At 35.5% G+C, this 57,671-nt stretch carries 54 protein-coding genes and 1 pseudogene (2 of these 55 cut by a window edge); 34 read left to right on the forward strand and 21 right to left on the reverse strand.

The annotated features are described in order from the left end of the window. On the reverse strand, window positions 1–20 hold the start of the coding sequence (locus tag AC3IS6_RS21935; protein ID WP_489162525.1) for a glycosyltransferase family 2 protein. It extends 1,144 nt beyond the left edge of the window; 20 of the gene's 1,164 nt are visible here — the first part of the coding sequence; the start codon lies at window positions 18–20; its stop codon lies off the left edge, out of view. A gap of 233 nt (window positions 21–253) precedes the next feature. On the opposite strand from AC3IS6_RS21935, the gene AC3IS6_RS21940 reads away from it, so the two are divergent. Both AC3IS6_RS21940 and AC3IS6_RS21945 read left to right on the forward strand, forming a co-directional pair. Further along, the gene (locus tag AC3IS6_RS21940) at window positions 254–835 is read left to right on the forward strand and encodes a hypothetical protein (protein WP_489162526.1); all 582 of its coding nucleotides are present in this window, start codon (window positions 254–256) and stop codon (window positions 833–835) included. Between the two features lie 12 nt (window positions 836–847). Next, on the forward strand, window positions 848–1,237 hold the full coding sequence (locus AC3IS6_RS21945; protein ID WP_489162528.1) for a hypothetical protein: 390 nt from the start codon (window positions 848–850) through the stop codon (window positions 1,235–1,237). Window positions 1,238–1,355: 118 nt separating this feature from the next. Here AC3IS6_RS21945 and AC3IS6_RS21950 read toward each other — a convergent pair whose 3' ends face one another. Continuing rightward, entirely contained in the window at window positions 1,356–2,546 is a 1,191-nt protein-coding gene (locus AC3IS6_RS21950) for a DUF5009 domain-containing protein (protein WP_489162530.1), read from the reverse strand. 115 nt (window positions 2,547–2,661) lie between these two features. On the opposite strand from AC3IS6_RS21950, the gene AC3IS6_RS21955 reads away from it, so the two are divergent. After that, window positions 2,662–3,399, forward strand: a complete 738-nt coding sequence (locus tag AC3IS6_RS21955) for a tyrosine-protein phosphatase (RefSeq protein ID WP_489162532.1) — start codon at window positions 2,662–2,664, stop codon at window positions 3,397–3,399. Window positions 3,400–3,405: 6 nt separating this feature from the next. Here AC3IS6_RS21955 and AC3IS6_RS21960 read toward each other — a convergent pair whose 3' ends face one another. Beyond that, complete coding sequence (locus AC3IS6_RS21960; RefSeq protein WP_489162533.1) at window positions 3,406–4,824, reverse strand: undecaprenyl-phosphate glucose phosphotransferase; 1,419 nt, start codon at window positions 4,822–4,824, stop codon at window positions 3,406–3,408. A 160-nt stretch (window positions 4,825–4,984) separates the two neighbouring features. On the opposite strand from AC3IS6_RS21960, the gene AC3IS6_RS21965 reads away from it, so the two are divergent. Beyond that, window positions 4,985–5,950, forward strand: a complete 966-nt coding sequence (locus AC3IS6_RS21965) for a T9SS C-terminal target domain-containing protein (protein WP_489162535.1) — start codon at window positions 4,985–4,987, stop codon at window positions 5,948–5,950. 63 nt (window positions 5,951–6,013) lie between these two features. Here the strand turns inward: AC3IS6_RS21965 and AC3IS6_RS21970 are convergent, their stop codons facing one another. Further along, window positions 6,014–6,730, reverse strand: coding sequence for a hypothetical protein (locus tag AC3IS6_RS21970; protein WP_489162537.1), 717 nt, complete (start codon window positions 6,728–6,730; stop codon window positions 6,014–6,016). A 376-nt stretch (window positions 6,731–7,106) separates the two neighbouring features. Between AC3IS6_RS21970 and AC3IS6_RS21975 the strand changes: the two genes are divergently transcribed. The 6 genes from AC3IS6_RS21975 to AC3IS6_RS22000 all read left to right on the forward strand — a co-directional run bounded on the left by AC3IS6_RS21975 (window position 7,107) and on the right by AC3IS6_RS22000 (window position 12,292). Next, complete coding sequence (locus AC3IS6_RS21975; protein ID WP_489162538.1) at window positions 7,107–8,969, forward strand: ABC-F family ATP-binding cassette domain-containing protein; 1,863 nt, start codon at window positions 7,107–7,109, stop codon at window positions 8,967–8,969. 88 nt (window positions 8,970–9,057) lie between these two features. Then, window positions 9,058–9,423: a four helix bundle protein gene (locus AC3IS6_RS21980; RefSeq protein ID WP_173966125.1), complete on the forward strand. Its 366-nt coding sequence runs from the start codon at window positions 9,058–9,060 to the stop codon at window positions 9,421–9,423. Window positions 9,424–9,520: 97 nt separating this feature from the next. Next, the gene (locus AC3IS6_RS21985) at window positions 9,521–9,982 is read left to right on the forward strand and encodes an FKBP-type peptidyl-prolyl cis-trans isomerase (RefSeq protein ID WP_489162541.1); all 462 of its coding nucleotides are present in this window, start codon (window positions 9,521–9,523) and stop codon (window positions 9,980–9,982) included. Window positions 9,983–10,065: 83 nt separating this feature from the next. Next, the gene (locus AC3IS6_RS21990; protein ID WP_489162543.1) at window positions 10,066–10,857 is read left to right on the forward strand and encodes an O-methyltransferase; all 792 of its coding nucleotides are present in this window, start codon (window positions 10,066–10,068) and stop codon (window positions 10,855–10,857) included. Between the two features lie 50 nt (window positions 10,858–10,907). Further along, entirely contained in the window at window positions 10,908–11,759 is an 852-nt protein-coding gene (locus AC3IS6_RS21995) for an alpha/beta hydrolase family protein (protein ID WP_489162545.1), read from the forward strand. 128 nt (window positions 11,760–11,887) lie between these two features. Then, window positions 11,888–12,292, forward strand: coding sequence for a helix-turn-helix domain-containing protein (locus tag AC3IS6_RS22000; RefSeq protein ID WP_489162547.1), 405 nt, complete (start codon window positions 11,888–11,890; stop codon window positions 12,290–12,292). A gap of 435 nt (window positions 12,293–12,727) precedes the next feature. Here the strand turns inward: AC3IS6_RS22000 and AC3IS6_RS22005 are convergent, their stop codons facing one another. Continuing rightward, window positions 12,728–13,387: a DUF6565 domain-containing protein gene (locus tag AC3IS6_RS22005; protein ID WP_489162549.1), complete on the reverse strand. Its 660-nt coding sequence runs from the start codon at window positions 13,385–13,387 to the stop codon at window positions 12,728–12,730. Window positions 13,388–13,683: 296 nt separating this feature from the next. On the opposite strand from AC3IS6_RS22005, the gene AC3IS6_RS22010 reads away from it, so the two are divergent. From AC3IS6_RS22010 to AC3IS6_RS22060, 11 genes are all read left to right on the forward strand, one after another. Then, on the forward strand, window positions 13,684–14,370 hold the full coding sequence (locus AC3IS6_RS22010) for an ABC transporter ATP-binding protein (protein ID WP_173966131.1): 687 nt from the start codon (window positions 13,684–13,686) through the stop codon (window positions 14,368–14,370). 144 nt (window positions 14,371–14,514) lie between these two features. Next, the gene (locus AC3IS6_RS22015; RefSeq protein ID WP_489162551.1) at window positions 14,515–15,084 is read left to right on the forward strand and encodes a cob(I)yrinic acid a,c-diamide adenosyltransferase; all 570 of its coding nucleotides are present in this window, start codon (window positions 14,515–14,517) and stop codon (window positions 15,082–15,084) included. A gap of 150 nt (window positions 15,085–15,234) precedes the next feature. Beyond that, entirely contained in the window at window positions 15,235–15,456 is a 222-nt protein-coding gene (locus tag AC3IS6_RS22020; RefSeq protein ID WP_007138072.1) for a DUF2795 domain-containing protein, read from the forward strand. Window positions 15,457–15,543: 87 nt separating this feature from the next. Next, entirely contained in the window at window positions 15,544–18,885 is a 3,342-nt protein-coding gene (gene secA / locus AC3IS6_RS22025; protein WP_489162553.1) for a preprotein translocase subunit SecA, read from the forward strand. A gap of 196 nt (window positions 18,886–19,081) precedes the next feature. Next, the gene (locus AC3IS6_RS22030) at window positions 19,082–19,426 is read left to right on the forward strand and encodes a hypothetical protein (RefSeq protein ID WP_489162554.1); all 345 of its coding nucleotides are present in this window, start codon (window positions 19,082–19,084) and stop codon (window positions 19,424–19,426) included. Window positions 19,427–19,541: 115 nt separating this feature from the next. Continuing rightward, window positions 19,542–20,342 (forward strand): MbnP family protein, encoded by an 801-nt coding sequence (locus tag AC3IS6_RS22035; protein WP_489162555.1) that lies wholly within the window; start codon window positions 19,542–19,544, stop codon window positions 20,340–20,342. 233 nt (window positions 20,343–20,575) lie between these two features. Continuing rightward, on the forward strand, window positions 20,576–21,616 hold the full coding sequence (locus AC3IS6_RS22040) for a cytochrome-c peroxidase (RefSeq protein ID WP_489162557.1): 1,041 nt from the start codon (window positions 20,576–20,578) through the stop codon (window positions 21,614–21,616). Window positions 21,617–22,102: 486 nt separating this feature from the next. Then, a complete protein-coding gene (locus tag AC3IS6_RS22045) occupies window positions 22,103–23,062 on the forward strand; it encodes a transporter family protein (RefSeq protein WP_489164938.1) in 960 nt (319 codons plus the stop codon). A gap of 208 nt (window positions 23,063–23,270) precedes the next feature. Further along, entirely contained in the window at window positions 23,271–23,474 is a 204-nt protein-coding gene (locus AC3IS6_RS22050) for a hypothetical protein (RefSeq protein WP_489162559.1), read from the forward strand. Window positions 23,475–23,566: 92 nt separating this feature from the next. Continuing rightward, window positions 23,567–25,726: a TonB-dependent receptor gene (locus AC3IS6_RS22055; RefSeq protein WP_489162561.1), complete on the forward strand. Its 2,160-nt coding sequence runs from the start codon at window positions 23,567–23,569 to the stop codon at window positions 25,724–25,726. A 182-nt stretch (window positions 25,727–25,908) separates the two neighbouring features. After that, on the forward strand, window positions 25,909–27,507 hold the full coding sequence (locus AC3IS6_RS22060; RefSeq protein WP_489162563.1) for a PepSY domain-containing protein: 1,599 nt from the start codon (window positions 25,909–25,911) through the stop codon (window positions 27,505–27,507). A gap of 205 nt (window positions 27,508–27,712) precedes the next feature. Here the strand turns inward: AC3IS6_RS22060 and AC3IS6_RS22065 are convergent, their stop codons facing one another. The 4 genes and pseudogenes from AC3IS6_RS22065 to cysC form a co-directional block, all read right to left on the reverse strand. Further along, window positions 27,713–28,384 (reverse strand): TrmH family RNA methyltransferase, encoded by a 672-nt coding sequence (locus AC3IS6_RS22065; RefSeq protein ID WP_489162564.1) that lies wholly within the window; start codon window positions 28,382–28,384, stop codon window positions 27,713–27,715. Between the two features lie 63 nt (window positions 28,385–28,447). Further along, window positions 28,448–29,416: a sulfotransferase family protein gene (locus AC3IS6_RS22070; protein WP_489162565.1), complete on the reverse strand. Its 969-nt coding sequence runs from the start codon at window positions 29,414–29,416 to the stop codon at window positions 28,448–28,450. Between the two features lie 9 nt (window positions 29,417–29,425). Next, entirely contained in the window at window positions 29,426–30,109 is a 684-nt protein-coding gene (locus tag AC3IS6_RS22075) for an aspartyl/asparaginyl beta-hydroxylase domain-containing protein (RefSeq protein WP_489162567.1), read from the reverse strand. Window positions 30,110–30,236: 127 nt separating this feature from the next. Beyond that, window positions 30,237–30,776 (reverse strand): annotated as a pseudogene (cysC, locus tag AC3IS6_RS22080) (adenylyl-sulfate kinase); the annotation flags it as partial. A 172-nt stretch (window positions 30,777–30,948) separates the two neighbouring features. Here cysC and AC3IS6_RS22085 point away from each other — a divergent pair. The 3 genes from AC3IS6_RS22085 to AC3IS6_RS22095 all read left to right on the forward strand — a co-directional run bounded on the left by AC3IS6_RS22085 (window position 30,949) and on the right by AC3IS6_RS22095 (window position 35,661). After that, window positions 30,949–31,647: an SIR2 family NAD-dependent protein deacylase gene (locus tag AC3IS6_RS22085; protein WP_489162569.1), complete on the forward strand. Its 699-nt coding sequence runs from the start codon at window positions 30,949–30,951 to the stop codon at window positions 31,645–31,647. A 198-nt stretch (window positions 31,648–31,845) separates the two neighbouring features. After that, complete coding sequence (gene purB, locus AC3IS6_RS22090) at window positions 31,846–33,192, forward strand: adenylosuccinate lyase (RefSeq protein ID WP_489162570.1); 1,347 nt, start codon at window positions 31,846–31,848, stop codon at window positions 33,190–33,192. A 231-nt stretch (window positions 33,193–33,423) separates the two neighbouring features. Then, window positions 33,424–35,661, forward strand: coding sequence for a cation:proton antiporter (locus AC3IS6_RS22095; protein ID WP_489162571.1), 2,238 nt, complete (start codon window positions 33,424–33,426; stop codon window positions 35,659–35,661). Between the two features lie 183 nt (window positions 35,662–35,844). On the opposite strand, the gene AC3IS6_RS22100 is transcribed toward AC3IS6_RS22095, so the two are convergent. Both AC3IS6_RS22100 and AC3IS6_RS22105 read right to left on the reverse strand, forming a co-directional pair. Beyond that, entirely contained in the window at window positions 35,845–36,483 is a 639-nt protein-coding gene (locus AC3IS6_RS22100) for a peroxiredoxin (RefSeq protein WP_489162572.1), read from the reverse strand. Window positions 36,484–36,595: 112 nt separating this feature from the next. Further along, on the reverse strand, window positions 36,596–37,507 hold the full coding sequence (locus AC3IS6_RS22105; RefSeq protein ID WP_173966146.1) for an AEC family transporter: 912 nt from the start codon (window positions 37,505–37,507) through the stop codon (window positions 36,596–36,598). A 107-nt stretch (window positions 37,508–37,614) separates the two neighbouring features. Here AC3IS6_RS22105 and AC3IS6_RS22110 point away from each other — a divergent pair, with 107 nt between their 5' ends. The 5 genes from AC3IS6_RS22110 (at window position 37,615) to meaB (ending at window position 41,184) form a co-directional block, all read left to right on the forward strand. Beyond that, window positions 37,615–38,181, forward strand: coding sequence for a Crp/Fnr family transcriptional regulator (locus AC3IS6_RS22110; protein ID WP_489162574.1), 567 nt, complete (start codon window positions 37,615–37,617; stop codon window positions 38,179–38,181). Window positions 38,182–38,234: 53 nt separating this feature from the next. Then, on the forward strand, window positions 38,235–38,714 hold the full coding sequence (locus AC3IS6_RS22115) for a DoxX family protein (protein WP_489162576.1): 480 nt from the start codon (window positions 38,235–38,237) through the stop codon (window positions 38,712–38,714). 129 nt (window positions 38,715–38,843) lie between these two features. Further along, window positions 38,844–39,251, forward strand: a complete 408-nt coding sequence (locus AC3IS6_RS22120; protein ID WP_489162578.1) for an Rrf2 family transcriptional regulator — start codon at window positions 38,844–38,846, stop codon at window positions 39,249–39,251. A gap of 56 nt (window positions 39,252–39,307) precedes the next feature. Then, window positions 39,308–39,949 carry an NAD(P)-dependent oxidoreductase gene (locus AC3IS6_RS22125; RefSeq protein WP_489162579.1) on the forward strand — a complete coding sequence of 214 codons (642 nt, stop codon included), beginning with the start codon at window positions 39,308–39,310 and terminating at the stop codon, window positions 39,947–39,949. Between the two features lie 143 nt (window positions 39,950–40,092). Continuing rightward, the gene (gene meaB, locus AC3IS6_RS22130) at window positions 40,093–41,184 is read left to right on the forward strand and encodes a methylmalonyl Co-A mutase-associated GTPase MeaB (RefSeq protein WP_489162581.1); all 1,092 of its coding nucleotides are present in this window, start codon (window positions 40,093–40,095) and stop codon (window positions 41,182–41,184) included. Between the two features lie 21 nt (window positions 41,185–41,205). On the opposite strand, the gene AC3IS6_RS22135 is transcribed toward meaB, so the two are convergent. The 4 genes from AC3IS6_RS22135 to AC3IS6_RS22150 all read right to left on the reverse strand — a co-directional run bounded on the left by AC3IS6_RS22135 (window position 41,206) and on the right by AC3IS6_RS22150 (window position 45,648). Then, window positions 41,206–41,751 carry a hypothetical protein gene (locus AC3IS6_RS22135; RefSeq protein ID WP_489162582.1) on the reverse strand — a complete coding sequence of 182 codons (546 nt, stop codon included), beginning with the start codon at window positions 41,749–41,751 and terminating at the stop codon, window positions 41,206–41,208. Between the two features lie 172 nt (window positions 41,752–41,923). Further along, entirely contained in the window at window positions 41,924–43,864 is a 1,941-nt protein-coding gene (locus AC3IS6_RS22140; RefSeq protein WP_489162583.1) for an LTA synthase family protein, read from the reverse strand. A 57-nt stretch (window positions 43,865–43,921) separates the two neighbouring features. After that, the gene (locus AC3IS6_RS22145) at window positions 43,922–44,149 is read right to left on the reverse strand and encodes a DUF8828 family protein (protein WP_017495128.1); all 228 of its coding nucleotides are present in this window, start codon (window positions 44,147–44,149) and stop codon (window positions 43,922–43,924) included. Window positions 44,150–44,262: 113 nt separating this feature from the next. Then, window positions 44,263–45,648: an MATE family efflux transporter gene (locus AC3IS6_RS22150; protein WP_489162585.1), complete on the reverse strand. Its 1,386-nt coding sequence runs from the start codon at window positions 45,646–45,648 to the stop codon at window positions 44,263–44,265. A 190-nt stretch (window positions 45,649–45,838) separates the two neighbouring features. Between AC3IS6_RS22150 and AC3IS6_RS22155 the strand changes: the two genes are divergently transcribed. Further along, window positions 45,839–46,342 carry a hypothetical protein gene (locus AC3IS6_RS22155; RefSeq protein ID WP_489162586.1) on the forward strand — a complete coding sequence of 168 codons (504 nt, stop codon included), beginning with the start codon at window positions 45,839–45,841 and terminating at the stop codon, window positions 46,340–46,342. A gap of 169 nt (window positions 46,343–46,511) precedes the next feature. Continuing rightward, entirely contained in the window at window positions 46,512–47,447 is a 936-nt protein-coding gene (locus AC3IS6_RS22160; RefSeq protein WP_489162588.1) for a DUF6268 family outer membrane beta-barrel protein, read from the forward strand. Window positions 47,448–47,629: 182 nt separating this feature from the next. Here the strand turns inward: AC3IS6_RS22160 and AC3IS6_RS22165 are convergent, their stop codons facing one another. The 6 genes from AC3IS6_RS22165 to AC3IS6_RS22190 all read right to left on the reverse strand — a co-directional run bounded on the left by AC3IS6_RS22165 (window position 47,630) and on the right by AC3IS6_RS22190 (window position 54,794). Then, entirely contained in the window at window positions 47,630–48,343 is a 714-nt protein-coding gene (locus AC3IS6_RS22165; protein WP_263361772.1) for a LytR/AlgR family response regulator transcription factor, read from the reverse strand. Between the two features lie 105 nt (window positions 48,344–48,448). Continuing rightward, window positions 48,449–49,498, reverse strand: coding sequence for a sensor histidine kinase (locus AC3IS6_RS22170; RefSeq protein ID WP_489162590.1), 1,050 nt, complete (start codon window positions 49,496–49,498; stop codon window positions 48,449–48,451). Between the two features lie 125 nt (window positions 49,499–49,623). After that, complete coding sequence (locus AC3IS6_RS22175) at window positions 49,624–50,223, reverse strand: porin family protein (RefSeq protein WP_489162592.1); 600 nt, start codon at window positions 50,221–50,223, stop codon at window positions 49,624–49,626. Between the two features lie 174 nt (window positions 50,224–50,397). Further along, window positions 50,398–52,170, reverse strand: a complete 1,773-nt coding sequence (locus AC3IS6_RS22180; RefSeq protein WP_489162594.1) for a cytochrome-c peroxidase — start codon at window positions 52,168–52,170, stop codon at window positions 50,398–50,400. A gap of 96 nt (window positions 52,171–52,266) precedes the next feature. Then, window positions 52,267–53,718 (reverse strand): PhoX family protein, encoded by a 1,452-nt coding sequence (locus AC3IS6_RS22185; RefSeq protein ID WP_489162596.1) that lies wholly within the window; start codon window positions 53,716–53,718, stop codon window positions 52,267–52,269. 194 nt (window positions 53,719–53,912) lie between these two features. Next, window positions 53,913–54,794 (reverse strand): PPK2 family polyphosphate kinase, encoded by an 882-nt coding sequence (locus tag AC3IS6_RS22190; protein WP_489162598.1) that lies wholly within the window; start codon window positions 54,792–54,794, stop codon window positions 53,913–53,915. A 148-nt stretch (window positions 54,795–54,942) separates the two neighbouring features. On the opposite strand from AC3IS6_RS22190, the gene AC3IS6_RS22195 reads away from it, so the two are divergent. From AC3IS6_RS22195 to AC3IS6_RS22205, 3 genes are all read left to right on the forward strand, one after another. Further along, window positions 54,943–55,284, forward strand: coding sequence for a hypothetical protein (locus AC3IS6_RS22195; protein ID WP_489162600.1), 342 nt, complete (start codon window positions 54,943–54,945; stop codon window positions 55,282–55,284). 168 nt (window positions 55,285–55,452) lie between these two features. Further along, entirely contained in the window at window positions 55,453–56,292 is an 840-nt protein-coding gene (locus AC3IS6_RS22200; protein WP_489162601.1) for a DUF6929 family protein, read from the forward strand. Between the two features lie 14 nt (window positions 56,293–56,306). Continuing rightward, window positions 56,307–57,671 carry the 5' portion of a prolyl oligopeptidase family serine peptidase gene (locus AC3IS6_RS22205; RefSeq protein WP_489162603.1) on the forward strand. Its footprint extends 789 nt past the window's final position, so only the first 1,365 of its 2,154 coding nucleotides appear in the window; it begins with the start codon at window positions 56,307–56,309; its stop codon lies beyond the right edge, outside the window.

Here is a 57,671-nt window from a genome sequence, read left to right on the forward strand (position 1 = left end):
ATAATTACCGATAATTGCATGAAAAATAGGGGAATTGATTTTTTTGGAAAGTTAGAAATTTTCGGCCAAACCTAGCCTTAATGACCAATCGTTTTTACTGCCCCCAAAATCCAGCATCAGATTACTGTTATTTTGTTTGCTTCATTTAATCCTTAATTTGGTTCCAACAGTGGGATTCCATTTCCTCAAATTACAGGTATCTAATATGAATACAAGACAAAAAAGCATATTTTTGAGTTGAAAAAACCTTTATATGAAAATCAAAACCTCGATTGAAACTTCTTCTTTATTTTTATTACTAAGTATTGGATTTCTCTTCTCTGGCTTTACTTTCTTTAAGGGACCGGATAAAGACTTAGTCAAAACCTCTGCCTGGTATATTGCAGGTCCCGCTATAGAAAGTCAGGAAACGATCAACAAGGTCCGTGAGGAAAAAGGGATCGTAAAAGTCACTGTAAAAGACGACCCTTCGGGTGAAATTGAACTGAATGTTCTAATAACAAATTCTAATTCAAATGATGGCGCTCCTACCAATTTACCGGATGATTCTAAATTCGTAAGCATCACTTATAAATCTTCGCACCTAATGAAACTGCAGGCACGCGAAGGGAACGAAGAAGGAACCGGCTGCATACACGGAGGATCTCACCCAAGAGTTGACCTTCCTCCTTCTCCAAATCATTTTAAAACTATCAAAATTCCATGGACGGATTTCAGACAGGACGGTCTTCCAAACGGAAAACTTCTGAACATTCATAATTTATGCAAATTCAACTTTGTAAATTACCATCCCGTTGCAGAAGCCTTTTTAGAAATAAAATCAGTTACTATTTAATCTTTAAGAAATATGAAAACAAAGCTTTGTCTTTTACTATTTACTGTTCTACTCTTTTCAAATAACAGCTATAGCCAATCAAAAAAAATCGATATTAATGGCGTTTGGGAAGACATAAATCCGGGAGTACAAAATGCTGTCGCAATTGTATCGGAACAAAACGGAAAAATTATTTTCTCTCATTACCTGGAATGGAAAGGACAGAAATTTGTAGAAAGCGGTACGGGAAAACGAATCGGAAACACTATTGTATACACGGTAAAAGTCACATTACCCATTGAAGGCTGGGCAACACAAGGCACACATACTTTAACATTGTCTGAAGACGGCAACACGCTCGAAGGTACTTTTATTGACAACAAGAAAAGAACCGGACCGATTTCGTTTAAAAGGGTACATTAGGGATTGTTTCAAGTTTCAAGTTTCAAGTTTCAAGTTTCAAGTTTCAGGTTTCAAGTTTCAAGTTTCAGGTTTCAGGTTTCAAGTTCAAACTGCACCTGAAACCTGAAACTCCATCTCTTTATAGATGCAATTGAATCTTAAACCTATTCATGATTTTCATCACATAAAGCATAATAACAGAAAAAACCAAAGACCAGATAATCCCCGGAACCCCTTCTCTAAAATATCCCGGAATAATATGAATATTAATAGTCTTACAAAAATAATAGATAACGCCCGGCAGAATATAAATCAATAACGGATTTGCAGCAGCAGGCATAAAGAAACTACTCCATTTGGTTTGTTTTTTAAGTTCCATAAGCCAATACAGAAAATAGAACAAAACGGTACAAATTGCGGCCGAAAACATTGTCCAGGAAGGAGTTCCCTTTATTTTTGAAATTCCAAAATACGGTCGTAACAAATATCCTGTTGCAAAAAATAAAACAACAAAAGCTATTACCCCCCAATTGATTTTAGCAGGCACTATTCGATCAAAAAACAATAATGAAATTACTACTCCGGCAGCAACTAATGAAGCGTGAGTTAAATGACCTGCAATAAAACTCAACCATTCTATTTGATGTAAAGCGGATCCTTCTGTTAGATTAATTGAATTTGCCACAACACAAACCACTAAAAAAGCAATCATTGCCCCTAATTTTCCGGAAACCAGCCAATAATAAACCACTGTAAAAAGATAAGCCCAACCAATTAATCCCAGAATTCCCCACCATTTTGGCGTCATCCCAATGTTGCCTGTATCCTGAACATATAAAAAGTAAAGTGCTATTAAAACCGCTATTCCGCCATATTGAAGAGTGTTTTTTAACCAAACCGGAAAATCCTTAGCATATTTATTCCAAATTGGAATAGGCATTAAATAAGCTAAAAATCCCCAAAATGCAGGCGAAATAATCATTCTGGCAGCATCATAACCTTCTGCTGCATTGACCATAAAAACACCTATAATTATGAGAGCCAAAGCTCTTTTTAAGGTATGTGTCCAAATCGTTTTTATACTGTCTCTTTTGATCAATCGGGCATTAAAAGCAAACGGAACAGACATTCCTACAATAAATAAAAAAGCCGGAAAAACCAGGTCTACAAAAGTCATAGCATCAGCATCAGCCGGCATATGTTTCATCCATTGCGGCACATTGGTGATACTCGCCAGCTCATTTACAAAAATCATAACAAAAATTGTGATTCCGCGTAAAGCATCTATCGAAATAATTCTTTTGTTGTATAAATTTTCTTTTATTTTCATAAATCATTAGATTTTTAGGAATCTCAAATATAATATAATTATGAAATGGCGAGTTACAATCGTTACATTAAAATTAAAGCATCACAAATTCTCCTTATTTACATACTTTTGCAACATGTTATCCTTTTTAAAATCAAAACCTCTTTTAAAAGATCTGTTGTCGGATCATTATGTTGATATCCATTCGCATATTTTGCCCGGAATTGACGATGGCGCAAAAACTATCACCGATACGATAAAACTTGTCAATTCGTTTCAGGAAATGGGAGTGTCCCAATTTATTACTACTCCACACATTAATCATTATGTCTGGAATAATTCGGCGCAAATTATTACAACAAAACAGGAAGAGACTAAACTTTTGTTAGAAGAAAAAAATATTACTGTTCCTTTTCAGACTGCAGCAGAATATTTTATTGACGATTGGTTTGAGAATCATTTTAAAAATGAAAAACTTCTAACATTAAAAGACAATTATGTATTGGTTGAAATCTCGTATCAAAATGCTCCTCTGCAATTGTACAAGACTCTTTTTGAATTACAGGTAGCCGGATACATTCCGGTTTTGGCACATCCGGAGCGCTATTTATATTACCGAAAAGATTTTAATGAATATGAAAAGCTAAAAAAAGCAGGCTGTTTATTTCAACTAAATTTGTTGGCTGTTGTGGGGTATTATGGAGAACGAATTACCAAAACTGCGGAGGAACTTCTTAAAAAAGGGATGTATGATTTTACGGGAACCGATGTACATCACATGAATCACATCAGAGCTTTTGATCAAAAAATAAAGATCAATAGTATGTCTAACCTAAAAGAAGTTATTGCCAACAATCAGTTTTTTAAATTCTAAACCTTATCAGTACGCATTTTCTTCTCCTTTTACGATGTTGATGATCGTTTTTATAATGATTTTAATATCTAACATCAGACTCCAGTTCTCGATGTACCAAATATCATATTCTACTCTATTTTCCATATCAACTAATTTTTTGGTTTCGCCACGGTAACCATTTACCTGTGCCCAGCCTGTAATACCTGGCTTGGCATACTGACGCACTAAGTAATTATTAATCAAATCACTATATTCTTTAGCAAGATTTATCATATGTGGTCTTGGCCCTACGACTGACATGTCACCTAAAAAAACATTAAAAAACTGCGGCAACTCATCGATACTGGTTTTACGAATAAACGAACCAAATTTCGTCACACGGCTATCTCCTTTTTCGGCTTGTTTTCGATGCGCCAAACGATTGACATACATACTTCTGAATTTATAACACATAAACGACCGATTATCACGACCTGACCTTTCCTGCTTAAAAAATATTGGGCCCGGAGATTCAATTTTAATAATCAGCATAATTATAGGAAACAGCCACGGAAATACCAACAAGATTACAGAAAGTGAAAAACCAATATCAAATGCTTTTTTAACCAGTCGGTTTACCGCAAACTCCAAAGGTTCGGTTCGAAACATCAAAACAGGTGTATTTTCATAGAATGCAACTTCGACTTTACTGGATTTTGTATACAACTGAAAATCCGGAATAAACTTAATACGCACCATGTTTTGCTCACAAATCTGCGTCAGTCTATTTATGATTTCAATTTGATCGATATGCAGTGCCACATACATTTCATCGACCTTACTTTCGACAACAAATTTATGAATCGCACTAAAATCTCCTAATACAAGAGCTGAATCCACAATTGAAGCATCTATATCCTTATCGAAAAAGCCTAAAAATTTATACCCATAAGTCAGGTCTTTTGCCAGTATCTTCCGCATTCTTTCTCCAGACTCATTGGCTCCAACAATCACAAATGTTTTAAAATTGTAGCCCTTAGCCCTGATATACTTTAAAAGCTTCATTGATAAATAGCGGGAAACCATCAATAATCCAAAAAAAATCAGATAAAAAGAAAGCAATCTGAGCCTTGAAATTTCATAGTATTTGAGGTACACCACAAAAATTGAAATTAAGGCAGCGTGAATTATTAACTTCTTAACTGTTCTAACCAATATCGATTCGATAGGCTCAACCCTTACACTTCTGTTCGAATCATTTTGAAACAACAACCCTACCCAAATTAAAATCGCCAACAATGCAACTGTTCGTTCTTCTTTTGATAAAAGTTTATCTAAACTGCCAAATCTTGTCAATGCAGACAACAGCGTTGCTAAATTTAGCAACACAACATCAACACAAACAAATAAAAGCTTGAAATAGCGCGAAAAACGATAATGCGACAGTTTCTGTAAAATTTCCATATCTGGGGTCTATGACTTATTCTAGGCTAAATAAAAACTGATTAAAAATCCGTTAAAAATTAGTAGTGCAAAATAGTATTTTAATTATATTTTTTGGCATTATTTAAAATCTATCTTTAAAAGTTTACTTTTATGTTATGCAAATTTAATATTGCAGACCATGATTAAGACTATTTTACTCTTTTGCCTTACTATATCTTTTGCTAATGCCCAGGTTTTAGGCTGCACCGACCCTCTTTCTAAAAATTATAATCCCAATGCTACAGTCAATAACGGAAGCTGCAATTATAAAAATACCCCATTAAAACCTATATATTCCAAACTCCTTAACGATTCGATCAAAGAAACCTCGGGATTAATTGTCTTCAACAATTTACTTTGGACACATAATGACGATCATGACAAAACGATCTACGGCTTAGATTCATTGGGAAAAATTAGAAAAAAAGTTGTTCTGGAGCAAGTCGTTAATCACGACTGGGAAGAGATTTCGCAAGACAGTTCGTTTATATATGTTGGAGATTTTGGAAACAATCTTTCCGATAACAGAACAGATTTACACATTTTAAAAATAGAAAAAAAGTCGTTCTTAGAAGGAAACCCAACGATTGAAAACATTTCATTTCGGTACGCTGATCAAACGGATTTCTCTCTTAAAAAACCAAACACGGCTCAATTTGACTGCGAGGCCTTTATTGTATCCAAAGACAGTATCTATTTGTTTACCAAACAATGGAAGACATCCAAAACAAATATTTATGTTTTGCCTAACCAATCCGGCAGTCACGTTGCACAGCTAAAACATAGCCTAAATACAAAAGGCCTGGTAACCGGAGCTACTTATCTAGCATCTAAAAAACTAATTGTACTTTGTGGTTATTCCAAATTTGGCAAACCGTTTCTGTACCTGTTATACGATTACAAAAGCACTGATTTTTTATCGGGAAACAAACGAAGGATCAATTTAAAACTCCCTTTTCATCAAATTGAAGGAATTGCAACATCAGATGGTCTGCATTATTACTTAACAAATGAAGCTTTGGTTCGAAAACCAATCCTCAATGTACCACAGCAGATTCATTATTTTGATTTGAGTTCCGTATTGAATTCCTATCTCCATAAATAATTCGCAAATAGCAATAATTTCAGTTTTGTTACCAATAAAAATTCGGTGCTTTTTGTTCGTCTATCAATTTCTTTTCTGTTTTACCAATTGTCTAATTGATGCCAGATGCCCTAATAGCACTATTGGAACTATAAAAGTTGGTAACCAACTGAATGGAAAATTCAAAATTGCAATATTTGGTTGTTCAAAAGCAAATTTCTGTATTGGTGAAGGAGCAGAAAACAAAGCATTAACTACAATATTTAGTAAAAACCCCAAACAAATAAAATTCCAAACCAAAATTAAATTTCGACCAATTTTTCGTTTTGTAAAACCAAAATAAGCAATAAATGGCGCTGTCATTCCTGCAAGAATATCAAAGTTCCGTCCTTCAAAAGTCATTAATTCGGGAATTACTTTATTCAGAAAAAGCCAAAACAAAACGATTTCAACCGGAATTCTGACGACATTCAAATACGTTAAATTCCTAATTGGTAAGCTATCCACAAACTGTCTTCCTTTTGAAGTAGCAAATAACAAAAGAACTACCAAAATTGCTGGTAGAATCCCCATCAAGATTATTCTTGGCGGAAAATAACTCGTGTCTGAATTGTAAATGTTTTTCAATGTCAAAACAGCCTGAATCATAAGCCAGATTATGAAACCAATGAAAACTGGCTTTGCTATTTTTCTTGTCTGCTCAGAGGTTGAATTTGCAATTGTCCAAATGAAAAGTAATAAAGTCGCAACCGTCGTCAGTCCAAAAATCAGAGCTATATATATTGGTAAATTGTTTATCATTTTCTGTTTGTACTTAGTTTTACATTATCATAATGATGTATACTTATTGAGAGCAATCATCTATTAATTTTCATAAATCCAAACGACTTTCCTTTTGTACTACACCAATAATTTCACTTCTACGAATATAAGAAATTTCACACCTCCAAACTCATATATTTTTTGAGGTTACACTCGTGATTCAATTAATAAGTTTACTTAACATCCGCCGTTATCTACTAACTTGAATGTTAATACAGAGCTATCTTTTTTTGTTAGATCCAAAAAGGTATCTTTGCACCGTCGAAATTAAATTCCTATTAAAAATTAGAGATCTAATTAGAGACCTCTTAAGTTTAATAAACAAAAAAAGCCTTATTTTAGGCACTTTTACAACATGAATTACTTATCTGTAGAAAATATATCGAAGTCCTTTGGCGAAAGAACTTTATTTGACAACATCTCTTTCGGAATCAATAAAGATCAAAAAATTGCCTTTATCGCAAAAAATGGTTCAGGAAAAACAACCATTATGAGCATTATCAATGGTTTGGACGAACCTGATACCGGACAGGTTGTTTTGAGAAAAGGAATCAGAATGGCTTTTCTTTCGCAGGATAACAACTTACAAGAGGAGTTAACTATTGAAGAAAGTATTTTTGCTTCAGACAATGAAACGCTTAAAATTATTGAGGCTTACGAAAAAGCACTTGAAAATCCGGACGATGAAGAAGCCTATCAAAAAGCTTTTGACGGAATGGATCAGCATAACGCCTGGGATTTTGAAACGCAATACAAACAAATTCTCTTCAAATTAAAACTGGAGGATTTTAAACTAAAGGTAAAAAATCTTTCGGGAGGACAAAAGAAACGTCTTTCATTGGCGATCATTTTGATCAATCGTCCTGATTTATTGATTCTGGATGAGCCAACCAACCACTTAGATCTCGAAATGATCGAATGGCTGGAGAGTTATTTTGCCAAAGAAAACATTACCTTGTTTATGGTGACGCACGACCGTTTCTTTTTAGAGCGTGTTTGTAACGAAATTATAGAACTTGACAACGGGAAACTATACCAGTACAAAGGAAATTATTCGTACTATTTAGAGAAAAAAGAAGAACGAATTACCTCTGAGAATGCCAGTGTTGACAAAGCCAAAAACTTATTTGTAAAAGAATTGGAATGGATGCGTCGTCAGCCAAAAGCGAGAACTACAAAATCGAAATCACGTCAAGATGATTTTTATCTAATTAAAGAAAAAGCACAAAGTCGTCGTCAGGAAAACAAAGTGGAACTTGAAATTAACATGGAACGTATGGGAAGTAAGATCATCGAGCTTCACAAAATTTCTAAAAAATTCAAGGATCATGTGATTCTGGATAACTTTAGTTTCGATTTCCAACGTGGAGCCCGTATCGGAATTATTGGCAAAAACGGAACCGGAAAATCAACTTTCCTAAACCTTCTTACCGGAACACTTCCATTAGACAGCGGACGTGTCATAAAAGGAGATACCATCAAAATTGGATATTATACACAAACAGGAATCAACCCAAAACCCAACCAACGTGTAATTGATATCATTAAAGAATACGGAGAATTTATTCCGTTGGCAAAAGGACGAATGATCTCAGCTTCACAATTATTGGAACGTTTTCTTTTTGATGCCAAAAAACAATATGATTTTGTCGAAAAATTAAGTGGAGGAGAATTAAAACGTTTGTATTTATGTACCGTTTTGATTCAGAATCCGAACTTTTTAATTTTAGATGAGCCTACGAACGATTTAGACATTGTAACCCTAAACGTTTTAGAAAGCTTCCTTTTAGATTATCCGGGATGTTTACTGGTAGTTTCACACGACCGTTATTTCATGGATAAAATTGTCGATCATTTATTTGTCTTCAGAGGAAATGGCGAAATTGAAAACTTCCCTGGAAACTATTCTGATTTCAGAGCTTATGAAGATAGTGCCGATGTGGCTCAAAAAGAAGAAAACAAAGCCGAAAAGAAAGACTGGAAACAAAACAATCCGACCGGAAACTTAACTTTCAACGAGCAAAAAGAATATCAAAAACTGGAAAGAGAAATCAAAGACCTCGAAATTGACAAAACCAAAATCGAACAATTATTCTCTGACGGAAAAGTTGCAGATACCGATATCGAAAAGAAAGCAAACGAATTGCAAAACATCATCAATAAAATAGATCAGAAAGAAGAACGTTGGTTCGAGCTTTCGGCTAAGATCGAGGGATAATTTTAATTTTTCAGTCTCAGTTTTCAGTCTCAGTTTTCAGTCCTGCCTATAATGAAAGAAAAATCTTAATTTAGCATCAAAACTAGTTATGGATTTTAAAGATTTATTGGCCTATAAGAAATCATTTGAACTTGCAATGGAAATTTTTGAATTGTCGAAAACGTTTCCTAAAGAAGAAAGGTTTTCTTTAACGGATCAAATACGTCGATCTTCGAGAAGTGTTAGTGCTAATATTGCTGAATCATATAGAAAAAGAAGATATACAAATCATTTTATAAGTAAATTAACGGATAGCGATGCCGAAAACTCAGAGACAAGTACTTGGCTCGAATTTTCGTTAGAATGCCAATACATTACAAAAGAAACATTTGACAAACTAAATATTAAGAATCTCGAAATTGGACGATTAATAAATTATATGATCAACAATCCAACTAAGTTTGGATGTGGATAAAACTAACTACCATTACAAAACTGAAAACTGAAAACCGAGACTGAGACTGAAAACTGAGACTAATTCCTTATATTTACGACCTTAAAAAAACACCATAATGAAAAAAATATTAGCTTCACTACTACTTGCTGTAATGCTTTTTGTTTCTTGCTCAAAAGATGAAAAAGAAAAAGATTACACAGCTCAAAACGAGAAAGAAATTGTCGATTATATTGCCAAAAACAAACTAACAGCGCAAAAAACCAGTTCTGGACTGTACTACTTTATTGACGTTCCCGGAACCGGAATTCAGCCAACGGCAAAATCTAATGTAACCGTAGCTTACAGAGGTTCTTTTACCGATGGAACGGTATTCGATCAAAGTAATTCAGATGGAATCTCTTTCAATTTAGATGAAGTTATAAAAGGTTGGACAGAAGGTATTCCTTATTTTAAAACTGGTGGAAGCGGAATTCTTCTTGTTCCTTCGCATTTGGGCTATGGCAGCAAAGGAAATAAAAAAATCCCTGGAGGTTCAGTACTTATTTTTGATATTAAGTTAATCAAAGTAAACAAATAAGAATAAATCTTGCTAAATGATCTTTTAGATTTTTAAAGCAGATCTTATCACAACTTCAAAGCAGCACTGAAACATAAAACATCATGTTATTTCAAATAAAGTCTTATTTAAAATTTCTTTGGAATTCCAAAAATGAACACGGAGTGCATTCGCCCTTCGTGTTTCATTTATTGACGAAATGTTTTTACGATAAGAAACCCAAACCGGAGTACAAAACCCTTAAGAACTACAGAAAATCACTTTTAGAAAATAAAAATTTCATTGAAGTAACCGATTTTGGTGCCGGTTCAAAAGTTTTCAAATCTAACGGAAGACAAATCTCAAAAATTGCTTCCACAGCCGGAATTTCTCCAAAACGAGCCGAATTGTTATTTAGAACTTCCAATTATTTCAAACCGAAAAATGTTTTAGAAATTGGAACTTCTTTAGGTATGGCAACTGCAGCTTTGTCTTTAGGAAATACAAAAGCAAAAGTTATTACATTAGAAGGTTGTCCAAATACGGCAAATGTTGCTCAAAATCAATTTACGAAATTTGATTGTTCTAATATAAATTCGATTGTAACAGAATTTGAAAACTATCTTCAGGATATTCAATTGAGACTGAAAACGGAGACTGCAAACTTCGATTTAATCTATTTCGACGGTAATCATTCTAAAAAAGCAACTCTGGAATATTTTGAGCTTTTACTACCAACAATAAACAACGATTCGGTTTGGATCTTTGACGACATACATTGGTCGTTGGAAATGGAAGAAGCCTGGGAGATTATCAAAAATCATCCTAAAGTAACCGTTACGATTGATACTTTTCAATGGGGATTTGTCTTTTTCAGATACGAGCAGGAAAAAGAACATTTTGTGATTCGCACTTAACAAATTTCAGTATACAATTTTTATTACATTTGTTACTATACGAAGTTTATATGAATGCAATCAAAATTGATACACCTTTAGAATACTCTATAGCCGTAACTGAATTTCTTTCAGACAATCCAAATGCCAATTGTGTTATTATTGCTTCTGCCACAGGAGTTAAGCAAAATTATTATCAGAATTTTTCAAAGTTTTTATCTAAAAACAATTACTCTGTTTTCACCTTTGACTATGGAGGAATTGGCGATTCTAAAATTCAATCACTTTCTAAGTTTTCTACAACAGCTTCAAATTGGGCACAAAACGACTTTGAAAGCGTAGTTAAATATGTCAAAAATAAAAATCCAAACAGCAAATTATTCATCATAACACACAGTATTGGCGGTCAGCTTATTGGTTTAGTTCCTTCGAATAATTTATTTGACGGCGTTATAATGGTTGCATCACAATCTGGAAGCTGGGTACATTGGAAAGGATTTGACAGATTAAAAATGAAATTTTTATGGTATGTAATTATCCCCTCTTTCTGCAGAATTTTCAACTACCTGCCTTCCAGTCACTTCACCCGAATGGAAGATTTACCTAAGGGAATGGCACTCGAATGGGCTAAATGGTGCAAAAAACCGAACTATCATTTTGACTCCATCGAAAATGTAAAAGAGAGCTACGACAAAATAAAATGCAAAATAAAATCCTACAGCATCGACAATGATTTTTATGCCACTGTGCCAGCAATCAACTGGATTGCATCACAATTCAAAAATGCTGAAGTCACCAGAACGCATTTAAAAGCCGAAGAATTTGGCGTAAAAGATATTGGGCATTTTGGCTTTTTTAAAAATAAATTTAAAGAGAGCATTTGGGAACTCTTTTTAAAGGACTTAAGGAAATTTGAGAATTAGCACCTTCTAAATTAAGGTATAATATCTGACAAAAACAGATGTTTTCTGAGATCTTTTTTTATCTTTGAAATTTACACTTTTAGTACAGATAGCTTTATCTTTGAACCTTCAGAAAAAAGACATTTATTATGGAACAGAAAATTCATCAGGGAAGAAATGTAAAACGCTTCAGAGAAATGCTTGGCATCAAACAGGAAGCACTGGCTTATGATTTGGGAGAAGACTGGAACCAGAAAAAAATTTCTATGCTGGAACAGAAAGACATAATTGAAGACAGTTTACTAAGACAAATCTCTAATTCCCTGAAAATTCCTGTTGAAGCTTTTCAAAATTTTGATGAAGAACAGGCGATAAATATTATTTCAAACACATTTCATGATACTCAAGGCTTAATAAATTACAGCCCAACTTTTAATAATAATCCAATTGAAAAGATTATCCAATTACATGAAGAAAAAATTGCATTATACGAGCGTATGCTAAAAGAGAAAGATGAAATGATGGCAAGGCTTGAAAAGTTAATTAGCAAATAATTTTTTTTGCGTTCACGAGCAAGATACTCACACCCAATGTCATTAAATTAAACTTTTTTAAGATCGTTATGACTCATTTTTTTGTAGAGACATCACTTCTTTGAGTGCTAAATTTACTGAATAGCCTCCTGCTTCAGCTGGAGGTATTTAATATGCGTAACAATTAGGCTTTAGCCAAATCCTGCGTTTTTGGCTAAAGCCATTCAGTTTGTTTATACACAAACTCCAGCTAAAGCTGGAGCCAATTCAAAAAAGCTTCCAGACTTTAAGGCTCCGCGAGAGATTTATTAGATACAATAGTACAAAGATACTTTCTTTACTTAAAGATATTGTAATCACGCCAACAAGGGGTAAAACTAAAAAATAATTAAATTACTTGGCATAAAAAAAGACAATCATTTCTGACTGTCTTTTTTACTAATTCAATTTACTTCCTTATTTTTTAGCAGCTGCCGTTTCTTCAGACTTCGCACCCATTCTATTTAAGGTGTACATTGGAGCGAATTTCAACTTCAAACCGGCAATTTTACGATTGTCTTTGCCTGTTAAGCCTTCTTTTTCTACTGTATTTTTTCGGCTGTCAAGTGCTTCATACATCAATTTAATTTCGTCCCAGTCTTCACGGGAATAACTGTCTTTATTTTTTTCCACCGTATGCACAAACTGTTGATATACACTATGAATGTTTTTAGCATTCACCCAGGCAAAACTCATATCTTCTCCAATCTTTCCTTCACCAAATAGAGCATTACGCAATTGTTGTTTTGGACTAGGCGCTGGAGGAGCAAGAATAGTTACCATATTATTTCTAAATTCTTCGTATTTAATCTTACTCGTATTTATTTTCTCTGTTGCGGCACTATTTTCTTTAATATCAGCAAGTGCCAGTTGAGCATTAGCAGCTCTTGTTTCATACTCTGCTTCAACGGCTTTCCAATCAGCCTTTAAATCGTCAGCCTTAACATTTTTAACGGAGTCGACATAAGCAACATAAGAGTCGATTGTTTTTTGAGCCTGTTCCTGTTTTTCATCTTTACACGATACAAAACCTAATGCGATTAACGCAATTCCGGACAACAATGGTATATTTTTCATAATCTGATTATTTAAAGTTAGATTTCAAATATACCTCTAAAAACACTCGTAAAATCAATAATTACAAATATTTTAACATTATAAATAAAAATAAAATATAAAAAATGGTAATTATGTAAATTTAATTCAAAATTATGCAACATTTTTTTAGTCTTTAAGCATTTAGTCGAAAAAAGTTGAAACAACAACCGAATTCATATACAGCGATAGAACTTCTGTAACAAAAATCAATTTGAGGCTACTTATCGTTTATTGAAAAGTGTTTTGTACTTTTAAATCCAAAATTGTAAATCGAAATGGCAAATCCATTAATTAAAATAACCAAGATCAAACGAGATTTTGTGCTAGGTAACGAAATTGTTTATGTTTTGAAAGGAATCAATTTGGAAATCAACAAAGGTGAATATGTGGCTTTAATGGGGCCATCAGGATCCGGAAAATCGACTTTAATGAATCTGTTAGGTTGTTTGGACACGCCAACTTCAGGACATTATATTCTGAACGGAAAAGATGTCAGCCAAATGGGAGACGATGAACTGGCAGGAATTCGAAACAAAGAAATTGGTTTTGTATTTCAGACTTTTAATCTATTGCCCAGAACAACTGCCTTAGACAATGTTGCATTACCCATGATTTATGCCGGATATTCAAAATCTGAGCGCACCAAACGCGCTGAAGAAGTTCTAAAACAGGTAAATCTCGCAGACCGAATGGACCATCAGCCTAATCAGCTTTCCGGAGGACAACGCCAACGTGTTGCCATTGCAAGAGCTTTGGTAAACAAACCTTCGATTATTTTGGCCGATGAGCCAACCGGAAACTTAGACAGCAAAACCTCTGTAGAAATCATGAAGCTTTTTGGTGACATTCACGCACAGGGAAACACAGTGATCCTTGTAACCCATGAAGAAGATATTGCAGCTTATGCACATAGAGTTATTCGTTTAAGAGACGGTTTAATTGAAAGCGACACCACTAAATAGTTTAATCGTTTATTTGGTTAATTGTTTAATCGAATAAAAAACTTAGTCACTTAGCATCTTAAAAAAAATTCTGACTGTAAATTGATTTAAACGAGAAAAACCTCAGAATCTTAGCACCTCAGAACCTTAGCATCTTTAAAAAAAATGAAAGTATATACAAAAACAGGAGATAAAGGAACAACCGCTCTTTTTGGCGGTACACGTGTTCCTAAAGATCACATTCGAATTGACAGTTATGGTACTGTCGACGAACTAAACTCTTATATAGGACTCATCCGTGATCAGGAAATGAATGCCCATTATAAAACCATTTTAATCGAGATTCAGGATCGTTTGTTTACCGTTGGTGCCATTTTGGCAACACCACAAGAAAAAGAAGTCTTAAAAAATGGTGAGCTTCGTTTGAAGAATCTTGGAATAATTGATAGTGATATCGAATTGTTAGAAAATGAAATTGACCAAATGGAGGAAAGTCTTCCACAAATGACTCATTTTGTTTTACCTGGAGGACATCCCACTGTGTCACATTGTCATATAGCACGTTGTATTTGTCGTCGCGCCGAACGTCTGGCAGTACATTTAAGCCATAATGAACCCGTTCCTGAAATCGCAATCCGATACTTAAACCGACTTTCTGACTACCTTTTTGTATTGGCACGGAAGTTGACCTCTGACTTACATGCGGAGGAAGTAAAATGGATTCCGAGAAAGTAATTCAGTCGCAGTTTTCAGTTTTCAGACTGTAAACTGTCACAGAAAACTGAAAACTAAATGAAACGTTCTTAAATTTTATTAAAATAAATCAAATTTTACTTGTCTTTTTCGGTAAAAAATTTATTTTTGCACAAACTAAACAGATAACAGATGTATTGGACATTAGAATTAGCATCTTATTTAAGTGATGCGCCATGGCCTGCTAACAAAGACGAACTTATTGACTACGCTATTAGAGCTGGTGCTCCATTAGAAGTAGTAGAAAACCTTCAGTCAATTGAAGACGAAGGGGAGATATATGAATCAATGGAAGAAATTTGGCCTGATTATCCAACAGACGAAGATTATCTTTGGAATGAGGATGAATATTAAAAAATAAACCAAAGGAAAAAGTCTCATCACCGAGGCTTTTTTTTTGGTTCAAACACACATTTACATAAAATAGAAATACAATAAATCATGAGTTTCATAAACAGTATTATAAAAGTCTTTGTAGGTGATAAATCACAGAAAGATGTCAAAGCTTTACAGCCTTACTTAAACAAAATTAAAACATTCGAAACTAGCTTAATGAGTTTGTCTCACGACGAATTAAGAGCCAGAACCGTATTTTTTAAGGAGAAAATAAAAGAAGCCAGAGCTGATAAAGATGCTAAAATTGCTTCGCTTAAAGCAGAAGTAGAAAACATCGAAGACATCGACAAAAGAGAAGATCTTTATGATGCTATTGATACTCTTGAAAAAGAAGCTTACGAAATCTCAGAAAAAACTTTATTGGAAATCCTTCCTGAAGCTTTCTCTGTAGTAAAAGAAACGGCACGCCGTTTTAAAGACAATTCGTTTATTGAAGTTACTGCAACAGCAAAAGACCGCGAATTCTCTGCTGCAAAAACATATGTTACTATTGAAGGCGATAAAGCTACATGGGCTAACAAATGGAATGCTGCCGGTAAAGAAATTACCTGGGACATGATTCACTATGATGTTCAGTTAATTGGTGGTATGGTTTTACACGAAGGTAAAGTTGCCGAGATGCAGACAGGTGAAGGTAAAACTTTAGTTGCGACACTTCCACTTTACTTAAATGCTCTAACTGGAAATGGAGTTCACCTAGTAACCGTGAATGATTACCTTGCAAAACGTGATAGTACCTGGAAAGCACCTTTATTCGAATTTCATGGTTTAACAGTTGATTGTATCGACAATCACCAGCCAAGTACAGAACAAAGAAAAAAAGCATACGACGCCGATATCACTTACGGAACCAATAACGAATTTGGTTTTGACTACTTAAGAGATAACATGGCGCATTCACCAAGCGATTTAGTACAAAGAAAACACAATTATGCTATTGTCGATGAGGTCGATTCTGTATTAATTGATGACGCCAGAACACCGCTTATTATCTCTGGACCAGTTCCACAAGGAGATCGTCACGAATTTAATGAACTGAAACCAAAAATCGAAAACTTAGTAGCACAGCAACGTCAGTTAGCGAATGGTTTCCTATCAGAAGCTAAGAAATTAATTAAGGAAGGAAATACTAAAGAAGGTGGATTCTTATTATTAAGAGCTTACAGAAGTTTACCTAAAAATAAAGCATTAATTAAATTTTTGAGTGAAGAAGGAATCAAACAATTGCTTCAAAAAACCGAAAATCAATACATGCAGGATAACAATCGCGAAATGCACAAAGTGGATGAAGCTTTGTATTTTGTAATTGAAGAAAAAAACAATCAGGTTGAATTGACTGACAACGGTATTCAATACCTTTCAGGAGATACTGATTCGGACTTTTTCGTACTTCCGGATATTGGAACTGAAATTGCCGCTATCGAAAAACAAAAACTGGACAAAGACGGTGAAGCAGAAGCTAAAGAAAGATTATTCCAGGATTTTGGAGTAAAAAGCGAGCGTATCCACACACTTACCCAGCTTTTAAAAGCATACGCTCTTTTTGAAAAAGATGTAGAGTATGTGATCATGGACAACAAAATCATGATTGTCGATGAGCAAACAGGTCGTATCATGGATGGTCGTCGTTATTCTGATGGTTTACACCAGGCAATCGAAGCTAAAGAAAATGTAAAAATCGAAGCTGCAACACAAACTTTTGCAACAGTTACATTACAGAATTATTTCAGAATGTACAGCAAATTAGGTGGTATGACAGGTACTGCTGTTACAGAAGCCGGAGAGTTATGGCAGATTTATAAATTAGACGTTGTTGAAATTCCAACCAACCGTCCGATTGCAAGACAAGACAAAGAAGATTACATCTACAAAACGACACGTGAAAAATTCAACGCTGTAATTGAAGACGTTACACAATTATCAAACGCCGGAAGACCAGTATTGATTGGAACGACTTCTGTAGAGATTTCAGAATTATTAAGCCGAATGTTGAAAATGAGAGGCGTTACGCATAACGTTTTGAATGCTAAAATGCACAAACAAGAGGCACAAATCGTAGAAGAAGCAGGAAAAGCCGGAGTGGTAACTATCGCAACAAACATGGCTGGTCGTGGTACCGATATTAAATTAACACCTGAGGTAAAAGCTGCTGGAGGTTTAGCCATCGTTGGTACCGAGCGTCATGATTCTCGTCGTGTAGACAGACAGTTACGTGGTCGTGCAGGTCGTCAGGGAGATCCGGGAAGTTCTCAATTTTATGTTTCACTTGAAGACAACTTAATGCGTTTATTTGGTTCTGAAAGAGTAGCTAAAGTTATGGACAGAATGGGACTTCAGGAAGGTGAAGTTATCCAACATTCTATGATGACTAAATCTATCGAGCGTGCTCAGAAAAAAGTAGAAGAAAACAACTTTGGTGTTCGTAAACGTTTATTAGAATATGATGACGTAATGAACTCTCAACGTGAAGTAGTATACAAACGTCGTCGTCACGCATTATTTGGTGAGCGTTTGAAACTGGATATTGCAAACATGCTTTATGATACTTGCGAATTAATCGTAAGCAACAATAAAATAGCTAATGATTTCAAAACATTTGATTTTGATTTAATTCGTTATTTCGGAATTACATCTCCAATTTCTGAAGCAGATTTTACAAAATTATCAGATATTGAAGTAACTGGAAAAGTGTACAAAGAAGCTTTAGCTTTCTATACTGAAAAAACAGAAAGAAGTGCCAGAGAAGCTTTCCCAATCATTAAAGGAGTTTACGAAGAGCCAAACAATCATTTTGAGCGTATCGTAGTTCCATTTACTGACGGTATTAAAACGCTAAATGTTGTAACCGATTTGAAAAAAGCATACGACAGTGAAGGAGCTCAGTTAATTGCTGATTTTGAGAAAAACATCACACTCTCTATCGTTGATGAGGCTTGGAAAAAACACTTACGTAAAATGGACGAATTGAAACAATCTGTTCAATTGGCCGTTCACGAGCAAAAAGATCCATTGCTTATTTACAAACTGGAAGCTTTCAATTTGTTCAGAGGAATGCTGGACAACGTTAATAAAGAAGTGATTTCATTCTTGTTCAAAGGTGATTTACCAGCTCAAAACGTTCCTGAAATTCACGAAGCTAAAGAAGTACGTCAAAAAGAAAACTTCAAATTAAGCAAAGACGAAATCGTAAACAGTGAAGAAATCAACCGCGAAGCAGGAGAAACACAACAGCGTCAAGTTACAGAAACGATTGTGAGAGACATGCCAAAAATCAACCGTAATGATACTGTAACAGTTCAGGAAGTTGCAACCGGTAAAACAGAAACAATGAAATTTAAAAAAGCGGAATCTTTAGTAGCCTCAGGCGAATGGGTTATTGTTAAATAAAGTAAAGCCAACAGGTTTTTAAAAACCTGTTGACCTTATTATTCTAGAAATATCCGTAGGTACAAAAAGTACCTACGGATATTTTTTTATAAAAAAATCCGTATTTGTTCGTTCAAAAAACGATTATAATGTATTTTTGCATTCGAAACAACGAAATCAACTCTTGAAGAAGTTATTTACCATATTTCTTTCCTGTATGCTCCTAGTGCCCTCATTCGGCAGTTTTGTTGTTTATACCTCTTTCAAATTAAATCAGGACGAAATATCAAAAACAATTTGTGTGCAACGCAAAATGGTTTTTAATACCTGTAACGGTCGTTGTGAACTTCAAAAAAGTTTAAAAAAATATGCCGACAACGAAAAGAAAATGCAAAACAACCTGAAAGAAAAATCAGAAGTAGTTTACATTCAAAATACAAGTACAGCAGATTTCAAACTGGCAGCTCCAATAGCATCTAAAGCAAAAATTTATGCTTCTTTAGACGAAAAACCAATTTCGGTTTCTATTACTACCTTCCACCCTCCATCCTATTTTATATAATTTTTAAATCACATTTCAACATCAATTGAAATGATTTTCATTGTACCAAAAAAACAATGAAAACGTGTCTACGCACACCTTATATTTAAAATTACAATTATATAAAATTCATAAAATGAAAAATACTTTATACAAAGCCCTTGCTATTGTAGCACTATCTATATCCTTAATCTCATGTTCAAACGATGACAACCAGGAAGTTTCCGGTAATGGAAAATTAATCCTGAAGTTTGACAACTCCTACGGCGCCAACGATCTTATCCTCAATACTCAACCCAATAAAACTTCAAATAATGAAGTATTAAAAATCAGTCTGGTTAAATATATCGTGAGCAATATTGTTTTAACGAAAGCCGATGGTACCACCTATACTTATCCAAAAAGCAAAAGCTATTTCATTGCAGATGAAGCAACTGCTGAAGGACGCGCATTTGAACTGACCGATATTCCTGCCGGAGATTACATCAAAGTAAAATTCGGAATTGGAGTTGATGAAGATCAATGGAAACTTGGTGCTGCCGGACAGGGCAACTTTTTAGCTCAGGCCGACGCTGCAGGAATGATGTGGTCATGGGCAGCGGGTTACAAATTCTTTGCTTTAGAAGGAACTTTCACCTCTGCAACCGTTACTAAAGCAACTCCGTTTATGATCCATACCGGTAAAACAGGAACTGACTACAACTATACCGAAGTTGCACTTGATTTACCAACAAAAGCACTTGTTCGTACCACTATTACACCGCAAGTTCACTTTATAACCGACTTGTCTAAAATCATCGACGGAACCAACAAAATCATCCTTTCGGACAACAATATGGGCGGCATGGGCGCTATGATTATGGGCGGTGCAAAACTACCGTTAATCACTAAAAACATTTCAACAATGTTTAGAGTAGACCACGTACATAACGACTAATTTATTTTTAAGAAGTACAAACCTTAGGGGAAATAAAACCTGAGTTTTCCAACATACCTTATCTTTTGTGTCCGCCAAAATGGACATAAAAGAATATTGGTAAGGAAAAACAACACTGCTGCTTCTACAAATCAAAGAGTAATCCCGATAAAAAAACTACTTGTTCTACTTGCGTCAATTCGTGTAAGTAGTGGTAGAAAAATTCTCTTTACTCTTTTTATACTTTAAAAATCATGCTGAAAATAAAACATTTTCTATGGTTACTGCTTCCGCTGATGTGGAGTTGCTCTAATCAGGAAGAAGAATACGTAAACATTCCTTTAGAATTTACTGTTCCCTCGAACTTTCCTGCTTTAGCGTATAACATTGCGCAGAATCCTCCAACTGAAAAAGGATTTGAACTGGGCAAAAAACTATTTTATGACGGACGTTTAGCGTCTGACGGCGTAGTTTCCTGTGGCTTTTGTCACATACAGGCCAACGCCTTCACCCATCACGGACACACCGTAAGTCATGGCGTGAATGATGCTCAAGGAACACGAAATACACCATCGATTCAGAATCTGGCTTACCAGCCGATATTTATGTACGATGGAGCTGCAGACCATTTAGACTTGCAGCCAATAGTTCCCTTAACGAGCATTATAGAAATGAATGGAGATCTAAATGCCATTCTAAAAATGATGAAAGGCGACAAAGAGTACAAAAAATTATTTGGACAGGCTTTTAATGACGGGGAAATCTCAACCGAAAATATGCTAAAAGCGCTTTCGCAGTTTATGGTTATGGTTACTTCTTCTAATTCAAAGTTTGACAAATACAGACGTAAAGAAGCCGGTGGAACTTTAACAGCTGATGAATTGGCCGGATATGATTTATTCAAATCTAAATGTGCCTCCTGCCATGCCACCGACTTACAGACAGACAATTCTTTTCGCAACAACGGCCTGGCGGTAAACCCAATGGTGAACGATGTTGGGAGATATAAAGTCACTGAGTTAGCGAGCGACTATTACAAATTCAAAGTACCCAGTTTACGAAATGTGGAAGTTTCAGGACCTTATATGCACGACGGACGATTTGGCACTTTGGAAGGTGTTCTGGAGCACTATGCAAGTGGTATAGAATCTTCGCTAAGTCTGGATCCGATATTAAAGCAAAACGGAAAGTTTGGAATTCAACTTACGGATACCGAAAAAACAAAAATAATAGCATTTTTAAAAACACTAACAGATAATCAGTATTTGACAGATAAGCGTTTTGCAGAATTTTAAAGAAAATTGGCCCACGGGTTTTACGGATTACACTGATTAATACAGATTAAAAATAATTAAAAATCATATTTAAAAAAATCATTTTAATCCGTTTAATCTGTGGCAAAAAATATCGCCAAAGTTTGTTCTTTCGGCGAAGGAGAAATCTCCGCGAGAAGCCCCGTAAAGAAAAGCGCCAATCTTTGTCGATCAACGAGTGTGATTTCTCCTCCGTCGAAATGACAAGATTGTGTTATCAAGAATAGCAAAAAATAAAATTATAATAAAAACCGGAGTCCTAGCCCCGATTACTTCACCTAACTTTTATTTTCATAGGAGTTCAGTGAATTATATTTGAAGTGAAAAGCCTTTTTGAAAAAAGACCTAATTTTTCCTGGGTTTATAAAGCGACCAGCGGAAGCTTTGTAAAAACATAGGAAAAATGGGATTTTGAAAAAAGCTTGCAACGAAAAGCGGGATCAGCTCTTAAAAATAATAAAAATGGAAATAAAAAAAACAATAGTAACATTAATGCTTTTGGTTGGTTTTTCGGCCTTTAGTTTTACCGCAAAAGATAGTATTTCGGCCTTTACTTTTCAGCGTTTGGCAATGATGGAAGATTTTGATTGCGATGCGTGCGGATGTTCAGCAAGTGGTGGAAGTATGGGTTTTGGCTCGATGCTAAATAATAATTTTGTGGGCTTGAGATATATGAAACAAAGTTATACGAGTCGCGACGGAATCTTTGCCAATTCACCTTGGATTGATGAGAGTTTCAATACAATTCAGGCTTGGGCAAGAATTCCGGTCACGGAGAAAATTCAGATTTCGGCGTTAGTTCCGTATCATTTTAACGAAAGACAATTAACCGCAGGGACAGAAAATATTGAAGGATTAGGTGATATTACCGTGATGGCTTTGTATACGGTTTTTGAAACCAAAAAAGACAGCACGTTTTTTACGCATAAAATAAATTTGGGTGGTGGTATAAAACTTCCTACCGGAAAATTTAAAGAAGCAAATAATTTAGGAAGCGTTAATCAGAGTTTTCAGTTGGGAACCGGAAGTTGGGATTTCCCGGTGGTTTCCGAATATGTGGTAAAGCATAAAAACTTAGGCTTAAACACAACGCTAAACTACATTTTTAAAACCGAAAACAGTAAAAATTACCAATATGGCGATCAGTTTAATTATGCCGGAACGTTCTTTTATTTGTTCGATTTAAAATCAATTCAAATTGTTCCGCAAGCAGGTTTAGCGGGCGAGGTCTACCAAACCAACCAACAACACGGATTGAATTTACTCAATACGGCCGGTGATATTTTGTTTAGCAAATTTGGCATCGAAGCCGGAAAAGATAAATTTTCGGTAGGAATTAATGCGATGTTGCCTATTAACCAAAACTTATCAAGCGGTAATATGGAGGCAAATTACAGATGGAGCATCAACTTAAATTATACCCTATAATTTTTAAAACAGAAGAAAAACAACGAAACAAGCTTTGAGAAAAATTGTCATCATATTTCTTTCCTTTATGCTTTTAATGCCATCATTTGGCAGTTTCTGCGTTTACACGGTATTTAAGCTCAATCAGGAAGAGATATCAAAGACTATCTGTGTACAACGCAAAATGCTTTTTAATAGTTGTAATGGTCGATGCGAACTTCAGAAAAGCTTGAAAAAATATGATGATAACGAAAAAAGAATGCACGACAATTTGAAAGAAAAAGCAGAGGTAGTCTACATTCAGAATATCATTATAGCCGATTTTAAAATAATCCCACCAACAGAATCGACAGCGAAAATTTTTGCTCCCACGGATAAAAAACCTGTTTCGGTTTCGAATACTACTTTTCATCCACCGTCTTATTTGATATAAATTTTAGTCCCGCTTTTCAATTCTTTTGAAAAGCTTTTTCGGCATTCTGTCAAGAAAATGTCGGGTACTTTTTAAAATTTATATCATTTAAAATGAAGAAAATATACTTCGCTCTATTCATTATAGGGCAATGTGTCTTAGCACAAAACAAAGTCAAGCAAGATACAACACAATCTCAGGAACTGGATAATGTTTTTATCACCGCAAATCGTACCGCTACCTTGCGTAAAGAAACTCCGGTTGCCATAAGCAAATTGACCGCTAAAACGATCAATGAAACTAAGGCGACAGCGGTTTATGAAATCATCAACAAAACACCCGGAGTTTTGATGGTTAATTTAGGTAACGAGCAACACATGATGTCTATTCGTCAGCCTATGACAACCAATGCTTATTATTTATATCTCGAAGATGGTTTGCCTATTCGTCCAATGGGAATCTTTAACCACAATGCTTTATTAGAAATTAATCAGTTTAATATACAAAGTATCGAGGTTGTAAAAGGTCCAGTTTCGTCTTTGTACGGACCCGAAGCGGTTGGCGGAACGATTAATTTAATTTCGCAAAAACCTCCTGTTGATCCGGAATTTAAATTTGGCGTTCAGGCTGATAATTACGGATATCGAAGATTTCAGGCGGCTGGCGGTGCAACAATTGGAAAAGTCGGTTTTCATATTGCCGGAATTTCGAGTTTACAGGAAAACGGCTGGATGACGTATTCTGACTATAATAAAGACAATCTAAATGCGAGAATTGATTACAACATCTCCTCTTCGACCCGATTAATCAGCAATACGATGTACGGAAAATATTATTCGGACATGAGCGGAACTGTTAATGAAGCTGCTTTTAATAACAGAACTTACCAAAGCACCTCTAATTTCACTTATAGAAAATCTGACGCATTAAGAACACGATTAACATTAGAACACGACTGGAACAGCAATTCGAGCAGTTATATTACAGCATATTTGCGCGATAATAAATTAGGACAAAATCCTTCTTACGGAATTAGATGGAGCCCAACTGTAAATCCTACTACGGCAAAAGGCGAAGTTAACTCGAATAACTTTAAAAGTTATGGCGCGATTGGGCAGCATACTCAAAAATTCGATTTTTGGAACACCAAATTGGTTGCAGGAGCTTTATACGATTATTCCCCCGTGACCTATTGGTCGTATGTTATCGATCTAAAAGCCAATCTAAATCCTGGACAAGCTGGCAAACAAACCGTTAGTTCATACGAGATTGTTGCCCAACATCCGGACTCAAAATTAGCCAATTATACGGCAGATATTTTCAACTCTGCCGGATATGCGCAATTGAGTTTTAACCCTATCGAAAAACTGATTATTACCGTTGGCGGACGCTACGATAATATGAAAGTCAATTACAACAACGCGCTAGACAATTCTACCGGAAGTAAAGTTTATGACAAGATGACTTTTAAAGCCGGTGTCAATTACAATCCAACTGAATTTGCTGGTTTCTATGGCAATTATTCTCAGGGTTTTGCTCCTCCCGGAATTACGTCGATCTTTAGAACCAAACCCGGAACTGGTGGAACAACTGGCATTCCTGCTGACTTTTATTATAATCTTGATCCCGCAACTTTCAACAATTACGAAGTTGGCGGATGGCTTTCTTTTCTTGAAAACAAGTTAAATTTTGACTACGCTTTATACTATATGGAAGGTAAAAATGAACTTTTGAACATTAAACTTCCTGATAATTCAACAGATTATCGCTCGGCTGGAGAAACGCGTCATAAAGGTGTTGAGTTTGGAGCTTCGTATCGTCCTTCAAAACAATTCAACGTTCGTCTTGGCGGAACTTACGCACAACACACTTATATCGATTTTAAACTTTCTGACAAACCAAGCGATCCTATTCAAAATCTGGACGGGAAAGAAATGCCGGCCGCACCAAAATGGTCTGGAAATTCTGAGGTAAGTTATTCCCCAAACTGGCTTCCAAATTTTAGAACTTCTGTCGAATGGCAATTGGTTGGAAGTTATTACCAGGATCAGATTAATACCGTAAAATATAGTGGTTATAACTTATTCAACGCCAGAGTCGGTTATCAATGGAAGAGCATTGAAGTCTATGGAAACGTACTCAATTTAACCGATAAATTATACGCTTATAATGTTTCGAGGGCCAATACCGCAAACGCTCAACCCACTTATACAGCAGCAGCTCCAAGAACTTTTGTGTTTGGAATACAGTATAATTTTTCATTAAAAAAATAGAAAATTTATGCCACAGGTTATAGGATTAAAAAAGATTATTTTAAAAAATCATTCTAATCATTTTAATCTGTGGCATAAAATAATAATTATTAGAAGCTAATCCCGCTGTCCACTATATCTTTTGCGTCCTCCGTGGCGGACACAAAAGGATGTCGTTCCCATCGGGGCTAAAAAACCTAACAATGAGCAAAGAAATAAACAAAGACAAAAAATCTAAAAAGAAAGATTCAAAATTTGTCAAGAAAGTCAAGCAGAATATGTACAAATGGCATCGAACAATTGGTTTAATAACCATTGTTCCGGTTATTTTCTGGACTTTATCAGGATTAATGCATCCGTTTATGGCGCATTTCTTTAAACCCGAAATTGCGCACGATAAACTAGAAACACCAATAATTGATAAAACCCAACTGCACTTTTCGATTCAGGAAGTTTTACAAAAAAATGAAATCACACAATTCAAAAATTTCCGAATCGTTTCATTCAACAACGCTATTTTTTATCAGGTAAAAACAATCTTTGGCGAACTAATCTATTTCGATACTTCAAACGCAAAGAAGCTCGAAAACGGAGATCAAAAATATGCCGAATGGCTTTCGCGCTATTTTCTGGACGATCAAAAAAGCGCCATTAAACAAAGCGAAGTCGTAACCGAATTTACGTCGCAATACAAATATGTCAATCGTTATTTACCCGTATACAAACTAAGTTTTGATCGTCCGGATGCCATGCAGGTTTATGTCGAAACATCATCAGGCAAACTTGCCACTTATAACCCAACTTCGAGACAAGCCTTTATCTGGTTCTTTGATACGTTTCATAATTGGTCGTTTATCGATGTAATATCAAACAATAGTATCCGAATTATAACGATGATATTCTTGTTATCTATCATTGGTTTTTCGGCCATAAGCGGAATCGTGATTTATGGTTTATTATGGAAACAATTTAAAAGAACAGACTCTTTACAACCTAAAAAAGGCATTAGAAAATACCATCGCCAAATTGGTATTTGGATTTCGCTTTTTACCTTGACATTTGCTTTTAGCGGTGCTTACCATGCCACTACAAAATGGAATCCGTATACTTTATCGCAAATGGTTTACGAACCAACTTTCAAAACCAAAGAAATTTCTATTGCCAATACTAATCTGGATTTAGACTGGAGCCGTTTCCACAATGCGAGCATTATTACTTTAAATGATACAACCTACTTCCGTTGTCAATTGCTTGAAAAACAAAAATTCAAAACATCGAAATCAGATTCTAATTCAAAATGGAACAAAAAAGAAGATCCAAAATCTGAGGTCGTTTATATTAATGCTACAACTAATAAAGTTATACCAAATCTAGATTTTCAATACGCTGAATTTCTGGCTTATTATTTTACAGACAGAGCTCCAAAAGCCGCTTGTTGCGAAATGGATCAAAGCTCAGATGAATCTCACGTCTCTTTAGAAAACGTAAAATTACTAGATGCTAAACTTTTAACTGATTTTAATAGTCGCGAATATGGCTTTGTCAACAAAAGATTGCCGGTTATAAAACTAGCTTACGACACACCCGAAAAAACAACTTATTTCATTGAGACTTCGACCTCAAGATTAGCCGCAGTCGTTAAAAATAGTGATAGGATCGAAGGATATTCTTTTGCCATTCTTCACAAATTTTTATTTATGGATTGGGCAGGAAAGAATATTAGGGATCTAACAATGGTTATAGCCGCATTAACTTTTTTAATTGTTAGTGTTTTGGGGGTTATTCTGCTTTTGAGAAAATAAAAAATCTCGCAAAGGCGCAAAGGTTTTTAAAAGGCAATAATTAGACGCCTAGTTTGTCATTTCGAGGGACGAGAAATCTCCGTTAGAAGCTCCACAAAGCTTGGAATCTCTTTACGGAGCTTCTAACGGAGATTTCTCGTCCCTCGAAATGACATAAAATGAGAAAACCTTTGCGACTTCGCGACTTTGCGAGATTCAAAAAAAATTATACTTTATCCTTAGGATTCTCTTCGTAGTACCTTGCTTCAATTCGTTTAATATCTTTAATCGAATTTTTCGCCCAGGCCAAACGTTTCTCCAGAATTTCTTGTTCCGATAAATGCCAGTCAATATCTGATTTTTGTAATCGGTTTGTTAGGTTTTGAATGATGATAGCTGCCGAAACAGAAATATTCAAGCTCTCTGTAAAACCTACCATTGGTATTTTAAGAAAACCATCTGCTTTATCTAAAATTTCCTGTGACAATCCGTCTCTCTCCGTTCCGAAGAATAATGCACTCGGTTTTGTAATATCAAAATCTTCCAGCAAACAATCATTTTCATGAGGCGTTGTAGCAATAATTTGATATCCTTGATCTTTTAACGTAGAAATGCAAGTACTAACAGAATCATACTGATGAATATCTACCCATTTTTGGGCTCCCATCGCAATTTCTTTATCAATTTTCTTTCCGTAACGTTGTTCGATCACATTAAGTTCCTGAATTCCAAAAACCTCACAACTGCGCATCACGGCGCTTGTATTGTGCATCTGAAAAACATCTTCTACCGCAATTGTAAAGTGCTTTGTACGGTTTCCGAGTACTTTCAGAAATTTTTCTTTTCGGTTATCGGTTAATATATTTTCAAGGAAAGCGAGGTAATCTAAATCAATCATTTCAATCTTATTTGTCGCAAAAATACATTATAAATAAACAGAAAGAAAAATTAAGGATTATTTTCAATGCGCCACATCCTCTAATAGAATATTCCCCAGTCTCTCATGTAAACCATTTACCAATGTTAAATCGATCTCCAAGGCTTCTTCATTAAAAGAATCCCCTTTAAAAACTGCTTTTTCATTTTTAGAATGTGTATTAAGTCGCTCATACATCTCCTTAAGTTCACTAATACTATAATCAATATCAATAAATGATATAAAATTTTCTATGACACCTTTCATTCCATCGTTATAATTGAGTTTTACAACATTCTGATCTCCTTCATAAAAATCCAGAAAACCCTGAAAATATTTCTCCAGTACCAAGGCTCCGTATTGCTGAAAACTAATTTCACTGATTTCTTTGGCAGAAATTCCAAAAACATCAGGTGGTAACAAATTCGGCACCATATGCATTCCCATCATTTTTTGGTGGGATTTTAAAACCTCGGTGGGATTTCTATAGAGCAAGGCAAAAGGCAATTCCGGAAATATCGATCTCAGATAACCCGCTTTAAAAATATGCCAGGCATCAAGCTTTACAATCAAATTTTTTTGTTCCGAAAATCTTTTCTGACCTAAGAAGGCTAAAACTGCTTTTAAAAGCACACTTTTCTTCTCTAAACCAAAATTAGGGCTTCTTAAAATTGCATCGATAAGAGGCGCTTCCGAAATCATAATGTTTTCAGCCGAAGTAGCCAGAGACTGACTTAACATTGTAGATCCACATCGGGAAACATGAAACACCAACGACTTTAATTCAACCGAAACAAGCTCTTGAGACCACTCAATTAAATTTTCAACAGTGCTAACGGTTTTAAATAAACTCGAATTATAGGCATGACTTTTACATTTAGAAATGGTTTCATCAAAAAAAGGATCAACATACGTTTTGTCGTCCAGATACAGCCATTCCAGATAAATCTCATTTTCTTTCTCGACCAGCTTATAGGGAATCCAATTAAATAAAGGATGATTTGTATTTTTCATTTTCAGCACTTATTTTGATTGTAAATCGTTAATAATCTGAGCTCCTGCTGCCGAAGGGTTTCGGGAAAGTTCCGCAATAATCTGTTGTTTTATCTCGTCAGAATACTGTTCTTTTTTTCGGGAATAATGAATATCAAACCCCATATCCGTGAATAATCTATCAGACCACTCATTTCTGATACAATCCAGTGTGAGATGGATACGCGCTTCAGAACTTTTGTTTGCTACGCTATGTGGAAGCTGAAAATTAGCATACCAACACTCTCCCATTTCCATAGGGACCCGTTTTTTATCTACATAAAAGAACACCTCAGGATTTGTTATAATCGGAACATGAATTCTAAAAAATCCATCTTCATAAGAGGTATCATTATCGGTATGCTCTTTTATTTCGCTTTGAGGTCCTAAGCGAAGTAATCGCACGGCCTCCTTTTCGCATTGAAACCAATCCATAATCTCTTTAAAATAATGACACCGATCCAGCAACTCTGTATTCTTATAATCTGTATTAGCAAAAGAAGTGATATCGTTTATCAAACCGGACTGTGACCTTAAAGACACACTTGTCCAATTGCCTTCATAACGGCCGGTATTAAAATGAGGCGTCCATAAATCGTTTTCACATAAAGCAAATTCTTTCTGCAATTGTTCTATTGAAAAAGAAACGGGAAGTTTACTCGAGGAAGGATTCATATGCTTTATAAAAAATTAAATTAGTAAGTATTCTTTGGGGCCTGTAAATATATAAATTTTACAAAAGCTTTATCATCAAAGAAATAAGTAAAACAAATACAATTAGAAAACCTGCAGCTATTAAAAGTTAAGCCAAATCAGGCAAACTGTCTATAATAAAATCATACAGTTTATGGGTTGAAAAAGAGACCGTTTCAAAATCGGTTTTCAACACTAAATCAGCGTTTGCAGGAACTTCGAAGACATCACTTATTCCTGTAAAATTATTTATTTTATCACGGTCGTTATCTGGTAACAATGCTTTTTTATAGAGTCCTTTTGGATCTCTTTTGATTAAATTAGTGATCGAACAATCTAAATAAACGGTTCTGACAAACTCATGATTTCTAAGTTCATTTCTCAGATTCTCATATGGATTTATGACCGACATCAAAACAATCGTATCCGATCCGACAAAATTTCGTCCGACATTAAAAAGACGTCTGACATTCTCGCAGCGGTCTTCTTTAGAGAATCCCAGATCTCTGCAGATTGTTTTCCGATAAACATCGCCATCAATTATCTCGACTTTATATTTTTTTTCTAATAAAAGCTGTCGAACATTTTCAGCCAACGTTGTTTTACCCGAACCCGATAATCCTGTAAATTGTATTAAAATCATTGAAAAACTCTTTTCTTTATATTTCTCACTAAAACTAAATCATTTGCAAGACTCAAACAACAAGTATAAATACGCTTTTATGGTACATCCAAACTACTAGAAGAATTCTACGGACCATATTGCTTTTCTCCAAAAATGAATAAGTAAATCACTATTTTTATCCTTTAATTATAGCAAGATGAAAAAGAAGTTAGTTGTTTTAACCGGAGCCGGGATTAGTGCCGAAAGCGGAATCAAAACTTTTCGCGACAGTGATGGCTTATGGGAAGGCCATGATGTAATGGAGGTCGCCACTCCTGAAGGCTGGCGAAAAAATCAGGAATTGGTTCTTGACTTTTACAACAAAAGACGTCAACAACTTAAGGAAGTAGAACCCAATGCCGGGCATAAAATTCTGGCCGAATTAGAACAGGATTTTGACGTACACATTATTACTCAAAATGTAGATGATTTACACGAACGTGCCGGAAGTACAAAAATATTGCATTTGCATGGAGAATTACTAAAGGTTCGAAGCTCCAAAAACCGAAATATAATTCTAGATTGGACCGACGATTTATTTACAGGCGACACAGATAAAAACGGACATCAGTTACGCCCTCATATTGTTTGGTTTGGCGAAGATGTTCCGGCCCTTGAAGAAGCAATCGAAATTACCGAAACGGCAGATTATTTTGCAGTCATTGGAACATCTTTACAAGTATATCCAGCCGCAGGATTAATTTCATATACCCATTCAATTACTCCCGTTTTTTATATTGATCCGAATCCAATTGCGATCCCGAATATCCGGAACAAAGTGGAAGTAATTTCTAAAATTGCTTCAGAAGGTGTTGCTGAATTTAGAAACAAACTAAAATCAATTTCAAGCACATAATTATTGAACACAAATTTCACAAATTAACACGAAGATGATTTCTTTCAAACCAATTGATTATTTATAAATTAATTGATCTGTATAAATTAGTGAAATTTGTGTTTCTTTTACCTTTTAAATGCCTTCAATTGACCTGTAGACTACTTCTAATTCGCAAATTCTGTTTATATTTGTGCCTTTCGAACAAACAACATAACAATGACAACTTTAAACGAATTGAATGCTATATCTCCAATTGATGGAAGATATAGAAATAAAACCCTTTCATTAGCACCATTTTTCTCAGAAGAAGCTCTAATCAAATACCGTGTATTGGTTGAAGTTGAATATTTCATCGCTTTATGCGAAGTGCCTTTACCGCAACTTTCTGGCATAAACCCTGATTTGTTTGACAGTTTGAGAAATATCTACAAAAATTTCTCTACTGAAGATGCGCTTTGGATTAAGGAAACCGAAAAAGTAACCAACCATGATGTAAAAGCTGTGGAATACTTTATCAAAGATTCTTTTGAAAAACTGGGCTTATCTCAATACAAAGAATTCATTCACTTCGGATTAACGTCTCAGGACATTAACAATACTGCGATTCCGCTTTCTACAAAAGAAGCTTTTGAGCAGGTTTATATGCCTTCGCTAATTGCTTTAATTTCTAAATTAAAAGAATTAAGCGTAGAATGGAAAGACATTCCAATGTTGGCCCGCACACACGGACAGCCAGCTTCGCCTACTCGTTTAGGGAAAGAAATTTTAGTTTTTGTAGAGCGTTTAGAAGAGCAAATGCGTTTGTTATTTAACATTCCGTTTGCCGCTAAATTTGGTGGTGCAACCGGAAACTACAATGCACACCATGTAGCTTACCCACAAATCGACTGGAAACAATTTGGTAATAAATTTGTAGAAACTGATTTAGGCTTACACCATTCATTCCCAACCACTCAAATCGAACATTACGATCATTTTGCTGCATTTTTTGATGCTTTAAAAAGAATCAATACAATTATCATCGACTTAGATCGTGATATCTGGACGTATGTTTCGATGGATTACTTTAAACAAAAAATCAAAGCAGGAGAAATTGGTTCGTCTGCTATGCCACATAAAGTAAACCCTATTGATTTTGAAAATTCAGAAGGAAACTTAGGAATTGCCAATGCTATTTTTGAACATTTGGCAGCAAAATTACCGGTTTCAAGATTACAGCGCGATTTAACAGACAGTACTGTTTTACGTAACATTGGAGTTCCTATGGGACACACAATTATTGCTTTTGAAGCTTCTTTAAAAGGTTTAAACAAACTATTACTAAACGAGGCTAAATTTGCTGAAGATTTAGAAAAAAACTGGGCTGTTGTAGCCGAAGCAATTCAGACAATTTTACGTCGTGAAGCCTATCCAAATCCTTATGAGGCTTTGAAAGGTTTGACCAGAACAAATGAAGCAATTGACAAAAAAGCTATTCATAATTTTATTGCAACTTTAGAAGTTTCTGATGCTGTTAGAGCCGAATTAATGGCCATTACCCCTAGCAACTATGTAGGAATCTAAAGAAAACCTATAATATTTTCGCAAAAAAAGCTATCTTTATCGATAGCTTTTTTTATTTACAAATCGTACTAAAAAATTAGCCGGACGATTTCACTCCCCTTTTTATTTTTTGAAGGAGTTGTGAGTGAACATAATTTACATTGAAAAGCTGTTCTTTCAGAAAACTGTTTTTTTTAACAAAAAAACTGAAACAACAAGCTGAATGATTTCCTTAACAAAAAACACTACTCTATGATCGCCTTAAATGCCGCTGCAGAAACTACCCACCATTTACAACCCTTAATTAGCGACTTAGGTCTAATCCTACTGACTGCAGGAATTGCTGTTTTATTATTTAGATTAATCAAACAGCCCTTAGTTTTAGGGTATTTAATTGCCGGTTTTCTGGCAGGAAATCATTTTGATTTCTTTCCTACCATTACCGAAATGAAAAGTGTTGAAGTCTGGGCAGAAATTGGTGTAATCATCTTATTATTTAGCTTAGGTCTCGAATTTAGTTTCAAAAAACTAATGAAAGTCGGCGGTACAGCATCTATAACAGCCATTACTCAAATCATCACTATGGTCGTAATTGGTTATATGGTCGGGCGTTGGATGGGATGGGCGCAAATGGACAGTATCTTTTTAGGGGTCATACTCTCTATTTCCTCTACGACTATTATACTAAAGACTTTTGATGAACTGGGCGTAAAAGCTCAAAAATTTGCCGGAATTGTAATCGGGTCTTTAATTGTACAGGATCTTGTTGCTATTTTAATGATGGTATTATTGTCTACTATTGCGGTAAGTCAGCAATTTTCGGGAGGCGAGCTGATGATGTCTGTTTTGAAACTGATTTTCTTCCTGACCGTATGGTTTCTGGGCGGAATCTTTTTTATCCCAACATTGCTTAAAAAAGCCAAACATTTACTGACTGACGAAATGCTGCTGATCATTTCGCTTGCCCTTTGTTTAACGATGGTGAGTTTTGCTGCAAACGTAGGTTTTTCACCAGCATTGGGTGCTTTTATCATGGGCTCAATTATTGCCGAAACTACGCAGGCAGAACATATTGAACACCTTATTAAACCTGTAAAAGATTTATTTGGGGCTATTTTCTTTGTATCCGTTGGTATGCTTATTGACCCTAAAATGTTATACACACATGCACTGCCAGTCGCTATATTAACTTTTGTGACCATCATTGGTCAATCTGTAAGTTCAACTATTGGGGCCTTACTGGCCGGTCAGCCCTTAAAACAATCCGTACAAACGGGAATGAGTTTATCGCAAATTGGAGAGTTCTCGTTTATCATTGCTACTTTGGGAATGACTTTGAACGTAACAAGTTCTTTTTTATATCCTGTAGTTGTTGCTGTTTCCGCCATCACTACTTTTACAACGCCATTTATGGTAAAATATGCTGTGCCGTTTTCTGATTTTCTGGAACGAAAACTTCCTCGAAAATGGGTTAAAAACATCAACCGTTACAGTGTCAATGCTCAGGCCATAAAATCAGTCAGTATCTGGCAAAAAGTACTAAATGCTTATATCATTCAAATCGTTTTACATACTATCATTATCACGGCTATTATTTTATTATCAGTAAAATTTGTCGCGCCTTTGGTCGCAGAAACAAGATTCGGAAATACATTGGCAGCACTTATTACCCTGGTAATTATTGCTCCATTTTTATGGGCACTCTCACTTCGAAGAGTTGCGGTAGAAGAAGTCGATACTTTATGGGAAGAACGCAAATATCGTGGTGCAATTTTAATGTTGATTCTAATTAGGATGAGTCTTGGTTTGTTCTTAATTGGATTCTTGCTAAACATCTTCTTCTCTCCTTTAGTCGCTTTGGTTGCTCTGGTGGTTGCCGTTGTGGTCTACCAAATATTCCCTAAAAAACTAAACGAACAATATCATAAAATTGAAAATCACTTTCTAAAGAATTTAAACGATCGTGAAAACAAAAAAATTGACAGACGTTATGCTAATTTAATGCCATGGGACGGTCACATGTCATTTTTTGATATTGGAACCGAATCAAATTTAGTGGGCAAAACCCTTGAAGAATTGCGTATTAGAGAATCAATGGGAATCAATATTGCTTACATCAAACGAGGGGATATCACGATTCCAATTCCAACTAAAAACGAACGTCTTTTCCCTGGCGATGAAATTTGCGTTATTGGTACAGATGCTCAGGTCACTGAATTCAATAAATATCTCAATCAAAACGAAATTGAAGCTCCTGCAAACGTAGAAGAATCTGAAGTTGTACTTCGCCAGTTGGAGATTGCTCACGAAGATTTTGTACAAAAAAGTATCGGACAATTTAGAGGAAAAACCGGTGGTCTTGTTGTGGGAATTGAAAGAAACGGTAATCGTATTTTAAATCCGGAATCTCATTTAATTCTGGAAAAAGATGATATCATCTGGGTTGTTGGCGATAAAAAACGAATGGCCGAGCTTATGAAGAGGTTCTAAGACACTAAGGTTCTAAGGTTTGAAATTATAAAACTTCTTACCTTAGAACCTTAGTCTTTTAACTTACTTACTGAAAACACTTAGTCTCTCAACACTATAATATTTACAAAAATCCATAAGAAAAAATCCTGTGCCTTAGCAACTTAGTTCCTAAGAACCTCAGTACCTTAGAAGCTTAGTCCCTTACTTATTCGGCTGCGGTGTAATACGCAAATAAGGTTTTATCGGTGTATATCCTTTTGGGAATTTTGCAGCAATATCACTATCCGGAACTGCCGGTGTAATCACAACGTCTTCTCCGTCCTTCCAGTTAGCAGGAGTTGCTACACTATAATTGGCTGTTAATTGCAAACTGTCAATTACACGAAGCAATTCATCAAAATTTCTTCCTGTTGAAGCCGGATATGTTAAGGTTAATTTTATTTTTTTATCGGCACCAATTACAAACACAGAACGTACGGTGAATTTATCACTTGCATTGGGATGCAGCATATCGTATAAAGTTGCAATTCTTTTATCTTCGTCGGCAATTATCGGAAAATTAACCGTTGTATTCTGGGTTTCATTGATGTCTTTAATCCACTCTAAATGGGACTCCAAACCATCCACACTCAGTGCGATAACTTTTGTATTTCTTTTGGTAAATTCCGGAAGATAATTGGCAACTGTCCCTAATTCGGTAGTACATACCGGAGTAAAATCAGATGGATGCGAGAATAAAACACCCCAGGAATCTCCCAACCATTCATGAAAATCAATTGGTCCTTCGGTTGTTTCTGCATGAAAATCCGGAGCAATATCTCCTAATCTTAATGTTGACATAATTGTATATTTTTTAGTTTCTCTAAAATTAGTCAAAAAAAGAACAACGAAAACACTGATTTTCTAAAAAAACGTTAAAGTTCTATTTACTCTGTCTAATTAGTATTTAAAGCTAAATAAAATGTACTATACAATACCAGACAGCAAGAGTGATAAACGAAATTGGTATTCCGAAACCAATCATCATACTGCTCAATTTTGGCTTTAATCCATAAGTCGAAGCTAAGATTGCACCTGTAATCATAGGAGCCATTGCCATTTCCATTATAGTAATTTTAATAGCTTCGGAATGTTGTCCGAGAATAAAAACGTACAAAACCAAAATAACAAAAGGAACTGCTATAAGCCGGAAGAAAAGTCCGAGACGCAGAAATTGCCAATGTTGGCTTTTTCGGTCAAAAGTAAGCTGTAATCCCACAGAGAGTAAAGCCAAAGGGGTTACAAAACTTCCCACTTTCAATAAAACAGACTGAACATTCAAATCTAAATCGTATTCGAAGACATTCAGCAGACAGGCTGTCACAAAAGTAACAAACGGAGGAAATAAAATTATTTTCTTGAATATGCTAAAAGAATCCGCACTGCCTTTAGAATAAAAAGCGGCTACAAAAACCCCCAGCGTCGAAACCACCACAAAAGTGCCCGGCTGATCGACAAGAATTGCCGTTTCTAAACCCTTCTTCCCAAACAGAGCTTCAATAATAGGGTATCCCAAAAAAGAAGAATTACTTAATCCGGCAGTTAAAATCAAACAGCCAATTAATCTGTTTGACCAGCCCAATCTTCTGCCTAGAAAATGAAAAAACGCAAAAGCCAGTAAAAAGCTAATCCAACCTGATAGTATCGGAAACAGTAATTCATTACTCCATCTTATTTTCGGAATATGATACAGAGTTATTGCGGGTAGACAAACGTAAAGGACAACCTTATTTAAAACCTTATAAATATGAGTTGGAAATTGCTTAATATGCTGCAAAAACAAGCCCAAAGCAAGAAATAGAAATATTTGAATAAAGTTGTTCATATCGTTGAGTCCTGACAAAAATAGACATTTATTATCTGATGTATAAAACATTTTAAATCACTTCTCTAAGTTTTTTGTTACTTTTAAGTTCTAATTCCAAAAAACAAATGCAGTTAATACGAGACAATTTTGAGCGAATAATCAAGCTTTCGGATACCGAATGGAATATTTTTTCATCCAAACTTGTACGTCAGGAATTTTCAAAGAAAACGTCAGTACTTGAAACAGGCACAATCGAAAACTACCTCTCATTTGTAGAAAAAGGTTTGGTGAGATATTACATTCCCGGTGAAGATCATGACCTCACTTTTACCTTTGTGTTTGATGGCGAATTTACAAGTGGTTACGATTCCTTTATCACCAGATTACCGGTAAATTATACAATCGAAACGCTCTCAGAAACGGTTCTTTGGCGCATATCCTATGAAGATCTACAGGATGTTTATACCGAAACTAAAATTGGCAATACCATTGGACGCATTGCAAGCGAAGGGCTGTTTCTTAAAAAAGCCAAAAGAGAACTTTCACTGCTTAACGACTCGGCTGAGCAGCGTTATCTCAACCTTTTTACCGAGCAACCACAACTCATACAAAGGATTCCTCAAAAATACCTTGCCTCTTATATTGGTATCACTCCACAGGCATTGAGCAGAATAAGAAAACGTATTTCTTAACCCTGGTTCATTGTTTCAGATCCCTTTACTACGCAACTTTGTAAAAAAAAGATATGGAAACTTTAATTGTGTTACTAGGTGTCTTTACAATTGCACTGCTCTTTGTAAAACTTACTTCAAAAAGATTTGAAATCTCAATGGCAGCCAGAATTGCCATGGCAGCCATGCTTGCATTTACAGCTGTAAGTCATTTTGTATTTACCAAAGGTATGGTCATGATGGTCTCTTTTTTGCCTTGGCCTACCGTAATTGTTTACACAACAGGAGTTATAGAACTGTTAGCAGCAGTGGGGCTATTGATTCCAAAAACGAGATTACTTACTGCCAAACTGCTTGTACTCTTTTTTATCGTTTTGCTCCCTGCAAACATCTATGCGGCCAGCCATAGTATCAATCTGCAAACGGCCAGTTACAACGGTAAAAGTCTCTCCTATTTATGGTTTAGAGTACCGCTGCAGCTTTTGTTTATCGTTTGGGTTTATTTTTCTTCTATCAGAAATCAGGCGCTCCATAAACGTGTTACCGCTCACTAAAACAAGCCCTTTACCACATTTTGTTCTAAAATTAGGTTGCAGCTTTTCTTGTGTGAAAAATTAATTTTTAGTTAAAACTTTTTTTTATTTCAAAAAACACCTTAAATTTGTAACATATTTTATTACAGTATGATTTCAGGTAAGTTTGCCATAACGATTCACATTTTAACTTTACTCACTAAATTCCCGAATGATTTTTTATCCTCGGAGTTTATTGCAGGAAGTATCAATCTGAATCCGGTATTGGTGAGAAAAGAAATTGCCAATTTAAAAGCACATCATATTGTGGAAAGTAAGGAAGGCAAAAACGGTGGTACAAAACTAGCTGTCGACCCTTCGAAGATTACATTAAAAGAAATATTTGAAATGACTTTTGAGACCATTAATCTGGGTTATGCCAAAAATCAGCCTAATCCCGATTGCCCGGTTGGAAAAAAGATCAATCAAAATTTGAGTACTTTATACGCTGAAATGAATCAAAAAGTTAGTTTACAATTAGAAGGAATCTCATTGGAAGATTTTTCTAATCAATTCTAAACTATTTTTTTAAACAAAACTGTAACATTTTTTATTACTAATTAAATTTATATATTATGAAAATCGCAATTATTGGAGCAACCGGATTTGTTGGTACAGCTATTTTAAACGAAATTACAAGCAGAAATCATCAGATTACTGCCATTGCCAGAAACCCAAAAGACAAAGCAAATGTGACCTGGAAAAGCGCAGACATTTTTAATGTAGACGCTCTGGCAGAAATTTTAAAAGGAAATGACGTCGTTGCTAATGCGTACAACTCAGGATGGACCAACCCAAATATCTACGACGACTTTATTGCCGGATCAAAAGCAATTCAGGAAGCAGTAAAAAAATCCGGTGTAAAACGTTTCATTACCATAGGAGGAGCTGGAAGTTTATTTGTAGCTCCTGGCTTACAAGCTGTTGATACCCCGGACTTCCCAAAAGAATACCACGCCGGAGCATCTGCCGCGAGAGATTATTTAAACCTTCTAAAAGAAGAAAAAGAACTTGATTGGGCATTCTTTAGTCCGGCTTTCGAAATGCACCAGGGTATTACCACCGGAAGAACAGGAAAATACCGCTTAGGCTTGGAAAATCCGGTTTTTAATGACGAACAAAGAAGTATTTTATCTGTAGAAGATCTTGCAGTTGTAATTGCTGACGAAACCGAAACCCCAAAACACCACCAGGTTCGTTTTACAGCAGCTTATTAAGAAATTATTTAAGGGGCAAAGAGACAAAGCCGCAAAGGTTTTTTCTCTTTGTACCTCTGTCCCTTTGCACCTTTGCAGCTAAAAAAAATCCTTTTTGAAACTGTTTTTGTTTTCTGTACTTTTACACTACCAAAAAGTATATTTTGTCAGCTTCAGAAAAACGATCAGGTAGTTTACACGAAAAAGCCGGAATTTCTCCTCCAGAAATCACCAATGTTACCGCTATTCGTCAAATCAAAAAAAACAGAAGACAACAACCTTCTTCATCTGAATTGATTGAAGGCGTCTTATCGGGAAATATTACCGCGCTAAGTCGTGCAATTACTTTGGTAGAAAGCACGAATCCGGAACATACTGCAAAAGCGAACGAAGTTATAAAAGGCTGTTTACCGCATGCCAATCAATCAGTCCGTATTGGAATTACAGGAGTTCCCGGGGTTGGAAAAAGTACTTTTATTGAAGCTTTTGGAGGTTATCTGACACATTTAGGAAAAAAAGTAGCCGTCTTGGCCGTTGATCCGAGCAGCTCGATTTCGCATGGAAGTATATTAGGCGATAAAACCCGTATGGAAGAACTGGTAAAAGACGAAAATGCTTTTATCAGACCTAGTGCTTCGGGAGATACTTTGGGTGGCGTAGCCCGTAAAACAAGAGAATCGATTATTTTATGTGAAGCCGCAGGTTTTGACACGATTGTTATTGAAACTGTTGGTGTAGGGCAAAGCGAAACTGCTGTTCACAGTATGGTTGATTTTTTTCTATTACTTAAAATCTCCGGTGCCGGCGACGAACTTCAGGGTATTAAACGCGGCATTATGGAAATGGCCGATGCCATCGTAATCAACAAAGCAGATGGCGACAACATTAAAAAAGCCAATCAGGCAAAACTCGAATTCAACAGGGCTTTGCATTTATTTCCTCCAAAAAAATCAAACTGGCAGCCAAAAGTCACGACCTGCAGTGCCATCACCAAAGAAGGTATTTCCGAAATCTGGACTACTATTTCTTATTATACGGAAACAACTACCTCAACTGGTTTCTTCCAGGAAAGACGAAAAGAGCAAAACCAATTCTGGATGATGGAAACCATTGATGAACACTTGAAATCAAACTTTTACAATCATCCTGAGATTATTGGGCAATTGCTACAAATCAAAAAAGCGGTGCAAAATGATGAAATATCACCTTTTGCAGCCGCTCAGTTTTTATTAGATACATATAAAAACAGCTTCTAATTTCTTAAAGCTATTTTTCATTTACTTTACATTAATTGAAATTGTATAGGTCTCTTCACTCTCTTGAATAGGGTATTTACCGGGAACTAAAATGTTTGAATTGAATTTTAAAGATTTAACTAATTCCGCATCTACAGTCTGCCCTTCAGGTATTACATAAACTTCTCCATATCGTAATAATACTTTTTTATGTTCTGGGGTTAAAGCACTTTTTTGAATTTCCATAACAAAATTTCCTTTTTCATTTGTAACACGTACCGGTGTTCCGTCAGGGGCTGGTTTCAAAAAGCTAAAGGTTCCCCATAAGTAAAAAATAAAATTACAAAACCCTTCTGGCTGACTGCAATCAACATTATGTGCTCCCCAATCTCGCACAATAACTCCTTCATAGTGAGGTAATCTTCTTTGAGTATTGGATTGATTTTGCTGCTCTGTGTTTGATAATTGAGTATTTTGATCTTCAACAGATTCGTTATTGCAGCTTATAAAAAAAGCGGCAGACACAAAAACTAACATCACTTTTAACACTTCAGATTTTTTCAATTTTTTTTGTGGTAATTTTTTCATAATAAATAAATTTAATTGTCCCTACTCTATCTTTGGCTTTTCGGGTTACGCCTTTTGGTTTAGTGTATATCAATTAAATTATTTTTTGTTACCCCCTATTTTGAAATTTTAACAAAAAAAAGCTGCTAAGTTTAAAATTACTTAGCAGCTTTTTTTTACAATAAATTTAAAATTACTTTTTCTTATCTCTGAGTTTATATTTACTCTGCTTGTACAAATTGCCAGCCGTTATAACATGCGCCAAAGCATCTTTTGCTAAGTCTTCATTTAATCTAACCGGAATTAGAGTCGTATCGTTTTTAATTTCAAACTGTAAAGGTTTCAAATTAGGCTGCATAATTACGACCTGATTCTCGACTCTGAAAGCATTAATATCATTAAACTGCATGATGGATCTTCCCTGAGTTTTCGCATCTAGTTTGTTCAGGTTTCTTCCTACCATAGGTGTTTCAAACGGAAGTCCCAAATAACTCAATAAAGTTGGCGGAATATCAATCTGACTGGCCAGTTTACTGTAAACAGCTCCTTTTTGAACGCCAGGTCCCATGATAAGAGCCGGAATGTGAAACTTATTAATTGGCACTAAATTTTTACCATAGGTTCTGGTGTTGTGATCCGCGATTACGATAAAAATAGTGTTTTTGAAATACGGTTCTTTTTTAGCTATTTCGAAAAATTTCCCAATTGAGAAATCGGCATATTTCATGGCATTGTTTACGGTTGCCGGTTTGGCATCATAAGGTTTGATTCTTCCCGCAGGATATTCAAAAGGCTCATGATTGGAGGTAGAAAACATTAAAGAAAAGAAAGGTTTATCTCCTTTTGCTTTAAAATAATTATTGGCTTTGGTTACCAGATCTTCATCTGAATATCCCCAGGTTCCTTTAAAAGCATATTTGTTTCCATCAGATTCAAAATCTTCCTGATCTACGATATCCTGAAATCCATTTCCGTTAAAAAAGGAAGCCATATTGTCAAAATTTGCCATTCCACCATAAATAAAACTAGTGTCATATCCTTTTTGTTTTAACGCATCGGCCAATGTAAAAAATCCTTGCTGTGAGTTTCCTAATTTCACTACACTTTCTGAAGGTGAAGGTAAAAATCCAGTCACTACCGCTTCGATTCCGCGTACACTTCGCGTTCCTGTGCAATACAAATTGGTGAACAATAATCCTTCTTTAGACAGTTTATCAAATTCAGGTGTTAGTGGTTTTCCTCCTAAAATACCAACGTACTCCGCCCCTAAACTTTCCTGTAGAAAAATAACCAGATTGTATGGTTTCTTCAAAAGCGTATCCGGTTGCTGTACATGCAGAAATGGAATTTCAGCGTCTGTAAAATCACCAGGTCCAGCCAACATGTATTTCTTTACACGAGCGATTGCCTCGGCTTCTTCCATTTTACCGTACATCTTGGTGTTTCCTTCATTTTTGATCGAGTAAGCTGCAAAAGCTACCGTATAAAAAGAATTCAATCCCAAAGTATTGGTCAACTGATCTGTTGAAAATACCGCATTACTGGCATTGATCGGACGTTTTGAAGTAAGACTTGAACGGGCTCCAAAAAACAATAAAAAAGCCAATAATGGAAAAACCATCAATTTAAATTTATAGTCAGCACTGCTGGTATAGAAATATTTTTTTCCTTTCTTGAAAGCAAAATACAGCACTACTCCTAAAATTAAAAAAGTCACGATGATCGAGGTCAGATAACTTTTTAAAAGCATTCCGACTACTTCTTTAGGGTAAATCAGATAGTCTAAGAAAATTTTATTCGGACGCGTGTCGTATTGTTTTACAAAATCCGGTGTTGCCAACTCTACAAAAAGAATTAGAAACAGGAATAAAAAGCTGTAAATTACAAGGAATTTATTGGTAAACTTCAATGCTTTATTGGGCAAAAAAGTAATCAAAACTGCCGGCAGGAAAGACAAATAACACAGTAAAATCAAGTCCATTCGAAGTCCGATTGGGAAGATGTACCAGAAGTTTGGTGTTTCTACTACCCTGTCTTTAAAAATAAAGAACAAAAATAGTCGGCTTAAAGTAGTAATCAGTAATCCGATTGCTATGAAATTGATGATGGGTTTTAAAAAACTTAATTTTTTCATTAGAAAGATTTAAATGTTTTTGGATTGGAGCCTATCATAAAGACACACTATATGTCTTTACTCTTCGTAACGGTTTATTTCCCGATCGTAAAACTCATTCGCCAAAACAATTAAGCCTTCCATCTCCGCATTTAGCTCTGCTTCGTCAAGATCTTCCGCTTCCTCCATGAATTCTACCTCATCATCTTTTAAATTAATTATGAATCTTGGATAATCCAGGTGAATGATGAAAATATCATCTGGAAAATCAGTATTGTCTCCGAGTAAAAATTTAGGTAATTCCATTTTTATTTATTTATTATTTTATTTATTAGTTCACAGACTGCAATGATTTAAAGAGCTTTCAGGATACTTTGCGAATCCTTTTTATCTGTGGCTGATTCTTTTGCCGTTCAAATTTAAGTATTTGAAACTGAATTTCTGATTAATTTTTTGGTCAGGTAATGAAAACGAATATAAAGAAATATTGCAGCTGTGGTAAGTCCGGCCAAAAGTCCGATCCAGACTCCCTCTGCTTTTAATTCGGTATATTCAGCAAGATAATATGAAATTGGAAAACCAATTATCCAATAAGCTACAAAGGTAATATACATTGGGATTTTCACATCCTGCAAGCCTCGTAAAGCACCCAGAACGACAACCTGAATTCCGTCAGAAATTTGAAAAACGGCCGCTATTAAAAGTAATTTTGATGCAATACCAATTACCTCGTTATTATCCAGAAGCTGACCTCCGTTTTCCATATTCAAAAAGATATGCGGCAGAAAATCATGAAACGCAACAAAAAGTATAGCGAAAAAGGTTTCAATTATAATCGCCAGTAAAAAGATCGAACGGGCCACCACAACTAAGTTTTTATAATCCATTAAACCTCTTTGATTACTTACTCTGATCATCGAAGTCACACTCAATCCCATCGCAAACATAAAAGTCATTGACGCCAGACTTAAAGCAATTTGATTGGCTGCCTGACTGGTTTTTCCAATGTTACCGCAAAGCCAGATAGACGCCGTAAACAAAACCACTTCAAAAAGCATTTGCATCGCCGATGGAAATCCGATACTGATTATTTTTTTCAGAGTTTCTTTTTTAATTTCGTCAAAGCTGAAATTTTTGAAGAAACGTTTCAAATCTTCTCTTCTCGACAGCATAATATGCATGAACATGACCAAAAATATTCTTGAAATTACTGTCCCCAAAGCAGCGCCAATAATTCCCATTTTTGGAAAAATCCAGATCCCATAAATCAATAGATAGTTAATTCCAACGTGTAGCACGTTGGCCATAATCATAGCATACATTGAATATTTGGTCATCGAAAGTCCATCAGCAAATTGTTTGTACCCCTGATACACAATTAACGGAATCAAAGAGAAAGCAACCCAATCCAGATAAGGTTTTGCAAGCGCGATTACATCAGCAGGCTGTTGCAATAACTCCATTATCGGTTTTGCGAGAACAATAATTCCGAAAAGCAACAATCCTAACAGTATACATAAAAACAATCCGTGGTGAAATGCGGAACGAATTTTACCATCATTTTTTTCAGCATCCCCTTCCGCTACAATTGGTGTAATGGCGGTAGAAAAACCAATTCCTAACGACATAGCGATAAAGATCATACTGTTTCCTAATGAAACTGCCGCTAATTCCGTACTTCCTAACTTTCCAACCATTATGTTATCGACAATACCAATTAAGGTATGCCCGACCATTCCTAATATAATGGGATATGCTAATCTTAAATTATATGAAAACTCTTTGGTATACTGCTTTAAATTCACTTCTATTCTATTTTAGTCGGCAAAGATAATCAGAAGCTTTGGATTCTTTGATACTATTAAAAACATAAGCAAAGATTAAGGCTTTTTTTAACGAACACAGATATTATATAACAATTACTAAAAATTATATAACAGCCTCCTGTGGTCTTAAAAGTATTTTTACAGTATTAGAAATTAAAAAAAGATGGTCATGAGAAATTTAAAAATGTTATGCCTTGCTGCCTCCACTTTACTATACGCCAATACAACTTTTGCTCAGGACAATGCCGTTAAAAATTACGATCAGGGTTTTAGATTAGGCTTTGGTTTAAATGGTGGTATCCCGACCGATAATGACTATAAATGGTCACTTGGTGGAGATGTTCGTCTACAATATGATTTATCTAAAAGAACATCGTTGACCTTAACTACAGGTTTTACAAACCTTTTTATGAAAGACGAAGCAAAAGATCTTGGATTTATTCCAGCTAAAGCAGGTTTTAAAGCTTTTATCTGGGAAGATCAGTTTTATATTTTGGGAGAAGTGGGGGCAGGTTTTGCCGTTACAAACGGTTATAACGATACTACTTTTTTATGGGCTCCGGGAATTGGGTATGCCACTAAATACATTGACATTAGTGTCCGTTACGAAGATTATAACAAATTCAAAACCAATCAGGTTGCTTTGCGTTTAGCCTATGGTTTTGATTTATAAAGGTTAGGTTTAATTTATTTTTTTGTTTTTGGTATGAACCCGGTGGAGAGTAAGCTCTATCGGGTTTTGTTTTGTCTTTTACCATTGGTCAAAAGATAACTGCCATTAGTCAAATGATTTTTCGGGATTGGTTTAGAACGCGGTAATTCGCAGAAAAATTAATCCAATCATGAACAAAACAGTTTTTTATCTATCACAACTTTTTATCTTTTTACTGATTAGCATTTCTGCACGATCACAATCAAAATTTTCAGGAGAATTTAAAGTCGATTATGTTCCGTTTTCCAATTACGTACGCCCAATGGATAGTACCAAAACAAATGCCGAAAGTAATTTTAAAAGGGCACAGATTGCTTTTGAAGTGCCTCTTTCTTTAAAAATGGACCAATACAATCACCCACGACTCTGGTCTCTTTTTATGGATGGAAGTTATGCCCGAATGGAAAATAAAAATTATGAAGTTCCTTCTCTTCCTGTAGAATTCCAGGGAGGATTCCCTAATGAATTGCTGAATGCGCAAATTGGAATCAAGCACCTGCGCTCTATTTCTCCTTCCTGGTCTTTAATGGTCATGCTTTCTGTTGGTGTTTATACGGACATGGTCGAAATCAATAAAGATGATGTTTTGATTCAGGGTGGAGTTCTTTTTATCAAACAATTCAATCCCAATCTGGCTTTTGGTATGGGGCCGGTTTTAACCAATAGTTTTGGTGTTCCGATGGTACTTCCCGGAATTTATTTTAATTGGGAATCAAGAGGTGCTCTGCATTTTAAAGTTGCATTTCCGGAAGGTTTAGAACTTGGGTATCGAATGTCTGACACTTTTGATTTGAAAGCGGTTGGAGAACTCAGCGGTATGACTGCAGAAACCAGAGTTGGAAACAAATCTTCGTTATTGGGATATCAGCAAATTATTGCGGGAATAAGGCCGCAGATCAAGTTTGGTGAACATTGGACTTTAGAACCGACCGCCGGAACGACTATTGTGCGAAACTTTTCTGCTACGAGCCGAAAAATAAAAGACATTTTTAAAGAAAAGGACATTGCCAATCCAAGATTTACGACCACCTTTTATGGAGCGGTCGCTTTAAAATGGAAGTTCTAAAGCTATTTTCTAACTGTTGGTAATAAATAAACAGCAAGAAACAGCAATTTAATACCTAGAAAAAACATTTCTCCTCTATAACCGACTTTGTTCGTTTATAGAGGAGATTTTTTTGCATTCTTTTTTTTTATAAATCTATCTTTCTTGAAGGTAAATTCATTTTTAGAAATTACCTCAACGGTTTATCTGCTTAGTAAGTTTTTATAAACTACCTCTTTCAATAAAGCTTCGCGGCGTGTTCTAGAAATGGGTAGTTCTTGTCCTTTTACGAACAATCGCCCACCGGCAACAGAATCAATATGGGTAATATTGACAAGGAAAGATTTATGAATTCTGAAGAAAATCTCTGTTGGAAGTGTTTCTTCTAAAGAGATCATTGTCTGATGAATAACAAGAACCTTGTCTTTAAAATGAAGCTTTGCATAGTTTTGCATGCCTTCTATATAGAGAATATCAAGCCAGGAAATTTTTTGAAAGCCTTCTTCCTGACGCACGTACAGATAAGGATCCAATTGATTCTGCTTCGGAGAAACTGTCATCTGATGCCATTGTTTTGCTTTTAGAGCTGCCTGATAAAAACGCTGAAACGTAATGGGTTTTAATAAATAATCAACCACCTGCAAACGGTAACCCTCCAGAGCATATTCTGAATAAGCTGTAGTGAAAATGACCAAAGGCGGATTATCCAGCGATTCCAAAAACTCTAATCCGGAGAGATAAGGCATATTAATATCCAAAAACAACAAATCGATCTGTTTTTCCTGAATGTAGGACGTGGCTTCTAATGCAGAGGCACAGGTACCCGCAACTTCAAGAAAATCAATTTTAGAGACAAAATCTACTATTCCGTTTCTTGCGATAGGTTCGTCGTCGATAACCAGACATTTCATGTTCATATTTTGGTATTTTTTTCTTTTTTTTAACGCAGATCTTGCAGATCAAGTAGATTTTTCTTCTTTCTTTTTTTTATCTCTTTCTTCAATCGCGAACGATACAACCTTTTACTTTAAATCTAAAACCACCGTTACTGTAAAATCCGAATCGGTTTTATTGATATTTAGCTGGTGTTTTTCGGGGTATTGAATCGCCAGTCTTTTTTTGACATTTTCAAGTCCAAGTCCCTGATTTTTGGAAGGAATTTTATATTGCTCGGTATAGGAGTTTTCGATTTTAAATTGTAATTGCTTGGAAGTTTGCCTGCAGGACAAGTGCACATAGCCTTTTTGATTGGGAAGCCTTGAAACGTGTTTAAAGGCATTTTCAATTAAAGGCACCAAAAGCAAGGGCGCAATCTGAAGCTGAGTGTCTTCGATATTCCATTTGCATTTTACTTCCAGTTCGTTACCCCATCTTGTTTCTTCGACTGCAATTAAATCTTTAAGGTATTTTATTTCGAGATGCAGTGGTACATATTCTTTGTTACATTCATACAGTTGATACCGCAAAATATCCGAGAACTGAACGAGTAAATCCGATGCTAGTTTTACATTGCTCTGCATTAAAATATGGATATGATTTAGTACGTTAAACATGAGATGCGGATTGATCTGATCCTGCAAAATCCTGATTTGCGCCTCGAGATGTACTTGTTGCAGCTGTGCATGATTTCGTTCGATTACATTGTGTTCCTGATAAAACCGGAGTCCGCAGGCGGTACCACAGATTAAAATAGCTGCGGGAGTACTTCCAAAAAACCTTGCCCATAAAAACTGTATCGAAGTCATGTTTGCTTCATCCGGATACAAGCGCCCACGAGAATAGGTATTGGAAAACACAGCATAGATAATAGCCAGACAAAAGGAAAGTACTAAAACGATTATAACACTTTGCAGCGCAAATACTGCCATCCTTCTTTTTCGCAAGGCATTTGGCAACAACACATCACTTAAAAAATGTGCCAAAAGACATGAACAGGATAAAACCAAAAAAGCCTGAAAAGCAGCTGATAAAAAGCCATAAGCATCTATCATCTGCGACCAGATTGTTATTCCGAGTATGCACCAAAAAAAGACTAAAAATATCCAGTGTCTGTTTTTACTTTTTGTAATCATCTAATAGAGAATAAAAAATTCATAAGAAAATTTAGGCTCAAAAATAGCCCTATATTTTTTAAACAAACAGCAAAGAACCTAAAAGATTCTTTGCTGCTAACTAGGTTCAACCAATAAATAAACCTTTAAAATATAAAATAACCAACGCTGATGTTAAACGAATTTGGCTTCGAGCTAAATTCTTTACTCAGATTATTTAATCCTCCCTGATAGGTAACATCTAAAGTGAACTTCCACATTTCGATTCCTGCTCCAACCTGATAGCCTATATTGGATTTGTTAAATTTTCCATAGGTAGGTTTCAATTGACTCACAGAAGAAATATTTTCATCCAGCACATAAGAATAAACTCCTCCTCCAAAAACTCTTACATTGAGCATCGATTGATCAATTATTTTGTAACCAATTACCAACGGCATTTCGAGGCTTCTCCAGGTTGCATTTTTAGAAGATGACTGGGCAGTTCTTTCAATTTTAGAAGATTTCTCACTATACAAAATTTCATTTTGAACATAGAAACGTTTAAAGTCAAAGCGGGCCATGGCACCACCGAAAAAACCAGCGGCATACTTTGAATCTAAACCGTTTGAAACCGGCAGTTCAGAATAATTTGATCCTGCTTTTATTCCAACATGAATAGGAAGCGGAGATTGTGCATGCAGTTTAGAAGAGATTAAAGCAAATGCGAAAACAGTTGTAAGCAATACTAATTTGTACGTGTTCATGATAATAGTTTTTATTAATTTGATGCAAAGGAGTACAAATCTGAAACGCTATTAAAATTAGTTTGATGAACGACAGCTGGGTTTTGACTAACGGAAGTATTAATCGACTTTTCATTACGCAAGAAACCCGACAGGTTCAAAAAGCTGTCGGGTCTAATTAAAAGAAACTATTTATTATTTCAAGTACTTTTTATCGGTCAAAGTTCTCATGAAAGCGATGAGCTGCTTTTTTTCTAAATCGGATAAGTTTAATTTGTCTTCTGGCAACGTTTGGTTCGGAACATCGAATCCCAAGCCTAAACCTCCTCCTTCATTATAAAAATCAACTACCTCTTCCAGAGTTTTGTAAACGCCATTGTGCATGTATGGAGCGGTAAGTGTTATATTTCGGATAGTTGGTGTTTTAAACGAATTTTTATGAATAGCTGCCTGTGTAATTACAAACTTACCCAGATCTCCGTCCAGTTTTTTACTTTTATTTGGAACGCCCAATATTTCGCTTTCCGATCGGTCAAAATTAGGCGGAACTGTTCCGTTGGTAAGTGGAATAAAATGACAGGTTGCACATTTGCCTTTCCCCGCAAACAAGTTAAAACCTGCTTTTTCATCTGCTGTAAAACGCTCTTTGTTTTGCATATAAGCATCAAACTTCGAATCGTACTTACTTAGCGAACGAATGTAAGAAGCCAAAGCATTTTTGATCTCAAATTCATTTATTGCTCCTTTTGGAAAAGCTTTTTTGAAATCTTTCACATAGTTTGCATCCTTTTGAAGTACTAAAGCCGATTGCTCCAAAGAACCGTGCATTTCGTTTTCATTTTTAATTACGGCAACTGCCTGATCTTCGAGATAACTTACTCTTGAATCTGCAAAAAATACGCGTTGAAAAGCAATATTGTTAAGTGTGGGCGTATTGCGCTGAAGCATTGATTTTCCGTCTAATGAAACCGCTGTTTCCAATCCATCTGTAAAAGCTTTATCGGCATGATGGCACGAAGCACAGGAACGGGTGTTGTTACCCGATAAAACAGGATCATTGAACAGTTTTTTTCCCAACGCAATTTTCTCCGGCGTTGTTTTATAATCCGGAAAACCCGAAAAAGCTTCCGAATCAAATGCCTCCGAATCGAATAAAGTTTGTGCCGTAACTTTTAAACCTCGTTGCTCTTTCATGAGCGGAATCCCCAATTCAGATCGGGTTTGAAATAATCCTTTGCTTAGCGGATTGGCAATTTCTTTGATAAAATAAGCACGGTCAAAAGCGTTAAAGTTGGTATTTGTTTTTAAATACTGCTGCCCTTTCTTCAATATCCCGAGTACCTGATTTGAATTGGAAACCGCATTATTTTCAACATAAACCTTATAATATTTTCCGATGGTTTCTAAAGCGACCAAAGCTTCGGGAAGTGAATTCAGTACAACCGGCGAATCAAATCCTGTAATTCCTAAAGTAACCATTCGGTATACTTCCAATCGCATGGCGTCAAAAACATGCGCGTCCGTTAATTGATTTGAATTGGAAACTTTTTCCAGACGAACCAAATTAGCCGACAAGATACCCAATTCCTGAAGTAGTTCTTTTTTACTCTCTTTGTTGTACTTCGGAAAAACCAATTCCTCAATTACCTGAAATCCCTCGGGCGGAACTGTCACTTTATCATTTTCCTCAAACTCCGGTATTGCAGGACCATTTATTGCTTTGGAAACGGCTGGCGAATAATACTCACTTATCATTTCGACCTTTTTATAGCTTTGATGTGCTTCGAGAAACTGCCGCTGAATTTGTGCTTCGGTAGAATCTGACTGTACGGAATATTTCAGTTTGGCTACTTTTTCAATCAGTAAAGTAATATCGGACTGAAACAGTTCGTTTACTTCCTGATGTTTGTCCTTTTTCTGGCAGGCAACAAACGCCAGCAGGAAAAACAAACCATATATTTTTTTCATCTTGTATTACAAATTAAAAGGGGGAATATTCAGAAAAACAGAAACCACTACCTCAAATTGAAGTAGTGGATAACTGTTTTGTAATGCTTTAAAAATTTATCTCGCTAAACCTTTAATAACTACGATTTGACTTGCTTGTTGCTCGTTCGGACGATTTGTTCCTCCATCAACTCCTTTATATTTTTCACCAGTCCAGCTATGAGGCTGTATGCTTAACATAAAAGTATCCGGAATTCCAAGCTGATCTGATACATCGATCATAGCACCATATTCCCAGTCTCCGAATTTAGATAGTTTCCCTACGTTGTATTTGGCAGCATCAGCCTGAGTACGACGGTGGTCTAATTCTACTACCACTTTTAACTCTTTTGTAGCGATATTGTATTGATAGATATAAGCATCGTGTGTTTCGTCACCATATCCGTTTGCATCTTCCTGAACGTAAACATAGTTACTAGTTACACAAATATTATCCGGGTTTTGAAATTTCCCTGCTTTTCCACTGCGGTTATCTCCATCTAAAACTACTTCTAAAGTTCCTTTTAATGGATCAGCAGCGTCAAGATTTAATCTGTAAACTCTACCGTATTTCGTTCTTGAAGCATCGGCATTCGTTCCAGTAATGTCTTGTCCGGTTACATTAAAATACAATTCACGGTCAGCATTGTTACCTCCTTTGCGGTAATCTAAATCTTCAACACGACCAAATTTGATTGCTTTCAAAGTATTTACAGATGCATTGATTTGAGCTCCGGTTAAAGTAGTGTGGTTGTCAATTTTCACGAAAGAAACAGGATAAGTTTGATCCACAGTCATGTCTTTCTCTCTTTGGTTGCTGTCATTTCTTTTTAGCATATACAAAGATCCACCACTTAAATCACCAACAATATTTGATACATACATAAAAACCTGACCTCCGTAAGTTCCAGAGTCATCGTCACCAATTACTACAACTGTTTTTCCTTTGTAAGCAGAAGAACGTAATGGTAAAGCATTTTCGGCGCTTAAACGTCCAAATCCTGATAATTCTTTAGATACTGATGCTCCTCCTGCACTAGCGTACGGATCTAAAGCATGTGTACGAGACTCTTCTCCTGACTCTCCACAAGTTAAATAAAGAGGTCCAAAACCATGTTCTTCTTTAGTAGCCATAGTAGCCCCACATAATCTCCAGGTTCCTCCACTAGAGTTTAACAAATACTCTCCTTTTGTAGGTTTGAATGTTTTGTCTAAAGTAATTCTCGAAACCGCAAAATTGTCTTCGTTGTTTACTAAGAAAGTAAAAGTTCCGTCGGTATTTTTCAATAGACCTGAACCATCAGCAGAACCTCCAAAAACAAATTTAGGACTGTCTGCAAAAACATCATCTGAACTAAAAAGAGAATAAATTTTCAAACTTTCAAATCCTGCCTGAGCTTTTATTAAACTTGGTGTTACAGATTGATCCTTCAGTACAACACTTGTTGTTTCTGCTTCGTCTTTAGAATCGTTATTACAAGATGTAAGCAACGAACCTAACATAATTAGGGGTAAAATAATTCTTTTCATTTAGTTAAAAATTGGTTTCTATTTTTTTTACAAAGTAATCCCCTACTCTTTAATTTAAAATGATTTAGATATTATCAAAAAAACAACAGTTTGCAAAAAAACTGCTTTAAAGCAAAAAAAAGTTAACATTAAATTAGTACTACAAAACACTCATAAACTTGCAGTAACATTAAAGCAAAAAAAAGAGCCTTATTTTAAGACTCGTTTTCTAATTGCTCTTTATATATTTTAATATTAGCCTTTATACTCTCCGGTAACTCAGGCTCTTTAATGTCGGTATGCTTCTGCATTTCTTCCCAAATGGTTTTAGCCACAATGTAACGGGCCATTTCTTTATCATCGGCCGGAATTACATACCAAGGAGCATTTTTTGTCGAGGTTTCATTTATAGCCTCTTCATAATATTGCTGATACTCCTCCCAATGTGCACGTTCTTTCAAATCCGAGACCGAGAATTTCCAATTGTGTTTTTCCTCTTCCAATCGTCTTAACAAACGTTTACGTTGTTCCTCTTTACTCAAATGCAGGAAAAACTTCAGTACAATCGTTCCGTTTTGCGTAATATACTTTTCAAAATTATTGATTTGTTCAATCCTGTCTTTCCAAAAATCCTTCGGAATATCTTCTACCTTTCCAATTCCGGGCAAATTTTCATTCAATATATACTCAGGGTGCACGCGGGTAACCAAAATATTCTCATAATGCGTGCGATTAAAAATCGCATATTTCCCTTTCTCAGGTAAAACCATATAGTGTCTCCACAAATAATCATGTTCCAACTCCGCAGAAGTGGGCGTTTTAAAACTATGCACCACTACTCCACGCGGATTAAACTCTTTAAAAACTTCCCTAATCAGACTGTCCTTACCGGAAGTATCCATTCCCTGCAAACAAATCAAAACACCGTACCTGTTATGAGCATACATTACATCTTGCTGTTTACTCAATTTAGCCTGAACTTTATCTAGTTTAGCTTCTTTTTCCTCACTGTCTGCATCAAGGTCGAGCAAAGTAGGAATCTTTGATAATTTTATTTTATCTGTGATTTTAAAATCATTCGGATCTATTGATTTCATATTTATGAGTTTTTTCGTAATAGTAAATATACTATTTTTACAAAGCATATTCCTGCTGTTCCCTGTAATACTTTTTCATTACTATCAGGACTAGAGTGATTGGTTTTTAAAATCAAATTTATTGTACGTACAAAAAGTTCAATCCTTAATGAAAAACACATTTCTACTTCTTTTTCTTTTAAGTTTAAATCAGGCTTTATGTCAGGACAACGACTATAAAAACTCAGAAAAGATCGTACTTGAAGTGTTTGGAAAATGTTTTAAAGATTTAAACCAAATTGAAGGAACCGGAGATGTTATTCCTGTAAACAAAAATGTAAAATTTTGCTCTATGTACCAATGTGTTTCGAGAATTGGATACACAGAAAAAGCAAAAGATATTGAGAAGGCAATTATAAAAAGAGCCATTAAAATTGCTACTCGACTTTACAATGAAGGAACTCCAGTATATTTAACATATGGAGCAAACAGCTCTAATCAAGCAGATTGAGACAATCAAAATTTAACTGATGATAATAATTTAGTTTATATAAGTATTGCAGAATGTGTTGTTTCGCATTCTTTAATAAAAATTCAAAAAGCTGTAAATCAAGAAACAATAAAGTTAATCAAGAATTATAAATCAAGAAAATAAACGGAAGTTTTCAAAACAACATTCATGGAAAAATTCACCTTAGAAATATTATTTCAAATCATCGGAATCGGGTCAGCATCAGGATTATTTTTCAACAACAATTCACTTTATATTATTGGTGATAACAGCGGCTTCTTATACGAATACCACATGCAGGATCAGCAATTGAGCGAGCATGCGTTAATAGACAATCCAACAAAGAATATTGCAAAAAATATCAAACCTGATTTTGAGTCTTTGACACATCATAACGATACGCTTTATGTTTTTGGTTCCGGATCTACCGAAAACCGAAACAAGATGATTGCATTCGATCTTAAAAACAAAACCATTCTACAGAAAAATAATCTGGTTGATTTATACGCATTAATGCAGAGTTTTGGCGAAATAAAACCGGAAGACTTTAATCTGGAAGGTTCTATTTTTGATGGCGAGAACTGGTACCTGTTCAATCGCGGAAACGGAATATCCAACAAAAACACCATTTTTACTATCCATGCTAAAAGTCTGGGAGAAGAATTTGCTCTGGTTGCAACCAATTATAAGCTTCCAAAAATAAAAGGCGTCCGTTCTAGTTTTACCGATGCTATTCTGGTGGAAGACAAAATCTATTTTCTTTCCACTGCAGAAGACACCAAATCAACCTATGACGATGGTGCAATTCTCGGAAGCTTCATAGGAAGAATCGACCTTAAAACTATGAAAATCGATTTCACTCAAAAAATCACCTCAACTAATAAATTCGAAGGTCTGACATTCTACCAAAAGTCAAATGATACAATCGAGTTTTTACTTTGTGAGGATAATGACACAGAAGTTCTCGAAACGAAGATTTATAAATTAACTTTACCCAACAAACTATAAACTACCACAAAAAAATGATCCGGAAAACCACTTTAGCTCTTCTAATTTTTGTTACAAGTCAAATTACACAGGCACAATACCAATATCCGGCTACTCCCGAGCATCCCGTAGTGGATGATTATTTTGGCACTAAGATAACTGATTCATACCGCTGGCTTGAAGACATGAAAAATCCTGAGGTTCAAAAATGGTTCAAAGATCAGGGGGATTACACCAATACTGTTATTAAAAAGATTCCCGGACGTGATGCCCTTTTTAACAGAATGAAAGAAATCCAGTCTTTAGGCGGAGACAGCTACGGAGAAGTTAAGCAATTAGGCGAAAATTATTATTATACCAAAAACAAAAAGGAAGAAGGTATTGATAAATTGTACTTTAGAAAAGGAATCAGTGGAGCCGAAATTTTATTGCTGGATCCCGAAACCTTCAAAAAAGGAGCGACAATTACGGAATATGTGATAAGTCCTGATAGAAAAAAACTAGCCATTACTTTAGCAGAAAATGGTTCCGAAGTTTGTGAACTCCGTATCATGGATCTCGAATCAAAAACATTTCTTGCAGATAAACTGACCCCGGTTTGGAGCGAATTTAATTTTGAGTTTACGCCGGACAGCAAAGCTATAACCTATACAAAAATGACCAGTGGTGATAGCAATAGTGACGAATTTTTAAAAAACATGAAAGCCTTGATTCATGTTATTGGTACCAATCCGGAAACGGACAAAATTCTAGCATCAAAAAACAATAATCCTAATTTGAATCTTCTTTCGGAACAGTTTCCGGAGACATCCTTCTCTGACGATTATTCCTATGTCATACTTCGTATAGGATCTACAAAAAATGAAGAACTATCTTTTTATGCCCCATTCTCAGAGATAAATAAGGCCAAAATAAACTGGAAACCACTAATTAAATTTGAAGATGAAGTAATTACCAGTCTTATAATTGGTGATAAAGTTTTTTTCCTGTCTCATAAAAATGCCCCAAACTACAAAATAGGTTTTATAGACATCAAAAATCCTGATTTTAGTAAAGCGACAATTGTGGTTCCTGAAACGAGCAAAGTGCTTCGCAGAATGCAGAAATCTAAAAATTTTATTTATTATTCATTGAGTGACGGAATCAATCAGGACAAATATCAAATTAACGCAAAAACATTGCAAACCAAAATGATTCCTTTACCAAAAGGCTCTAATGGTGGCTCTGCCTTATCCCCTCGTGAGAATGACAACATGAGCTTCACCAATATTGGCTGGATTACTCCTGCCGCAGATTATGACTATAATGCTTTATCGGAAAAATTAACTAAGGCTGAACAATTTATATCCAGCAAAGCTTATCCTGACTATTCGCAACTCTATACCGTAAAAGAAATCGAG

This window comes from Flavobacterium sp. KH_035 (assembly GCF_057839565.1).

Bases quoted from the DNA above. Each gene is read 5' to 3' on its own strand.
- AC3IS6_RS21940 (WP_489162526.1), top strand. From the start codon at position 254: ATGAAAATCAAAACCTCGATTGAAACTTCTTCTTTATTTTTATTACTA.
- AC3IS6_RS21945 (WP_489162528.1), top strand. From the start codon at position 848: ATGAAAACAAAGCTTTGTCTTTTACTATTTACTGTTCTACTCTTTTCA.
- AC3IS6_RS21950 (WP_489162530.1), bottom strand. From the start codon at position 2,546: ATGAAAATAAAAGAAAATTTATACAACAAAAGAATTATTTCGATAGAT.
- AC3IS6_RS21955 (WP_489162532.1), top strand. From the start codon at position 2,662: ATGTTATCCTTTTTAAAATCAAAACCTCTTTTAAAAGATCTGTTGTCG.
- AC3IS6_RS21960 (WP_489162533.1), bottom strand. From the start codon at position 4,824: ATGGAAATTTTACAGAAACTGTCGCATTATCGTTTTTCGCGCTATTTC.
- AC3IS6_RS21965 (WP_489162535.1), top strand. From the start codon at position 4,985: ATGATTAAGACTATTTTACTCTTTTGCCTTACTATATCTTTTGCTAAT.
- AC3IS6_RS21970 (WP_489162537.1), bottom strand. From the start codon at position 6,730: ATGATAAACAATTTACCAATATATATAGCTCTGATTTTTGGACTGACG.
- AC3IS6_RS21975 (WP_489162538.1), top strand. From the start codon at position 7,107: ATGAATTACTTATCTGTAGAAAATATATCGAAGTCCTTTGGCGAAAGA.
- AC3IS6_RS21980 (WP_173966125.1), top strand. From the start codon at position 9,058: ATGGATTTTAAAGATTTATTGGCCTATAAGAAATCATTTGAACTTGCA.
- AC3IS6_RS21985 (WP_489162541.1), top strand. From the start codon at position 9,521: ATGAAAAAAATATTAGCTTCACTACTACTTGCTGTAATGCTTTTTGTT.
- AC3IS6_RS21990 (WP_489162543.1), top strand. From the start codon at position 10,066: ATGTTATTTCAAATAAAGTCTTATTTAAAATTTCTTTGGAATTCCAAA.
- AC3IS6_RS21995 (WP_489162545.1), top strand. From the start codon at position 10,908: ATGAATGCAATCAAAATTGATACACCTTTAGAATACTCTATAGCCGTA.
- AC3IS6_RS22000 (WP_489162547.1), top strand. From the start codon at position 11,888: ATGGAACAGAAAATTCATCAGGGAAGAAATGTAAAACGCTTCAGAGAA.
- AC3IS6_RS22005 (WP_489162549.1), bottom strand. From the start codon at position 13,387: ATGAAAAATATACCATTGTTGTCCGGAATTGCGTTAATCGCATTAGGT.
- AC3IS6_RS22010 (WP_173966131.1), top strand. From the start codon at position 13,684: ATGGCAAATCCATTAATTAAAATAACCAAGATCAAACGAGATTTTGTG.
- AC3IS6_RS22015 (WP_489162551.1), top strand. From the start codon at position 14,515: ATGAAAGTATATACAAAAACAGGAGATAAAGGAACAACCGCTCTTTTT.
- AC3IS6_RS22020 (WP_007138072.1), top strand. From the start codon at position 15,235: ATGTATTGGACATTAGAATTAGCATCTTATTTAAGTGATGCGCCATGG.
- secA (WP_489162553.1), top strand. From the start codon at position 15,544: ATGAGTTTCATAAACAGTATTATAAAAGTCTTTGTAGGTGATAAATCA.
- AC3IS6_RS22030 (WP_489162554.1), top strand. From the start codon at position 19,082: ATGCTCCTAGTGCCCTCATTCGGCAGTTTTGTTGTTTATACCTCTTTC.
- AC3IS6_RS22035 (WP_489162555.1), top strand. From the start codon at position 19,542: ATGAAAAATACTTTATACAAAGCCCTTGCTATTGTAGCACTATCTATA.
- AC3IS6_RS22040 (WP_489162557.1), top strand. From the start codon at position 20,576: ATGCTGAAAATAAAACATTTTCTATGGTTACTGCTTCCGCTGATGTGG.
- AC3IS6_RS22055 (WP_489162561.1), top strand. From the start codon at position 23,567: ATGAAGAAAATATACTTCGCTCTATTCATTATAGGGCAATGTGTCTTA.
- AC3IS6_RS22060 (WP_489162563.1), top strand. From the start codon at position 25,909: ATGAGCAAAGAAATAAACAAAGACAAAAAATCTAAAAAGAAAGATTCA.
- AC3IS6_RS22065 (WP_489162564.1), bottom strand. From the start codon at position 28,384: ATGATTGATTTAGATTACCTCGCTTTCCTTGAAAATATATTAACCGAT.
- AC3IS6_RS22070 (WP_489162565.1), bottom strand. From the start codon at position 29,416: ATGAAAAATACAAATCATCCTTTATTTAATTGGATTCCCTATAAGCTG.
- AC3IS6_RS22075 (WP_489162567.1), bottom strand. From the start codon at position 30,109: ATGAATCCTTCCTCGAGTAAACTTCCCGTTTCTTTTTCAATAGAACAA.
- AC3IS6_RS22085 (WP_489162569.1), top strand. From the start codon at position 30,949: ATGAAAAAGAAGTTAGTTGTTTTAACCGGAGCCGGGATTAGTGCCGAA.
- purB (WP_489162570.1), top strand. From the start codon at position 31,846: ATGACAACTTTAAACGAATTGAATGCTATATCTCCAATTGATGGAAGA.
- AC3IS6_RS22095 (WP_489162571.1), top strand. From the start codon at position 33,424: ATGATCGCCTTAAATGCCGCTGCAGAAACTACCCACCATTTACAACCC.
- AC3IS6_RS22100 (WP_489162572.1), bottom strand. From the start codon at position 36,483: ATGTCAACATTAAGATTAGGAGATATTGCTCCGGATTTTCATGCAGAA.
- AC3IS6_RS22105 (WP_173966146.1), bottom strand. From the start codon at position 37,507: ATGAACAACTTTATTCAAATATTTCTATTTCTTGCTTTGGGCTTGTTT.
- AC3IS6_RS22110 (WP_489162574.1), top strand. From the start codon at position 37,615: ATGCAGTTAATACGAGACAATTTTGAGCGAATAATCAAGCTTTCGGAT.
- AC3IS6_RS22115 (WP_489162576.1), top strand. From the start codon at position 38,235: ATGGAAACTTTAATTGTGTTACTAGGTGTCTTTACAATTGCACTGCTC.
- AC3IS6_RS22120 (WP_489162578.1), top strand. From the start codon at position 38,844: ATGATTTCAGGTAAGTTTGCCATAACGATTCACATTTTAACTTTACTC.
- AC3IS6_RS22125 (WP_489162579.1), top strand. From the start codon at position 39,308: ATGAAAATCGCAATTATTGGAGCAACCGGATTTGTTGGTACAGCTATT.
- AC3IS6_RS22135 (WP_489162582.1), bottom strand. From the start codon at position 41,751: ATGAAAAAATTACCACAAAAAAAATTGAAAAAATCTGAAGTGTTAAAA.
- AC3IS6_RS22140 (WP_489162583.1), bottom strand. From the start codon at position 43,864: ATGAAAAAATTAAGTTTTTTAAAACCCATCATCAATTTCATAGCAATC.
- AC3IS6_RS22145 (WP_017495128.1), bottom strand. From the start codon at position 44,149: ATGGAATTACCTAAATTTTTACTCGGAGACAATACTGATTTTCCAGAT.
- AC3IS6_RS22155 (WP_489162586.1), top strand. From the start codon at position 45,839: ATGAGAAATTTAAAAATGTTATGCCTTGCTGCCTCCACTTTACTATAC.
- AC3IS6_RS22160 (WP_489162588.1), top strand. From the start codon at position 46,512: ATGAACAAAACAGTTTTTTATCTATCACAACTTTTTATCTTTTTACTG.
- AC3IS6_RS22165 (WP_263361772.1), bottom strand. From the start codon at position 48,343: ATGAACATGAAATGTCTGGTTATCGACGACGAACCTATCGCAAGAAAC.
- AC3IS6_RS22170 (WP_489162590.1), bottom strand. From the start codon at position 49,498: ATGATTACAAAAAGTAAAAACAGACACTGGATATTTTTAGTCTTTTTT.
- AC3IS6_RS22175 (WP_489162592.1), bottom strand. From the start codon at position 50,223: ATGAACACGTACAAATTAGTATTGCTTACAACTGTTTTCGCATTTGCT.
- AC3IS6_RS22180 (WP_489162594.1), bottom strand. From the start codon at position 52,170: ATGAAAAAAATATATGGTTTGTTTTTCCTGCTGGCGTTTGTTGCCTGC.
- AC3IS6_RS22185 (WP_489162596.1), bottom strand. From the start codon at position 53,718: ATGAAAAGAATTATTTTACCCCTAATTATGTTAGGTTCGTTGCTTACA.
- AC3IS6_RS22190 (WP_489162598.1), bottom strand. From the start codon at position 54,794: ATGAAATCAATAGATCCGAATGATTTTAAAATCACAGATAAAATAAAA.
- AC3IS6_RS22195 (WP_489162600.1), top strand. From the start codon at position 54,943: ATGAAAAACACATTTCTACTTCTTTTTCTTTTAAGTTTAAATCAGGCT.
- AC3IS6_RS22200 (WP_489162601.1), top strand. From the start codon at position 55,453: ATGGAAAAATTCACCTTAGAAATATTATTTCAAATCATCGGAATCGGG.